The sequence below is a fragment of the Streptomyces scabichelini genome, assembly GCF_011045015.1.
GTDB classification, from domain to species: Bacteria; Actinomycetota; Actinomycetes; order Streptomycetales; family Streptomycetaceae; genus Streptomyces; species Streptomyces scabichelini.
This window is the reverse complement of the sequence record NZ_JAAKZY010000020.1, coordinates 1-55,806: the sequence shown is the minus strand read 5'-3', so window position 1 is coordinate 55,806 and position 55,806 is coordinate 1. Positions and strand designations below refer to the sequence as shown.

The 55,806-nt window shown below is 70.0% G+C and carries 56 protein-coding genes (1 of these 56 only partly in view); 17 read left to right on the top strand and 39 right to left on the bottom strand.

The genetic code is table 11. The features are described 5' to 3' along the window. The 3 genes in view from G5C60_RS09135 to G5C60_RS09125 are tightly spaced (at most 31 nt apart) and all read right to left on the bottom strand, a layout consistent with a single transcriptional unit that may run on beyond the window. Positions 1-836, bottom strand: the 5' portion of a protein-coding gene (locus G5C60_RS09135; protein WP_165256605.1) for an ABC transporter substrate-binding protein. The gene continues 436 nt to the left of window position 1, outside the view; only the first 836 of its 1,272 coding nucleotides appear in the window; the start codon lies at positions 834-836; its stop codon lies beyond the left edge, outside the window. Between the two features lie 31 nt (positions 837-867). Further along, entirely contained in the window at positions 868-1,689 is an 822-nt protein-coding gene (locus G5C60_RS09130; protein ID WP_165256603.1) for an ABC transporter permease subunit, read from the bottom strand. Further along, positions 1,686-2,678, bottom strand: coding sequence for a carbohydrate ABC transporter permease (locus tag G5C60_RS09125; RefSeq protein ID WP_338145748.1), 993 nt, complete (start codon positions 2,676-2,678; stop codon positions 1,686-1,688). Before G5C60_RS09125 ends, G5C60_RS09130 begins: the two co-directional genes overlap by 4 nt. Before the next feature lie 325 nt (positions 2,679-3,003). Here G5C60_RS09125 and G5C60_RS09120 point away from each other — a divergent pair, with 325 nt between their 5' ends. Continuing rightward, positions 3,004-4,086: a LacI family DNA-binding transcriptional regulator gene (locus G5C60_RS09120; protein ID WP_165256601.1), complete on the top strand. Its 1,083-nt coding sequence runs from the start codon at positions 3,004-3,006 to the stop codon at positions 4,084-4,086. A 190-nt stretch (positions 4,087-4,276) separates the two neighbouring features. On the opposite strand, the gene G5C60_RS09115 is transcribed toward G5C60_RS09120, so the two are convergent. Both G5C60_RS09115 and G5C60_RS09110 read right to left on the bottom strand, forming a co-directional pair. Further along, on the bottom strand, positions 4,277-4,849 hold the full coding sequence (locus tag G5C60_RS09115; RefSeq protein ID WP_165256599.1) for a GNAT family N-acetyltransferase: 573 nt from the start codon (positions 4,847-4,849) through the stop codon (positions 4,277-4,279). A 707-nt stretch (positions 4,850-5,556) separates the two neighbouring features. Continuing rightward, on the bottom strand, positions 5,557-6,258 hold the full coding sequence (locus G5C60_RS09110) for a CPBP family glutamic-type intramembrane protease (RefSeq protein WP_165256597.1): 702 nt from the start codon (positions 6,256-6,258) through the stop codon (positions 5,557-5,559). Positions 6,259-6,606: 348 nt separating this feature from the next. Here G5C60_RS09110 and G5C60_RS09105 point away from each other — a divergent pair, with 348 nt between their 5' ends. Further along, the gene (locus G5C60_RS09105; RefSeq protein ID WP_165256653.1) at positions 6,607-7,188 is read left to right on the top strand and encodes a TerB family tellurite resistance protein; all 582 of its coding nucleotides are present in this window, start codon (positions 6,607-6,609) and stop codon (positions 7,186-7,188) included. Positions 7,189-7,321: 133 nt separating this feature from the next. Here G5C60_RS09105 and G5C60_RS54005 read toward each other — a convergent pair whose 3' ends face one another. Continuing rightward, on the bottom strand, positions 7,322-7,657 hold the full coding sequence (locus G5C60_RS54005) for a thioredoxin domain-containing protein (protein WP_420907353.1): 336 nt from the start codon (positions 7,655-7,657) through the stop codon (positions 7,322-7,324). A 13-nt stretch (positions 7,658-7,670) separates the two neighbouring features. Between G5C60_RS54005 and G5C60_RS09100 the strand changes: the two genes are divergently transcribed. Beyond that, the gene (locus G5C60_RS09100) at positions 7,671-7,994 is read left to right on the top strand and encodes a hypothetical protein (protein WP_420907352.1); all 324 of its coding nucleotides are present in this window, start codon (positions 7,671-7,673) and stop codon (positions 7,992-7,994) included. Positions 7,995-8,175: 181 nt separating this feature from the next. Here the strand turns inward: G5C60_RS09100 and G5C60_RS09095 are convergent, their stop codons facing one another. The 12 genes from G5C60_RS09095 to G5C60_RS09040 all read right to left on the bottom strand — a co-directional run bounded on the left by G5C60_RS09095 (position 8,176) and on the right by G5C60_RS09040 (position 20,469). Continuing rightward, on the bottom strand, positions 8,176-9,615 hold the full coding sequence (locus tag G5C60_RS09095) for an MFS transporter (protein ID WP_206439269.1): 1,440 nt from the start codon (positions 9,613-9,615) through the stop codon (positions 8,176-8,178). Positions 9,616-9,742: 127 nt separating this feature from the next. Further along, positions 9,743-10,192, bottom strand: coding sequence for an Rrf2 family transcriptional regulator (locus G5C60_RS09090; RefSeq protein WP_165256595.1), 450 nt, complete (start codon positions 10,190-10,192; stop codon positions 9,743-9,745). A gap of 318 nt (positions 10,193-10,510) precedes the next feature. Next, positions 10,511-11,827: a sulfite oxidase gene (locus G5C60_RS09085; protein WP_206439268.1), complete on the bottom strand. Its 1,317-nt coding sequence runs from the start codon at positions 11,825-11,827 to the stop codon at positions 10,511-10,513. A gap of 302 nt (positions 11,828-12,129) precedes the next feature. Then, on the bottom strand, positions 12,130-12,633 hold the full coding sequence (locus tag G5C60_RS09080; protein WP_165256593.1) for a P-loop nucleotide/nucleoside kinase family protein: 504 nt from the start codon (positions 12,631-12,633) through the stop codon (positions 12,130-12,132). Between the two features lie 4 nt (positions 12,634-12,637). Next, complete coding sequence (locus G5C60_RS09075; protein ID WP_165256591.1) at positions 12,638-13,801, bottom strand: LLM class flavin-dependent oxidoreductase; 1,164 nt, start codon at positions 13,799-13,801, stop codon at positions 12,638-12,640. Further along, complete coding sequence (locus G5C60_RS09070) at positions 13,798-14,898, bottom strand: LLM class flavin-dependent oxidoreductase (RefSeq protein WP_165256589.1); 1,101 nt, start codon at positions 14,896-14,898, stop codon at positions 13,798-13,800. Before G5C60_RS09070 ends, G5C60_RS09075 begins: the two co-directional genes overlap by 4 nt. Before the next feature lie 77 nt (positions 14,899-14,975). Beyond that, complete coding sequence (locus tag G5C60_RS09065; RefSeq protein ID WP_165256587.1) at positions 14,976-15,962, bottom strand: transporter substrate-binding domain-containing protein; 987 nt, start codon at positions 15,960-15,962, stop codon at positions 14,976-14,978. Between the two features lie 53 nt (positions 15,963-16,015). Further along, positions 16,016-16,786 carry an amino acid ABC transporter ATP-binding protein gene (locus tag G5C60_RS09060; RefSeq protein WP_277611144.1) on the bottom strand — a complete coding sequence of 257 codons (771 nt, stop codon included), beginning with the start codon at positions 16,784-16,786 and terminating at the stop codon, positions 16,016-16,018. Then, a complete protein-coding gene (locus G5C60_RS09055; protein WP_241266616.1) occupies positions 16,783-17,844 on the bottom strand; it encodes an amino acid ABC transporter permease in 1,062 nt (353 codons plus the stop codon). Before G5C60_RS09055 ends, G5C60_RS09060 begins: the two co-directional genes overlap by 4 nt. A gap of 20 nt (positions 17,845-17,864) precedes the next feature. After that, positions 17,865-18,824, bottom strand: a complete 960-nt coding sequence (locus G5C60_RS09050; RefSeq protein ID WP_165256585.1) for a transporter substrate-binding domain-containing protein — start codon at positions 18,822-18,824, stop codon at positions 17,865-17,867. Then, a complete protein-coding gene (locus G5C60_RS09045; protein ID WP_165256583.1) occupies positions 18,821-19,345 on the bottom strand; it encodes a GNAT family N-acetyltransferase in 525 nt (174 codons plus the stop codon). The genes G5C60_RS09050 and G5C60_RS09045 overlap by 4 nt, the downstream gene beginning before the upstream one ends. Continuing rightward, positions 19,342-20,469, bottom strand: a complete 1,128-nt coding sequence (locus G5C60_RS09040) for an LLM class flavin-dependent oxidoreductase (RefSeq protein WP_165256581.1) — start codon at positions 20,467-20,469, stop codon at positions 19,342-19,344. The genes G5C60_RS09045 and G5C60_RS09040 overlap by 4 nt, the downstream gene beginning before the upstream one ends. 594 nt (positions 20,470-21,063) lie before the next feature. Between G5C60_RS09040 and G5C60_RS09035 the strand changes: the two genes are divergently transcribed. The 7 genes from G5C60_RS09035 (at position 21,064) to G5C60_RS09010 (ending at position 28,832) form a co-directional block, all read left to right on the top strand. Next, positions 21,064-22,071, top strand: a complete 1,008-nt coding sequence (locus tag G5C60_RS09035; protein ID WP_165256579.1) for an amino acid ABC transporter permease — start codon at positions 21,064-21,066, stop codon at positions 22,069-22,071. After that, a complete protein-coding gene (locus tag G5C60_RS09030; RefSeq protein ID WP_165256577.1) occupies positions 22,068-24,059 on the top strand; it encodes an FAD/NAD(P)-binding protein in 1,992 nt (663 codons plus the stop codon). Before G5C60_RS09035 ends, G5C60_RS09030 begins: the two co-directional genes overlap by 4 nt. Before the next feature lie 202 nt (positions 24,060-24,261). Continuing rightward, positions 24,262-25,491: an acyl-CoA dehydrogenase family protein gene (locus tag G5C60_RS09025; RefSeq protein WP_165256575.1), complete on the top strand. Its 1,230-nt coding sequence runs from the start codon at positions 24,262-24,264 to the stop codon at positions 25,489-25,491. 186 nt (positions 25,492-25,677) lie between these two features. Next, positions 25,678-25,779 (top strand): putative leader peptide, encoded by a 102-nt coding sequence (locus tag G5C60_RS54000; RefSeq protein ID WP_346656980.1) that lies wholly within the window; start codon positions 25,678-25,680, stop codon positions 25,777-25,779. A 153-nt stretch (positions 25,780-25,932) separates the two neighbouring features. Then, entirely contained in the window at positions 25,933-27,039 is a 1,107-nt protein-coding gene (locus tag G5C60_RS09020) for an aliphatic sulfonate ABC transporter substrate-binding protein (RefSeq protein WP_165256573.1), read from the top strand. 46 nt (positions 27,040-27,085) lie between these two features. Continuing rightward, positions 27,086-27,883, top strand: coding sequence for an ABC transporter ATP-binding protein (locus G5C60_RS09015; RefSeq protein ID WP_206439276.1), 798 nt, complete (start codon positions 27,086-27,088; stop codon positions 27,881-27,883). Beyond that, on the top strand, positions 27,870-28,832 hold the full coding sequence (locus G5C60_RS09010) for an ABC transporter permease (protein WP_241266615.1): 963 nt from the start codon (positions 27,870-27,872) through the stop codon (positions 28,830-28,832). Before G5C60_RS09015 ends, G5C60_RS09010 begins: the two co-directional genes overlap by 14 nt. Before the next feature lie 189 nt (positions 28,833-29,021). Here G5C60_RS09010 and G5C60_RS09005 read toward each other — a convergent pair whose 3' ends face one another. Continuing rightward, entirely contained in the window at positions 29,022-29,483 is a 462-nt protein-coding gene (locus tag G5C60_RS09005) for a DUF6223 family protein (protein ID WP_165256569.1), read from the bottom strand. Positions 29,484-29,707: 224 nt separating this feature from the next. Between G5C60_RS09005 and G5C60_RS09000 the strand changes: the two genes are divergently transcribed. The 3 genes from G5C60_RS09000 to G5C60_RS08990 are packed head-to-tail and all read left to right on the top strand — an operon-like array spanning position 29,708 to position 32,422. Continuing rightward, positions 29,708-30,835, top strand: coding sequence for a sensor histidine kinase (locus G5C60_RS09000; protein WP_165256567.1), 1,128 nt, complete (start codon positions 29,708-29,710; stop codon positions 30,833-30,835). Continuing rightward, positions 30,832-31,494 (top strand): response regulator, encoded by a 663-nt coding sequence (locus tag G5C60_RS08995; RefSeq protein WP_165256565.1) that lies wholly within the window; start codon positions 30,832-30,834, stop codon positions 31,492-31,494. The genes G5C60_RS09000 and G5C60_RS08995 overlap by 4 nt, the downstream gene beginning before the upstream one ends. Before the next feature lie 58 nt (positions 31,495-31,552). Further along, complete coding sequence (locus G5C60_RS08990) at positions 31,553-32,422, top strand: DUF72 domain-containing protein (RefSeq protein ID WP_165256563.1); 870 nt, start codon at positions 31,553-31,555, stop codon at positions 32,420-32,422. A 33-nt stretch (positions 32,423-32,455) separates the two neighbouring features. Here G5C60_RS08990 and G5C60_RS08985 read toward each other — a convergent pair whose 3' ends face one another. Next, complete coding sequence (locus G5C60_RS08985; protein WP_165256561.1) at positions 32,456-33,223, bottom strand: SDR family NAD(P)-dependent oxidoreductase; 768 nt, start codon at positions 33,221-33,223, stop codon at positions 32,456-32,458. After that, a complete protein-coding gene (locus tag G5C60_RS08980; RefSeq protein WP_165256559.1) occupies positions 33,220-33,951 on the bottom strand; it encodes a TetR/AcrR family transcriptional regulator in 732 nt (243 codons plus the stop codon). The genes G5C60_RS08985 and G5C60_RS08980 overlap by 4 nt, the downstream gene beginning before the upstream one ends. A gap of 204 nt (positions 33,952-34,155) precedes the next feature. Between G5C60_RS08980 and G5C60_RS08975 the strand changes: the two genes are divergently transcribed. The 3 genes from G5C60_RS08975 to G5C60_RS08965 are packed head-to-tail and all read left to right on the top strand — an operon-like array spanning position 34,156 to position 37,215. After that, entirely contained in the window at positions 34,156-35,358 is a 1,203-nt protein-coding gene (locus G5C60_RS08975) for an acyl-CoA dehydrogenase family protein (RefSeq protein ID WP_165256557.1), read from the top strand. Next, entirely contained in the window at positions 35,355-36,404 is a 1,050-nt protein-coding gene (locus G5C60_RS08970; RefSeq protein WP_241266614.1) for a phosphotransferase family protein, read from the top strand. The genes G5C60_RS08975 and G5C60_RS08970 overlap by 4 nt, the downstream gene beginning before the upstream one ends. Positions 36,405-36,456: 52 nt before the next feature. Next, entirely contained in the window at positions 36,457-37,215 is a 759-nt protein-coding gene (locus G5C60_RS08965) for a glucose 1-dehydrogenase (protein WP_165256555.1), read from the top strand. A 77-nt stretch (positions 37,216-37,292) separates the two neighbouring features. On the opposite strand, the gene G5C60_RS08960 is transcribed toward G5C60_RS08965, so the two are convergent. The 16 genes from G5C60_RS08960 to G5C60_RS08885 all read right to left on the bottom strand — a co-directional run bounded on the left by G5C60_RS08960 (position 37,293) and on the right by G5C60_RS08885 (position 51,407). After that, positions 37,293-38,333: an MBL fold metallo-hydrolase gene (locus tag G5C60_RS08960; protein WP_165256553.1), complete on the bottom strand. Its 1,041-nt coding sequence runs from the start codon at positions 38,331-38,333 to the stop codon at positions 37,293-37,295. Between the two features lie 80 nt (positions 38,334-38,413). Further along, a complete protein-coding gene (locus G5C60_RS08955) occupies positions 38,414-39,922 on the bottom strand; it encodes a class I adenylate-forming enzyme family protein (RefSeq protein ID WP_165256551.1) in 1,509 nt (502 codons plus the stop codon). Between the two features lie 32 nt (positions 39,923-39,954). Beyond that, the gene (locus G5C60_RS08950; RefSeq protein ID WP_165256549.1) at positions 39,955-40,281 is read right to left on the bottom strand and encodes an EthD family reductase; all 327 of its coding nucleotides are present in this window, start codon (positions 40,279-40,281) and stop codon (positions 39,955-39,957) included. Positions 40,282-40,331: 50 nt separating this feature from the next. Further along, complete coding sequence (locus G5C60_RS08945) at positions 40,332-40,709, bottom strand: hypothetical protein (RefSeq protein WP_165256547.1); 378 nt, start codon at positions 40,707-40,709, stop codon at positions 40,332-40,334. Next, complete coding sequence (locus G5C60_RS08940) at positions 40,706-41,086, bottom strand: nuclear transport factor 2 family protein (protein ID WP_165256545.1); 381 nt, start codon at positions 41,084-41,086, stop codon at positions 40,706-40,708. The genes G5C60_RS08945 and G5C60_RS08940 overlap by 4 nt, the downstream gene beginning before the upstream one ends. 192 nt (positions 41,087-41,278) lie before the next feature. Beyond that, positions 41,279-41,902, bottom strand: coding sequence for a TetR/AcrR family transcriptional regulator (locus G5C60_RS08935; RefSeq protein WP_165256543.1), 624 nt, complete (start codon positions 41,900-41,902; stop codon positions 41,279-41,281). An 85-nt stretch (positions 41,903-41,987) separates the two neighbouring features. After that, entirely contained in the window at positions 41,988-43,136 is a 1,149-nt protein-coding gene (locus G5C60_RS08930; protein ID WP_165256541.1) for an acetyl-CoA C-acetyltransferase, read from the bottom strand. Between the two features lie 47 nt (positions 43,137-43,183). Further along, positions 43,184-43,987: an enoyl-CoA hydratase/isomerase family protein gene (locus G5C60_RS08925; RefSeq protein ID WP_165256539.1), complete on the bottom strand. Its 804-nt coding sequence runs from the start codon at positions 43,985-43,987 to the stop codon at positions 43,184-43,186. After that, positions 43,984-44,757, bottom strand: coding sequence for an SDR family oxidoreductase (locus G5C60_RS08920; protein ID WP_165256537.1), 774 nt, complete (start codon positions 44,755-44,757; stop codon positions 43,984-43,986). The genes G5C60_RS08925 and G5C60_RS08920 overlap by 4 nt, the downstream gene beginning before the upstream one ends. Then, on the bottom strand, positions 44,754-45,530 hold the full coding sequence (locus tag G5C60_RS08915) for a glucose 1-dehydrogenase (protein ID WP_165256535.1): 777 nt from the start codon (positions 45,528-45,530) through the stop codon (positions 44,754-44,756). The genes G5C60_RS08920 and G5C60_RS08915 overlap by 4 nt, the downstream gene beginning before the upstream one ends. Next, positions 45,527-46,801 (bottom strand): acyl-CoA dehydrogenase family protein, encoded by a 1,275-nt coding sequence (locus tag G5C60_RS08910; protein ID WP_338145747.1) that lies wholly within the window; start codon positions 46,799-46,801, stop codon positions 45,527-45,529. The genes G5C60_RS08915 and G5C60_RS08910 overlap by 4 nt, the downstream gene beginning before the upstream one ends. A gap of 52 nt (positions 46,802-46,853) precedes the next feature. Further along, positions 46,854-47,828 carry a phosphotransferase family protein gene (locus tag G5C60_RS08905; RefSeq protein ID WP_165256534.1) on the bottom strand — a complete coding sequence of 325 codons (975 nt, stop codon included), beginning with the start codon at positions 47,826-47,828 and terminating at the stop codon, positions 46,854-46,856. Beyond that, positions 47,825-49,057 carry an acyl-CoA dehydrogenase family protein gene (locus G5C60_RS08900; protein ID WP_165256533.1) on the bottom strand — a complete coding sequence of 411 codons (1,233 nt, stop codon included), beginning with the start codon at positions 49,055-49,057 and terminating at the stop codon, positions 47,825-47,827. The genes G5C60_RS08905 and G5C60_RS08900 overlap by 4 nt, the downstream gene beginning before the upstream one ends. Positions 49,058-49,075: 18 nt before the next feature. Beyond that, complete coding sequence (locus G5C60_RS08895) at positions 49,076-50,221, bottom strand: thiolase family protein (RefSeq protein ID WP_165256531.1); 1,146 nt, start codon at positions 50,219-50,221, stop codon at positions 49,076-49,078. Further along, a complete protein-coding gene (locus G5C60_RS08890) occupies positions 50,218-50,613 on the bottom strand; it encodes a Zn-ribbon domain-containing OB-fold protein (protein WP_165256639.1) in 396 nt (131 codons plus the stop codon). The genes G5C60_RS08895 and G5C60_RS08890 overlap by 4 nt, the downstream gene beginning before the upstream one ends. A gap of 5 nt (positions 50,614-50,618) precedes the next feature. Continuing rightward, a complete protein-coding gene (locus G5C60_RS08885; protein ID WP_165256529.1) occupies positions 50,619-51,407 on the bottom strand; it encodes an enoyl-CoA hydratase/isomerase family protein in 789 nt (262 codons plus the stop codon). 268 nt (positions 51,408-51,675) lie between these two features. Here G5C60_RS08885 and G5C60_RS08880 point away from each other — a divergent pair, with 268 nt between their 5' ends. Continuing rightward, positions 51,676-52,539 carry a 3-hydroxybutyryl-CoA dehydrogenase gene (locus tag G5C60_RS08880; RefSeq protein ID WP_165256527.1) on the top strand — a complete coding sequence of 288 codons (864 nt, stop codon included), beginning with the start codon at positions 51,676-51,678 and terminating at the stop codon, positions 52,537-52,539. 136 nt (positions 52,540-52,675) lie between these two features. Here the strand turns inward: G5C60_RS08880 and G5C60_RS08875 are convergent, their stop codons facing one another. Then, positions 52,676-54,205 carry a GMC family oxidoreductase gene (locus G5C60_RS08875; protein WP_165256525.1) on the bottom strand — a complete coding sequence of 510 codons (1,530 nt, stop codon included), beginning with the start codon at positions 54,203-54,205 and terminating at the stop codon, positions 52,676-52,678. 86 nt (positions 54,206-54,291) lie between these two features. Next, a complete protein-coding gene (locus G5C60_RS08870) occupies positions 54,292-55,749 on the bottom strand; it encodes an aldehyde dehydrogenase (RefSeq protein WP_165256523.1) in 1,458 nt (485 codons plus the stop codon). Positions 55,750-55,806 lie beyond the last annotated feature (57 nt).

Sequence of the window (55,806 nt, the reverse complement as noted above, 5' to 3'; positions counted from 1 at the left end):
ACCCAGTTGCCCTGGACGATGCCGAGCGTCTTGCCCGTGGCCGCAAGTTGCTGGCTGGTCTCGTAGTTGGTGCCCAGAGGGTTCTTCTGGAAGCAGCCGGTCTTCTCCATCGTCAGGTACTTGTCCAGGGCCGCGGTCCAGGGCGACTGCGCGAACGTGGCCTGTCCCGCCTGCATCTTCTGGTCGAAGTCGCGGTCAGGGCCGTAGACGGTCGTGGCGACCAGCGCGTACAGGACGAGCTGGGTGACCCAGTTGTCCTGGTTGCCCAGCGCGAAGGCGGGAGTGCCCTTGGCCTTTGCGGCCCGGCAGAAGGCGAGCAGCTTCGTCCAGGTGTCCGGCGGGGTGAGGCCGGCCTTGTCCAGGGCCTGCTGGTTGTAGACCGCGCCGATGCCGTTCTGCCCGAAGACGGCGTTGTAGGTCTTCCCCTGATACTGGGCCACGCTCTTGATGGCCTCAGGCAACTTGGCGGCCCAGGGCTGGTCCGAGAGGTCCCGCAGGTACCCCGGTTCGGCCAGGACGTAGGTGGCACCAGGGTTGCCGTTGCCGGGCCAGACCGACATCACGTCAGGTGCGGTACCCGAGGACAGTTGGGTGCGGATCTGCTGCTGGTATTGGTCGGCGCCGCTGGTGGTGTAGCGGACCTTGATGCCCGGGTTGGCCTTCTCGAAGGCCTTGACGACGTCCTCGATCGAGCCCTGGTCGACCGAGGCGAGCGTCAGGGTCTTGGAGCCGCCGTCGCCGGAGCCCGCCTTGGTGCCGCCGCTGCAGGCGGCCAGGGAGGCCAGGAGGGTGGCGGCTGTCGTCGCGGCGATCAGAGCAGTGGTGCGCGTTTTCATGATGTCTCCCTTGAGGAGAAGTCGGCGGAGGTCATCCCTTCAGCCCTCCCGCGAAGCCGCTGATGATGCTGCGCTGCAGCAGGAAGTAGACGATCAGGACAGGCAGGATGCTGATCACCAGTGCGGCGAAGACGAGGTTCCAGTCCGTGACGTACTGGCCGACGAAACCGGCGATCGCGACCGGCATGGTCTGCTGGGCGCTGCCGCTCAGGTACAGCAGCGGGGTGAAGAAGTCGTTCCAGACGGCCACCGCGTTCAGCACCAGGGCTGTGACGGTGACCGGTTTGAGCATGGGCAGCACCACGTACCTGAAGCCCTGCAGTGGGGTGCATCCGTCGATCAGGGCGGCGTCCTCGAAGTCACGGGGCAGCGCGCGCAGGAAGCCGACGTACAGGAAGACGGTGAACGGCACCTGCAGGCCGGAGTAGAAGAGGATCAGCGCCCACGGGGTGCCGAGCAGGCCGAGATCGCGCATGGTCTGGTAGAGCGGCAGCGAGGCGAGCTGGAAGGGCAGCACAAGACCCAGGAGAACGATCAGGTACGTGGCCCGGGACCAGCGGGCCGTGATGCGGGCCAGCGGATACGCCGCGAGGGACGAGACGGCCAGCACGATGACGACGCTGCACACCGTCACCAGCACACTGTTCGTCAACGCCCCGCCGAGCGCGCCCTGTTGCCAGGCCTGGCTGAAGTTGTCGAAGGTCGGCGAAGCGGTCGGGCTGATGGGCGAGGAGGTGTCCGACGTCGGGCGTACGGCGAGGTTGACCAGGACGTACACCGGGAAGCCGATGAACAGGGCACCGGCGATCATCGCCAGTTCGAGGGCGAGGGTACGAGGGCGGTAGCGGTTCACGAGGCGGCCCTCTCGTTGCGGGCCAGCATGAGGTACTGCCCGGTGGAGGCGACCGCCACGATGATCGTCAGGATCACCGCGAGGGCGATGCTGTAGCCGAACTCGCCCAGCGTGAAGGCGTCTTTGTAGATCAGGGTCGAGATGGTGTCGGTTGCGTGACCCGGCCCGCCGCCCGTCAACGCGTAGACCTGATCGAAGAGTTTGAGCCCGCCGATGACCGACAGCATCAGGTTGATGGTGAACGCCGGGGCCAGCAGCGGCCGGGTCACCGACCAGAAGCGCCGTACGGGACCGGCTCCGTCGATCGCCGCGGCCTCGTGGATCTCCCTGGGCACGGACTGGAGTCCGGCCAGGAAGATGACCATGGAATAGCCCGCGAACTGCCACACGATCACCCCCACCACCGCCCAGAGCGCGAGATCGGGATTTCCCAGCCAGTCCTGCTCCCAGCCGTCCAGTCCGACCGTGCCCAGCAGACTGTTGACCGCTCCGTCCGAACCGAGCAGGTTCCGCCACAGGTAGGCCGTCACGATCGGGGTGATCACGGCCGGCGCGAAGAGGAACACCCGGAGCACGTTGCGGGACTTGATGGCCGTGTTGACGCCGAGGGCCAGGAGCAGACCGACCGCGTTCTGTACGACCGTGATGGCCACGGCGATCAACAGGGTGTGCCAGACGGCCTGCACCGCGTCGGCGTCGCGGAACATGTCGGCGAAGTTGTCCAGTCCCACGAAGGAGTAGCGGGGATCCAGGCCGTCCCAGTCGGTGAACGCGTAGTACACACCGCGCCCGCTCGGCACCAGGACGACGAACGCGAACAGCAGCAGGGCCGGCGCCATGAACCACCACGGCGGGGTGGTGCGCGCCCGGCGGGCACGGGCGTGTCGGATCGGACCGGAAGGACGGTCGTGGTCCGGACGGTCGTGGTCCGGACGGTCGTGGTCCGGACGGTCGTGGTCCGGAAGTTGGTCGTTCGAGGTGAGGGTCACAGGCGGACCTGCTTCCTTGAAACGATTCAATCGATCGCCGGTCAGCGGCCGAGCCGACGAGATGCGGTGAGGCATCTGCCGACTTCCGCGTCTTGGGGATGTGTCCCGGTGTCTGGGGAGAGCAATCGGAGCGGGGCCGTGGGTAACGTTTCCCAAAGCGTGCTGCCAGACCTTATGGAGCCTCCCGCGTGACGTCAAGATGCCGCGCACGCTGCGCGAACGTTACGGCGACCGAGCCGGTCGGAGCCGGTGTCGGCACTCCCTGACCTGCCGGTTTACGCGTACACTCGTCGACAACGTTTCCCACGGCGTTGAAGGAGGACGGATGGAGCCGCCGGCCTCGCCTCGCCGCGTCACCATCGTCGATGTCGCCCAGCACGCCCGCGTGTCCACCACGGCCGTGTCCAAGGTCCTGCGCAACGCCTACGGAGCCAGCCCGGAGATGCGGGCGAAGGTGCGCCGTGCCATCGACGAACTGGGCTATCGACCGTATGCGGCCGCCAGAGGACTGCGCGGTCAGACGTACACCATCGGCGTGATGCTGCCCGACATCCGCAACCCCTTCTTCCCCGAGATCCTCGACGGCATCACGGATCGCCTCCAGGACACCGACTACCAGGTGCTGCTGGGGCCGGGCTGCAACGGGGAGAAGGAGGAAGCCCGCGTCACCGAGGCGATGATCGACCGCGGCATGGACGGCCTCGTCCTCGTCGCGCCCGTCTCACCTCGCTCCCACCTCGAGCACATCGCCTCCGTCGTGCCGACCGTCGTCGTCGGCCGCCATGGGCATTCGCCGGTCTACGACACCGTGACGGACGACGACGTGGCCGGTGCGGCCTTGCTCGTCGGTCACCTCGCCGGGCTCGGGCACCGTCGGATCGCCCACATCGAACACCACGAGACCGACCCGACGCGCATCGCTGAGATGCCGAACGCGTTGCGTGCGGAGGGGTATCGGCAGGCGATGCGGGGCCTCGGGCTGGCGCAGGAGATCGACGTCGTTTCGACCAGCTACACCCAGCAGGGCGGATATGAGGGCGCCAAGGAGTTGCTCGGGCGTCCCAGCCGGCCCACGGCCGTATTCGCCGGCGCCGACATCGTCGCCATGGGCGTGCTGGAGGCGGTCGCCGAGGCCGGGCTGTCCGTGCCCGGGGACATGTCGGTGGCCGGATACGACAACACGGCGTTCGCCGCGCTGGGACCTATCTCCCTGACGAGTGTCGACCAGGCGGGCCACGAGATCGGCGACAACGCCGTCCGCCTCCTCCTGGAACGCATCACCGAGCGCCGCAAGCCGTCGGTCCAGGTCAAGCTGTCCCCCACACTGGTGCCGCGCCGGACGACCGCTCCCCCGCCGGGGCAGAGCGACAACGCCGAGTCCGGGCGGGGCGTTCAGCCACTCGATTGAACGCGGCTTCCGCCACCGGCAGGCCTGAGACCATGGCCCCGTTCGGACGACGTGAACACCCGATCAGCCGCACCGGAATGACCATGATCAATAACACGGCGGGCCAGTCGCCGACAAACACGTCTCACGTCGCCTGACGCTGCGTTCGCTGCGTTCGCTGCGGGACTCTGAACTGACCGGTACGGTCCCCTCAACGCAGGTCGAGCCGCATCAGCACCCGGGGATGACCGGCCAGTACCGAGGCGGTGTCGGCAGCGTGGACGAACCCGGCGCGCTCGAAGTTCTTCCGGATCCCGGCGTACGCCATCGTCAGATCGACCTTGGCGTCACCGTTGTCGAGGGGGTACGCCTCGACCGCCGGGGCACCGTGGGCACGCGCGAACTCGACCGCGCCGGCGATGAGGGCGTGCGAGATCCCCCGCTTCCGGTGACCGGGGCGTACGCGGATGCACCACAGCGACCAGACCGGCAGGTCGTCGACGTGCGGGATCTTCCGGTTGCGCGCGAAGGAGGTGTCCGAGCGGGGTGCCACGGCCGCCCAGCCGACCGGCTCGTCGCCGTCATAGGCGAGCACCCCCGGAGGCGGGCCGGTACGGCACAGCTCGGCGACGTATTCACCGCGGGCCGGCCCACGAAGCTCGTTGTTGAGCCTGGACGGGATCCGGTAACTCAGACACCAGCACACGTTCGCCCCGGGCGTCTTCGGGCCGAGCAGCGCACGGACATCCTCGAAGACCGAAGCAGGGCGAACCTCGATGGCCATGACACCACGATGTCACGGCGCACGCGGCGACGCCGCACAATCCTCGGTGGCACAACACTCGCATCCGCCAGGGTTCGCCGACACGCGCCCAGGCTGTGGTGACATGGGCCGTCGTCGTGGCGTCCCGCTCCGGTCGTGGCGTCCCCTTCCAGTCGTTCCGGTCGTGGCGTCCCGTCAGGGCGATGGCGTTCCGATCGCCTCGAACGGGAGCAGGACGGTGGTTCCCGCGTCCGTGATCCGACGATGTCGACCTGGACCGGACCACGGGCATGGAAAGCACCGCCTTCGGCACCTGCTGCAGCCGGGCCAGGTCCGCATTGCCCCACTCATCGGCTGGGCCGCGTCTGGGTCCACGTTGGCCCTCTCCACCATCAAGGCCCCGGTCGTGACCGGTGAACTCTCAGCCGGCCGGTGTCCTCGCTGCACAGGCCGGCCAACGGCGACCGCTGTCGGCCTCTTCCTCGCCTGAGGCGGCCAGGGCCCGTTCGTATGCGGGCCCTCCGTCGTTGACAGGTGCGAACAGCGGAGGCAGCGGCCTGGCCTGCGTACTCCGTCGTGCAGGTCTCATTCGATACGGCGGGCCTTGCCGTCGCTCCGACCACGGGCGAGCGGTCCTACGGCCGGCGTCGGTCACGCCGGCCAACGGCGTCGGCACTGCGACGGCCGTCTGGAGCAGGCGGTTGCCTGGAGGGACCCGACCCGGCGATTCAGTGTGCAAGCCACCACCGATGCGCTGCCCAGGAAAGTGCGTAACCGAAGCCGTTGACAGCCCAGTGCAGTGCCGCGGGAGCCAGCAGACTGTCCGAGCGCCGCCGCAGTTCGCACAGCACCACCCCGGCCACGACCATGGCCGCCACCGCCCCCACAACCGTCAGCGTCACACCTGCCGCCCCGCCTCCGAAGACGTCCGCGACGGCGTTATTCGCGCGGTTCAGCCCCCGGGAGGGCAGCACATGCCACAGCCCGAACAGCAGCGACGACACCGCGGTGGCCCACGCGGTGCCGTACCTGCGCCGGATCATCGCCCACACCACCCCGCGAAAGGCGGTCTCCTCCAGCAGTACGGTGCCCAACGGCACCCGCACCAGCACCCGCCACAGCAGCTCTTCCACCGACAGACCAGCCGCCCGTGCGTCCCGGAACGCGTCCCTGCCGGCCGGAACCGCCAGGACGAGCAGCAAGACAACGAGGACGACACCCACCAGCACCGGAGCCCACCGCATACCCCGGCGCACTCCTGCAGCATCCAGCCCCAGATCCGCCCGGGTGAGGCCATCCCAGCGTGCGATCAGCAACAGCACGGCCGTCGTCGCCACACAGACGAGCACATACGCATATGGGCCCCGCACGAGCCAGTTGTTGAGCAGGTTCGCGGCGACCAGAACCACACCGACAGAGGCAATCCGCACCGTTCCAGGATCGCCGAGCAAGCGCCGTCGTCGAACCCGACCCGCCACTCACTGCCCACCGGGGCCCGCCGACCTGACGGTCTGCGGGCCTCAAGCATGTTCAAGGATTCTTTGCGAGTTCCAGTCGGTGCTGGTCCCGGTGCACGATGGGCAGGCCCGTCCGGGCTTCAGCGCGACCGGGGCTGGAGCCCGTCCGAACAGCCATTCCGCCTCTGAACAGCCTTCTTTGCGCTACCTTTGCTGTTCGGGAACCCAGAAGTCTCGGGGGCCGTTCACATGGCGGGCCGCGAAGAAGCGTGACCGATGACCAAGACCGAACAGGCAACAGCAGAAGCCGAGGTGGCAGTAGTGGCGATGTGGGACCGGCTCAAGGATCAGGCCAAGAACCTCCAGCAGTCCCAGAGTTCCAGGGGAGGGGGCGGGCAAGGGCACAGCCCCTTTGGGCAGGGACAGCGCGGTGGCCACGGGTCAGGTTCGTCCTCCGGCGGTTCCAAGGCCCAGTTGGTCGGGCTGCTCAAGTCCCAGCTTGCGTCGGTCAAGACCGAGCTCAAGAGCGGCGCCTACCGGGACGCCAGCATGGCGATGTGCGCGCTGGTGGCCGCGGCCGACGGATATGTGGAGCCGGCGGAGCGGCAGCGCGTGGAGGAGCTGATCGTCTCCAACGAGGTTCTGCAGAACTTCCCGGCAGACCAGCTTCGCCAGCGCTTCAACCAGCGCGTGGACCGGCTCGTCGCCAACTTTGAACTGGGCAAGGCCGAAGCACTGCAGGAGATCGCCAAGGCGGCCAAGAAACCGGCGGAAGCTCGCGCAGTCGTCCAGACCGGCATCGTTATCGCCGGTGCCGACGGACACTTCGAGCCGGCCGAGCAGGCCGTTATCCGCGAGGCCTGTGCCGCTCTTGGCGTTTCGCCCGCGGAGTTCGGCATCTGAGAGATGCCTCCGCCGCCAACTCCGCTAATGGCTCCGCCACCCGCGGAGTTGGCGGCCACGGTGATCGCGTCGGGTCGGCATGGCGTGACTCCTGCGCCAACTCACCAACCTCGTCGTCTCAGGCGTCGATCGATCACGCGGAAGGGTAGAGCTGTTCGCGCACCCATCCAGGATCGGGGTTGGTGTGCGGCCGGCCCGCCACGACGACGGTCGGCACCGTCTCATTACCATCGTTGGCGGCCCTCACCGCTGCCGCTCCAGCCGGGTCATGCCAGATGTTGACCCAATGCAACTGGCGGGCGCTACGGCCCAACCGGATGCGCAGTCGCAGGCAGTACTTGCTCCGCCGCCAACTCCGGCCTTCGCCGACGACGGCGACACGCCCACCGGCAGCGTTGCACATCGTCGACCTGCCAGATCCGGTCGCCGCCCGCGACTTCGCCTTCGCCTTCGCCTTCGACGAGCCCAACTACCAGGCCGGCGTGTACCGGGACGTGCTGCTGCTGCGGTGGCGCAACACGTTGGGGCGCACGATGTGGGACTTCCCCGGTGGCCGAACTGGCGGCAATCGGTACCTGCTTCTCGGCCTCAGTACGGGACAGGCCGCCGCCGACCTCGCTGTGCCGCACGACCCGGACGAGCTGATCGCGTACGGGCCACTGCTGTCCGACAACGGCACCGCCTGGCTGGGTACGGCGGCTCTGGTCCGAGCGCCGGACCCGGACACGGCACGGGCCGTCCTGACCCCGGACCGGTACGCGGACATCGAGATCCACAATTGGCAGTTCGGCGGACGGCCGTCTTGACCGACCACGAACCAAGGAGGCACCGAGCCGAGCCGAGGGCCACTTGACGGTCGACGCGGCGGCCTGCGGCCCGCCGAACGCATGTCCTCAGTGACAGCATCCGTGTCATGTGACTTGCTGGGAGGCGATCTCCGTGTTCGACCTGCGCCGCCTTCCAGACTCGATGGGGCGTTGGCGTGGGTCACCGCGCCTGTTCTGCCGTCTCCGGGGTCGGCGTCGCGGCTCGCGTCGACCACACCCTTCGCAGCTTGTGGGCAGCGATCGCAGACAGAACGACGATCAAGGTCAGTGACAGGAAGACGTCGGAATAGGCAGGCGCATCGTTGGCGTAGAGGGGGTTGACCGCGTCGCTTCCGTTGGCCTCCCGCGCGGTGAGCAGGGCTCCGAGCAGAGCGGGTCCCGTGCCGGCGCCCAGGAACTGGGCTCCCTGGAAGAGCCCTACTCCGACGCCGACATGCTGGGGCGGCAGGATGCTGCTCACCGCGCCGGTGGTCAGTGTGATGACGAAGGCGAATCCCGCATCGAGGCCGAGGACCGCCAGACCCACCAGCACGGGTGATGCCCCTGCTGCGACGGTGGACAGGAAGAGGGTCGACAGCCCCATCACCGCAAGGCCGGCGACCAGCACGCCGTACGCATGACTGCCTTGCGCTCCGATGCGTCCGGCCCACGGCGCCAAGAGGGCCAGTGCCACGCCCCCGGGGATCATGACCAGGCTCCCCTGGCCGGGGGTGAGGCCGTTCACGTCGATGATGAGGACTGGCACCAGGACCAGCGTGGCGAGGTTGGCCACCATCGCCAGGAAGACCGTCAGGACCGCGGCGACGTAGGCGCGGTTGGCGAAAAGCGACGGCGGCACGAAGGGATGAGCTGCGACACGGTTGCGCCACGCGAAGAGAACCGCGGAGACGAGGCCCGCGAGAATGGTTCCCCACGACGACGGATCGCTGAATCCGGCGCCCTCGGACCGGGTGACGCCGAAGAGCAGCAGCCCGGCGGCGAGTCCCAACAGGACGCCACCCGCGAGGTCGAAGGCAGTGTGATTGCCCGGCGGTTGGTCGGTGATCGCACGGCGTGTCGCCGGGATGAGGACGATCGCTCCGACGGTCATGATCCAGAACAGGGCCGGCCAGCCCAGGAACTGCCCGACGATCCCGCCCACGGCAGGTCCGGCAGCCGTGCCGACGCCTGCGGCAGCGGTGATGAATCCGACGCCGACAGCCGCCTTGTCGCCGGGCAGCAGACGCATCACGGCCACGATCGCGAGCACCGGAACAGCGGCTCCGCCGATGCCCATGACGATCCGCCCGAACACGAGGACAGGCAGACTCGGCGACAGCGCACTGATCAGGCTGCCGGCCGCGAAGACTGTCAGTACGAGGCTGAAGAGCCGGCGGAGGCTGAACCGGTCGGCGATGCGGCCGTAGAAGGGCACCCCGACAGCGAACATCAGCAGGAAAGCGGTCACCACCCATGCCACCTGTGCCGTGGAGGCCGTGAACTGTTCGGAGATTCGAGGAAGGACGAGTGACACCATGTCGGCGGCGGTGATGTTCAACAACATCGCCGGCACGAGCACGACAAGGAGCCGACGCATCGACACGGTTTGCCTCGTTGACACGGTGTGACTCGTTGGCAGCGGGGCTGATGACATGGGGACTCCACTCTGGCGAACTGATACTGACGTAGTTGCAGTTCTGGTCAAAGGAGACGGGCGGAGAGGCACCTCTCCGCCCGTGCGGCTCCGCTCAGCGGCGTGGGTTGGTGACGCGTTCGCGGCCGACGACGCGGTCGAGCATCTCGGCGATGCTCGTCCGACTCAATCGCTCTTCCAATGCGCGCTGTGCCGCCGCGAATTCTTCCTCGAGCAGCGACTGCATGTGCCGGCCGACCATGCAGGTCCGACTCGGCGGATGGGCGTGCACCGGCAGCAGCGCCTCGCCACTCTCGACGGCGACATAGGCGTCGTAGAGGCTGATCGCCTCGGCGGGCCGCGCCAGCCGCCAGCCGCCACCACTGCCCTCGACCGCTGAGACAAGCCCCTTGCCCCGAAGCAGCCCGAGGATGCGACGCACCAGCACGGGATTGCTCTCCAGGCTCTCGGCGACCTTGTTCGAAGACTGCAGTCCGTCACCCTCCCATCGCGCGAGAAAGGTCAATGCGTGGACGGCCACTGCCGTCCTGCTACTGACTCCCATGCCGACTCTCTCCTCCGCGACCCAAAACTGCAACTAGCGTAGTTGCAGTTCGCGGCCGTGGTCAACGCACTCCCGTTGTGGGATGCCGTTGTTGGGCAACCCTGCGCGACGTTCCCTGTCCGGGTTCACGGGTTGTAACGTGCTCCCACGCGAGCTTTGCCCTGCCTACGGAAGTCTGCCCATGTCCGAGCACGTGCACGTCCGCATCAACCGTGGCCTGGCTGTCACCGAAAACGGTGAGCTCGTGGAACACTCCTCCTGCCGATGCGGGGCCACCTGGACCAAGACCTTGGTGCGTGAGGGCGGCCGGGAACGCCGTCAGACCACTGTCACCGGATGCCGCACCACCGCGTCGAACAGATAGCCCTGCGTGTTGGGCACGGCGACGTCGGGCTGAGTGCGGCCAGCCGTGTCGGTGGCGCGAGCCAGCAGGTGGGTGGCGCCGGGTGTGTCGGGCTTCCAGGTGACGGACCAGCGGGTCCAGCTGCCCGCGCGTGGGCCGTCGTGAAGTCGGGCCGGCCGCCAGCTCGTCCCGCCGTCGGTGCTGACGTCGACCCGCGCGACGGCTCCCGCGCCCGACCAGGACCGGCCGTGCAGCACCTGGCCCTCCCCCACCGGGAACGTGGCGCCGCTCGCCAGCTCGAAGGCGCTCTTGATCGTCTGCCGGGTCAGCGGCGCGCTGCCCTCGTCCGGGTAGGCGGGGCCGAACAGCCGGTAGAAGGTGGTGTTCCACGGGGAGAACAGCGGCTGCGCGGACACCTCGATGTCGCCGACCCACTTGATCGACGCGATCCCCACCCATGAGGGCACCAGCACCCGCACCGGATACCCGTGGTCGTACGGCAGCGGCTCACCGTTCATCTCGTACGCGAGCAGGGTGTCGTCCAGCGCCTTGGCCAGCGGCAGCGGGCGGCGCACCCGGCCGAGGCTCTCACCACCGCTGACATAGTCGGCGTCCAGGCCACGCGGCTGGACGTCCACCGCGTACGGAGACAGCCCCGCCCTGCGCAGTACGTCGGCCAGAGGCACTCCGCGCCAGCGGGCGACGCCGACCGCGCCCAGCGTCCACGGGGTGCCGGTGACTGTTTCGCCCTGCTGGGTCGTGTAGTAGCCGCGGCCGTTTCCGGCGCACTCGACGAACGCGGTCCGGGTGACGGCGGGCAGGGCGCGCAGATCGTCGTACCCGAACTCCACCGCCTTGTTCTCGCCGGGCGCGCCCCGCAGCCCGCTGCCCCACAGCCGCAGCCGCCAGTCGCGTGCCTCCAGGACGGGGGTGGCGGTGTGGTTGCGCACGAAGAACAGCTCGTTGGGGGTGTGGTGGCCGGTTCCGCGCAGGGCTTCCCAGCGAGTCTCGGCGTTGGTGCCGCGCTGGATGAACCACTCGTGCGGCAACGGCTTGACGATCGGGGTGTCGGCGGCGCGGGCCGGGCGCGGCGCGGGGAGCGCGGTCGCGGCGGCCGTGGCGGCGAGCAGGGTGAGCAGTCGGCGGCGGCTGACCCCATCCGCTCTGGCCTCCCCGGCAAGCCACTGGCGCAGCCTGCGACGGTCGTAGGCGGTTTCGTCGAGGCGGGTTGCGGAACGGGGTGCGGGACGCGGCGAAGGCACGGCGTTTGCAGGCAAGACGGTCCTCGTCATCTATGGGAAGGGGGAGGCCACGACGTGGGGAGCCCAGACGTGCGGGGAAGAACCGGCGCGAGGCGAAGGACGGGACCGCACCGGCCGGGCTGTCGCAGCCAACAGGGCCAGTGGTTACGGCTGTTGGAGGTCGGACAGAGTAAGCGCGGTATCAGCCGGGGAACCGACACAGTGCGGCGGCCACGCGGACGAGGTCCACGGTGCGGCGGCGTGTCAGAGGCTCCAGCGGCGGCATGGCGCGATGCAAGCACGCGGCGCGGGAGGGTGTCAACGGAGCGGCTGCGCGGGGTGGTTCGGGCCACTCAGCGTATGCCGAGATGCCGGGCAAGCCGGGCGAGGGACTCCTGAGGGCTCTGCCCCGCGGTGTCGATCACCACGTGCTCGCGCGCCCACGGCTCATACGCGCGGGCGAGGACCTGTCGCCAGTCGGGCAAGGGCAGTCCGGGGATGTCGGACGACCGCGATGTCACGCGGTGCCGGTGCTCGGCGGGATCGGAGCAGATCACCTCCACCTCGACGGTCGCGGCTCCGGCCCTCACGCCCACATCACGCCACCCGTCGCGTGTGACGGCCAGCGGATTGACCGACTCCGCGATCACGGTCAGACCCTGCCGGAGATGCTCCTCGGCCAGGGCGTATCCGACGACGTAGCCGACTGGTCCTACGGGGTGCCGTGCCAGACCGGAGCGGACGATCGCCTGCTCGATGGTGTCGATCCGCAGGTGGACCGCGCCGAGTTGTGCGGCCAGGAGCCGCACCAGTGTGGTCTTGCCGGTGCCGGGCAGTCCGCCGATGACGATGAGCATGCGCTCATCCTGTCGGAGTCGCGTGCCCGTCGAGCGGAGGGCTTCGCCTGGGCGGTGTCCGATGACCGGTGCTGCCGGCACCAGTCCGGGCAGGGCCTTCCCGTGCGGGCTCGGCGAGTACCGGACCCCATTCGAACGGTGGATCCGGGATGTCGCGCCGCAGCACCGGAGCGGCCTCGGACTGGAAGAGCGCGAGCGAGTCGCGGTGCTGAGTCTCCGTCAGCCCGCCTGCGTCCGCGTGCAGATGCAGCACCGTGTGTCCGAACTGCTCGTGGTAGCGGTGCACCTTCTCGATGATCTGCTGCGGACTGCCGATCAGCGCCGAGCTGCGCTCGACGAAGTCCTCGACGGTCGTGAAGACCGGTTCCAGGCCCAACCGCTTCTGGAACGCCAGGTTCCCCTCGAACACCGGCCGGTACGCGGCCAGCGCCGCCTGGGACGTACGGGCCGCGTAGATGCCCGCTGTGCCCGCGCCGACGGCGATGTCGGCCGGGTCGTGGCCGTGGTGCTCCCAGCGCTCGCGGTAGTGGCGGATCAACTCGGCGTACGGCTCCATGGGGTTGGTGACGTTCGCCGAGAACAGCGGGTCGCCGTAGCGGGCGGCCAGGTCCACGGACTCTTTGCTGGTCGCGCTGCCGTGCCACACCCGGACCGGCTGTTGCAGCGGCCTCGGCCACACCTCCGCGTCCTTCAGCTCGGGGCGGAAGCGCGTCGCGGCGGTCACCTTGTCCTGGCGCCAGAGCTGCCGGAACACCTCGTAGCTCTCGGCGTTGCGTTCCCACTGGTCCTCGGGCGTGACGCGGAACAGCTCGCGCTGGGCGGCGCCGTTGCCCTTGCCGATGATCAACTCCAGCCGGCCGCCGGAGAGATGGTCCAGCGTCGCGTAGTCCTCGTACGCGCGCACCGGGTCGAGGAGGCTGAGCGTGGTGACGGCTGTGAACAGCCGGATTCGGGAGGTGAGCGCGGCGATGTGACTGAGGACGACGGGCGGCGAGGAGGAGATGAAGGGCCGCTCGTGCCGCTCCCCCACTCCGAAGCCGTCGAAGCCCAGTTCCTCGGCGAGCACGGCGTTGTCGAGCACTTCGCGGAAGCGCTCCCTGGTCGGCTTCTGTACGCCCGTCACCGGGTGCGGGCCGTGCACGATCAGGGTGATGGTCAGGAACCTCACGACACCGCCCGCTCACTCGGTCCATCGCTCCGTACGTCGTCCGGGTGGGCCAGGCCGAGGTGATCGCGCAGGGTGTGGCCGGTGTAGTCCGCGCGGAACAGGCCGCGTGCGCGCAGCGTCGGTACTAGGTCGTGGACCACGGCTGGAAGATCGGCGGGGACCGAGGCCGGGAGGAGATGGAAGCCGTCGGCGCCGCCGGCTCCGTGCCAGTCGGCGAGCAGATCGCCGAGGTCCGCGGCGGCACCGCTGAAGCGCACGGTGTCGGCGGGCGGCAGAGACCCGGCCCCGCCGCCGAGATCGACCGCGACACGTACCAGCACCCGCAGCGCGTCCGGGTCCCGTCCGGCCTCCGCCGTCCGGCTGAGCAGCGCCGCGCGGGCGAGCCGGGCAACGGTCGGCTGCTCGGCGTCGAGCAGGACGACGTCGGCATGGCGCGCGGCCAGCTCCCACTGCCCGTCCGAGTCGTGCACGTCGAGGGCGACGACGATGGGCGGCCGCCCCTGCGGCGGACGGGGCACGATGGACGGGCCGCGGACGGAGAAGTGCGGGCCCTCGAAGCCGATGTCGGGCAGCCGTTCGCAGTCGATGAAACGGCCGGTGGCGGCGTCCCGTATCTCCGCGTCGCCCTCCCCGCTGTCCCACAGCCGGACGGCTACCTCGGCGGCGCTGGCCGCCTCGGCCCATAGCTCGGCCGCGGGCGCGACCCCACGGTGGCCCACGGCGAGGGCCTCGGCCTCGGAGCTGGAGACGTCGATCAGCCAGCCGGCCCGGCCCTCGCTGACGAAGTCGAGGGTGGCCAGGGCGGTGGAGGCGTGAAAGGGCTCGGTGTGAGTGGTGGTCACCGTCGGGATCAGTCCGATCCTGCTGGTCAGGGGCGCGACGCCGGCGAGTACGGCCACCGAGTCGAGCCGGTCGGCGCTGTCGTGGGGCGGTGGCGCGAGGGAGTCGCCGACGGTGACGAAGTCCAGGGCGGCCTGCTCGGCGAGACCGATCAAGTCCGCCCCGTGGGCGGCGGTGAGGGATGTGGCGGGACCGGTGTCGACGGAGTGGTGGCCGGTCCCGTCGAGCGCGACGGAAAGGTGGAGTTCGCGGGGCATGACCTCGAGTCCTGTACGAAGGAGTCGTGCACGAAGGAGGAGGCGCGCCAGGCGTGTTGCCTCCGCGCCCTGGAGGGCTAGCTGTTGGTCTTGGGGAGGCCGGGCGGGTTGATCTCCGACTTGGTCACGGCCTCGTTGGACAGGCCCCAGCGCTTGAGCACCTTGGCGTACGTACCGTTGTCGATGATCTCGTTGATCGCGTCGGCCAGTGGCTCGACCAGACCGTTGTTCTTCTTGGTGGTGGCCGCGATCAGGCCCTGAAGCGTGGCACCGGCGCCGGAGTACGTGCCGACGATCTCGGTCTTCCCGGCGGACGCGACGTGGTAGGCGGCGGTGGGGTTGGGGCCGAGGAAGAGGTCGATGCGGCCCGAGTCGAGGGCGAGATAGGTGTCGGTGGAGGCCTTGTAGTACTTGATGTCCACCGGCTTCAGGCCCGCCTTCTCGGCCTGCTTGCTCCACTCGACCAGGATCTTCTCCTGGTTGGTTCCGGTGTCCACGGCGACGGTCTTTCCCGCCACGTCCTTGTAGTCGCTGACCTCGAGCCCGCTGCCCTTCTTGGCCTCGAAGGCGAGGTCGTCGTTGCGGTAGCTGGCGAAGTCGTACTTCTCCTTGCGTTCCTCGGTGTCGGTGATGTTGCTGAAGCCGACGTCGTACTTGCCGCTGTCCAGGCCGACGAAGATGTTCTCCCAGGAGACCGGGGTGTACTGCGGTTTCAGTCCGAGCACATTGGAGACCAGGTACGCGAGGTCGATCTCCACGCCGATGCGGGTCTTGTTGTCGGTGGCGTAGAAGCCCAGTGGGGCCGAGCTCTCGGCCGAACCGACGATCTTCAGGGTGCCTCTCTCGCGGATCGCCTCGGGTACCTCGGCGGCTATGGAGTCGACCTTGTCCGTGGTGACGCGGTTCTGGTCCGGACTGTTGTTGATCTTCGTGGTGGTGTTGCCGGAGGCCGCGACGTCGGTCGTACCGCCGTCGTCGGGGTTGGCGCAAGCGGCGAGGACGAGTGCTGCGGCGACTCCGAACGAGACGGTGGCGGTGCGGCGGGCGAGGCGGGCGGTGGACACGGTCGTTCTCCTTGCGTTGGACAGGGGGGCGTTGAGCACGGGGTGAGGGGTGGTCAGAGAACCTTGGAGAGGAAGGCGCGGGTGCGTTCGTGTTGCGGGGCGTCCAGGACGGCCGCGGGCGGGCCCTGTTCGACGACGACACCGCCGTCCATGAACACCACGGTGTCGGCGACCTCGCGGGCGAAGCCGATCTCATGGGTGACGACGATCATGGTGGTTCCGGTGCGGGCCAGGTCCTTGATGACGTCGAGGACTTCGCCGACGAGTTCCGGGTCGAGCGCGGAGGTGGGCTCGTCGAAGAGCAGCACCTTGGGTTCGAGGGCGAGTGCGCGGGCGATGGCGACGCGCTGCTGCTGGCCGCCGGAGAGCTGCCTCGGATAGGCATCTGCCTTGTCGACGAGACCGACCCGTTCAAGGAGCCGTTCGGCTGTGGCGACGGCTTCCTTGCGCGGACGGCGCAGCGCGGAGAGCGGGGCCTCGATGAGGTTGTCCAGCACGGTGAGATGCGGGAAGAGGTTGAAGTTCTGGAACACGAACCCGATGTGGGTGCGCTGGCGCAGAACCTCCTTCTCCTTCAGTTCGTGCAGCCTGCGGCCCGAGCGGCGGTAGCCGATCAGCTCGCCGTCGATGCTGATCCAGCCGCGGTTGACCTTCTCGAGGTGGTTGATGGTGCGCAGCAGCGTCGACTTCCCGGAGCCGGACGGTCCGAGGACGACGGTGACCTCGCCGGCCCGGACCTCCAGATCCACGCCGCGCAGCACCTCCAGCGGCCCGAAACTCTTGTGGACGCCGCGGACGTCGACCATTACGTGTACGTCGCTCATGAGTTGTCTCCGTGATCTCCGACGTGTTCGCGATGTTCGCGATTTCCGAGGGCGGTGCGGCCGGCCGGCACGGGCTGATCGCGCTGTGCGGCAGAGGAGCGCACATTCCGTACGAGGCGCCGGGCACGCTGGAGCGGAGTGGGCGGCGGGGTGCGGTCGGCGCCGCGGGCGAAGCGGCGTTCCACGTAGTACTGGGCGATGGACAGCACCGAGGTCAGGAACACGTACCAGGCGGTGGCGACCATCAGCAGCGGGATGACCCGCCCGTTGCGGCCGTAGACCACCTGAACCTGGTAGAAGAGCTCACCGATGGCCATGACGTACACCACTGAGGTGCCCTTGAGCAGGCCGATGATCTCGTTGCCGGCCGTGGGCAGGATGGCGCGCATCGCCTGCGGGAGGACGATCCGCCGGATCTGCCGCAGCCGGGGAATGCCGAGTGCCGCCGCCGCCTCCAGCTGACCGCCGTCGACCGCGATGACTCCGCCGCGCACGATCTCGGCGGCGTACGCGGCCTGATGGAGCGACAGCCCGATCAGCGCCGCCCCGATCGTTCCGATGAGGCTGTTACTGTCCACGGACCAGAAGACCGGGCCGAAGGGGATGCCGACTCCCAGTTCCTTGTACAGGGCGCCGAGGTTGAACCAGAACACCAGCTGGACGATCATCGGGATGGACCGGAAGATCCAGATGTAGGTCCAGGCGACGGTCTGCAGTACGGGGCTCCGCGAGAGCCGCATGAACGCCAGCACCGTACCGAGCAGGAACCCCAACATCGTGGCGTACGCGGTGAGTTGGAGGGTCACCCCGACCGCCTGGACGATGGTCTCGGACAGCACGTACGCCCGGAAGACGTCCCACTCCCATACGGGGTTGGTGGCCAGTCCGTGCGCGAACTGGGCGGTCAGCACCAGCACGGCGACGGCGGCGGCCCAGCGGAGGCGGTGGCGGGCGGGTACGACCCTGAGCGAGGCCAGGTCGTCCGGGGCGGGCGGGGCTTCGGAGCCGCCGCCCGGGACGGCCGCGCCGGGCGGTGCGGAAGCGGTCGTGAGTCGCATCGTGGAGTTCCTGCTCACTCTTACTTGTGCTCGGGCGGGTTGATCCGCGACGTCTCGATCGCGGAGGCGGAGGTGCCCCACTTCTTGAGGATCCGGGCGTATGTGCCGTCCTGGATCAGCTCGTTGACGGCGGCCTGGAACGCCTTGGTGAGCGGGGAGCCCTTCTTGAAGGCGAAGCCGACGTCGAGGCGGTGGAACTCGCCGAGGAAGGTGGTCCGGGAGGCGGGCTGGGCCGCCTGGTGGCGCAGGCCGTTGATGGTCGACATGATCACGTCGATCCGGCCCTGCTGGAGCGCGGTGAGCGTCGCCGCGTTCTCCGAGTAGACCTTCACGTCGTACGGCTTCTTGCCCGCCTCGGCGCACACCCCCTTCTGTGCGGTGAGGGTCGTCTCGAAGGTGGTGCCGGCGCCGGTGCCGATGGTCAGCCCGCACAGCTGGGTGAGGTCGGTGACCTTCTTGCCGAGCGCGGTGTTGCCCTTCTTCACCGCGAAGCCCTGGCCGTCGTTGATGTAGGTGACGAAGTCGATGGTCTTCAGACGTTCGGTGGTGACGCCGAAGTTGCCCGTACCGAAGTCGTACTTTCCGCTGCCGAGGGCAGGCAGGATCGTCTCGAAGGAGGCGTCCTGCCGCTCCAGTTCGACGCCGAGCACCTTGGCCACCGCGTCGGCGATGTCGATGTCCTGGCCGGCGGGCGCCTTGTCCGAGCCGTTCGGGTAGTACGCCCCTGGCGGAAACCCGACCGAACTGCCCACCCGCAGCGTGCCGGACCTGCGTACGTCGGCGGGCAGCAGCGCGGCGACGGAGTCCACCTTGCGTACGGCGGCGACCGGGTCGTCGGTCGGCACGGGAGAGCCCTGCGCCCCCACCGCGGCCGTGCCGTCGGTGTCACCGGAGCCGCAGGCGGTCAGCGCCAGCAGCGGCAGCAGCAGCGCGAGGGCGGCGGCGCTGCGCAGGCGGCTTCTGATCCCGGGGAGATTCACGGGGCAATGACCTTTCCTGTGCTGAGGTGCTTCTCGAACGGCAGCGGGCCGATGGTTTCCGGATCGGCCTCCGTGTCGAACAGCGGTGTGTACCCGGTGGCCAGGTACAGACCGCGGGCTTCGGGCTGGCGCGGGCCGGTGGTCAGGTAGATCCGCCGGTAGCGGCGCGTGCTCGCCTCTCGCTCCAGCTCGGCGACCACGCGTCGGGCGAGACCACGCCGCCGGTGCGCGGAATGCGTCCAGATCCGTTTCAGTTCGGCGGTCGTCGCGTCGTACCGGCGGAAGGCTCCGCCCGCGACCGGCTCGCCGCGCTCCAGCAGCAGGAGGAGCAGTCCGCCGTACGACGGGGTGAACTCCTCGTCGGGGTAGCGGGCGATCTCGGCATGGGCGTCCTTGCCGTAGCGCATTGAGTACTCGTGGCCGAGTTCGCGCAGCATGGGGCTCACACGCGGGTCGGAGACCGGGACGTGAACGACCGTCAAGTCCGATGCCGCTGAAGGCGGTTCGGCTACGGAGGTCATTCGCCCACCGCCGCGAGGGTCTGCGGGCCGCGCGCCGCCCGCTCGGCGTCGCGCTTGGCGACCTCTTCGCGGACGATCGGGATCACGTACCGGCCGAAGTCGACGGCGTCGCCCAGCAGGTCGTAGCCGCGGGCCGAGAGGATGTCGACGCCGAGGTCGTAGTAGTCGAGCAGTGCCTGGGCGACCGTCTCCGGGGTGCCCACCAGTGCGTTGGAGTTGCCCGCGCCTCCGGTCGCGGCGGCGGTCGGGGTCCACAGGGCGCGGTCGTAGCGCTCCCCCGCCTCGGCGATGGCGATGAGGCGCTGCGAGCCGCTGTTTTCCGGAGCGCCGCTGCGGTGATGCCGTACGAGACCGGCCTCGCGGCGTTCCCGGATGGCGCCGACCGTGCGGTGGGCCTTCTCCCAGGCCAGGTCCTCGGTCGGGGCGATGATCGGGCGGAACGCCACCTGGATACGGGGCACGTCGGTGCGGCCCGCGGCCTTCGCGGCGGCCTTCACGTTCTCGATCTGCTCGGCGGTCTTCGCCAGGGGCTCGCCCCACAGGCAGTAGATGTCGGCCTCGGCGCCCCCGGCGGCGTACGCGGCAGGTGACGAGCCGCCGAACGAGACGTTCGGGCGGGGCTGTTGGACCGGGAAGACGTCGCTGACGAAGTCGTGGAAGCGGTAGTACTCGCCCTCGTGGTCGAAGGCCTCGTGGGTGGTCCAGATCTTCTTGACGATCCGGATGTACTCGCGGGTGCGGGCGTAGCGCTCGTCCTTGGTGAGGGTGTCCCCTTCGCGGCCCTGCTCGTGGTCGTTGCCGCCGGTGATGAAGTGCACCGTCAGCCGGCCCTCGCTGATCTGGTCGAGGGTGGCGAACGTCTTGGCGGCGTAGGTGGGGTAGGAGACGTTGGGCCGGTGGGCGAGCAGAATCTGGAGGCGGTCGAGGCGGCTCGCGATGTACGCGGCGGCCGGCGCCGGATCCGGCGATCCGGAGCCGTAGGCGAACAGCACCCGGTCCCAGCCGTGGTCCTCGTGCGCCCGGGCGAGCCGGAGCGTGTACTGCTTGTCGAAGGCGGCGCCGGAGCGCGGTGTGGTTTCGGAGCCGTCGTTGGTGGCGGCGATGCCGAGGAATTCCACGGGCATGGGAGTGGCCTTTCGGAAGCGACCGCACGCAGGCATGACGGAACGGCCGTGCGTGCAGGCATGAGTGACTGTCCGTCAGAAAGACGAGTCGGTACGGGCGTGACGACGCCGGGCGTCGGGAGAAGCAGTGGTGCGGCAGCGCGCGTAAAGAGACAACTCGGCCCGCGACGGGGTCACCGAGGGAGGGAAGGGCCGGTCAGACGGCCCGCTGCCGAGTCAGGCGCAACACGCCGCGGACCACACCCGACCGAAGTCGATGTGGTCGCGCGAGACCAAGCGCTGCTGGGCGTTCATGCGATCAATTGAGCAGTACATCGTGCTCCTCGTCAAGCGGCACCCGGATGCCGGACCGCCTCGACCAGCCCTCATCCACGCGTTGTTGACATATCCGTGCTGTGGGCACATACGATCGACGACGGACCGGCTCCGCCCTGCGCGGCAGCCTCTCCGGCCGCGTTGAGGGACGTGGCGAATGTGACGACGCCGAGCCCCGGCCGCACCGTACCCGCGTAGCGCCTGTGCCGCTGCGCACCTCCACGAGTGCCACCGGGTGGTCACCCACGCCAGCGACTCCCTCCCCCGGAGAGCCTCCCGATGGTCACGCCTTCAGATGTCACATCAGCCCCTGCCACAAAGCCCCCGGAGCGGGCCGGCGCCCCCGGACCCGATCTGCCACGGATCGTGCCGCGCCGGCACATCGGCCGCTGGGCGACGGCTGCCGCCGCGCTGCTGGTCTTCGCGATGGTGCTCAACTCCGTGGTCCGCAACGAGGCCTTCCAATGGGACGTGGTGGGCCGGTACTTCACCACCGCCGCCGTGCTCGACGGACTGCTGCTGACCCTGTGGCTGACCGGTGCGGTGATGGTGCTCGGTTTCCTGCTGGGCACCGTGCTGGCGGTGATGCGGCTGTCCGCCAATCCGGTGCTGCGCACGCTGAGTTGGGGCTATGTGTGGATCTTCCGGTCCACTCCGCTGCTGGTGCAGCTGCTGTTCTGGTTCAACATCGGCGCCCTGTATCCGACGCTCGGTCTCGGCATCCCGTTCGGCCCGGAGTTCGTCACCGTCAAGACGGTGAACCTGCTCGGCCCCACCCTCACCGCCGTCATCGGCCTGACCCTGCACGAAACCGCCTATGCCGCGGAGGTGGTGCGCGGCGGCATCCTCTCCGTCGACTCCGGCCAGACCGAGGCCGCGCAGGCACTCGGCCTGAGCAGGCGCCGTACCCTGCGCCGGATCGTCGTTCCCCAGGCGATGCGCTCCATCGTGCCGACCGCCGGGAACATGCTGATCGGCACCCTCAAGGGCACCAGCATCGTCAGCGTGCTGGCCGTGCACGACCTGCTGTATTCGGCGCAGCTGATCTACAACCAGACGTACCAGGTCATCCCGTTGCTGATGGTCGCCACGCTCTGGTACATCGCGGTCACGAGCGTGCTGAGCACGGGTCAGTACTACGTCGAGCGGCACTACGCGCGCGGCAACTCCCGCGCGCTGCCGCCCACTCCACTGCAGCGGCTGCGCGGTCGCCTGGCCACCGTACGCACGCGGCTGGGCGCGGCAACGGCCCCCGACGCCGGCTCCACGATCGGCGGTGACCGGTGAGCAGCACTCCCTCCACGGCCGTCCTGGTCGTCGTCGGTGCGGGTCCACGCGCCACCGGTCTGCTGGAGCGGATCGCCGCCAATGCCCCCGAACTGTGGGACGGCAGACGGGAGTTGCATATCCACCTGGTGGATCCGCACCCGCCAGGGCCGGGCCGGATCTGGCGGCGCGAGCAGTCGCCGCTGCTGCGGATGAACTCCATGGCCGAGGACGTCACCATGTTCACCGACGAGTCGTCCACGATCGAGGGCCCGGTGCGGCCGGGCCCCTCGCTGGCCGAGTGGGCCGCCCGGTTCGGGAACCCGCATGAGCGGGGCGGCCCTCATGACCAGGGGGTGTCCCCACCGCCGGCCGACCCGGACGTACTGGCCGAACTCCGCACGCTCGCAGGGACCGACTTCCCCACCCGCCGCGCCCAGAGCGCCTACCTGAACTGGGTCTTCCGCAATGCACTGGCCGAGCTGCCGCCCTCGGTCACCGTCGAATGGCACCGCACCACCGCGACCGCCGTCACCGGTCCCCCCGACGGACCTCAGCACGTGCACCTGGCCGGCCACGCCACCCCGCTCACCGCCGACCTGGTGGTGCTCGCCCAGGGCCACCTGGGGTCCGCCCCCACCGCCGAGCACCACGCCCACGCCGCCTTCGCCCGCCGCCACAGCCGCTTCCACCTTCCACCGGACTTCTCCGCCGACGCCGACCTGTCAGGACTGCGGCCCGGCGAACACGTCATCCTGCGCGGCTTCGGGCTGGCCTTCATCGACCTGATGGCGATGCTCACCGAGGGCCGCGGCGGCACCTACCGCACCGAACCCGACGGCACCCTCACCTACCTCCCTTCCGGCCGCGAACCCGTCATCCACGTCGGATCACGGCGCGGGGTGCCGTACCACTCCAAGACCCGCTACCGGCTCCAGGGCCCCCGTCCCCCGCTGCCGCGCCACTTCGGCCCCGAGGCGGTCGACGCGCTGCTCGCCGAGAACCGCCTCCTGGACCTGCGCCGCGACGTGTGGCCGCTGATGGCCAAGGAGATCGGCTTCGGCCACTACCACGAACTGTTCCATGCCCACCCCGGGCGAACGGCCGTCCCCTGGCCGGACTTCGCCGCCGCCTACGGCCAACTCGACTGGTACGCCGACGACATGGCCGACCTCGTCGCCACGGCCGTGCCTGACCCGGCGGACCGACTGGACTTCGAGGCCCTCGACCACCCGCTGGACGGCCTCACCTTCCCGACGCCGGACGCCTTCCAGGACCACCTGCGCGGCCACATCGCCCAGGACGTCGCCCGCCGCGAGGACCCGGAGTTCAGCGCCGACCTCGGAGCGTTCCTCGCCCTGCTCTCCGTCTACGGCCAGCTGCCCCGCCTCGTCGCCTCCGGTCGGCTCACCGCCCGTTCGGTCGCCGACGATCTCGACGGTTGGTGGCACGGTTTCTTCAGCTTCCTCGCCTCCGGCCCGCCCGGCTTCCGCCTGCGCCAACTCCTCGCGCTGTCCCGGGCCGGCGTCGTCCACTTCGTCGGCGCGGGCATCCGGATCGGCACCGACGAAGCCACGGGTACGTTCACCGCGACCAGCCCCACCGTGCCCGGCCGTTCGGTCCGCGCCACGGCGCTGATCGAGGCGTACCTGCCCGGCCCTTCCCTGGCCCGTAGCGAGGACCCGCTCCTGCGTGGCCTGTACCGGGAAGGCGCGCTCGCCGAGGAGGTCGTCGCCGACCCCGTCCACACCCATCGCTCCGGCCTCCTGACCGTCTCTCCCGCCGACAGCCACGTCATCGACCCCGCCTTCGGCGGTCCTCACCCTCGCCGTATCGCTCTCGGCGCCCCCACCAACAGCCGGGCCGTCGCCGCCTTCGCCCGCCCCCGCACCGACGCCCCCGCCTTCCGGCAGAACGACGCGGTGGCCCGAGCGCTCCTGCGCGCCCTGAGCACCACCGAGGCCGAGACGGCGCCGCCTCCGGGGGACGGACGACCCATCAGGGTGTGAGCTCCTTCAGGGGCGTGAACCCTTTCACACTTTTCCTATTGGATTACTAGGGAAGTCTTGACGGTGCCCGGCGAGGATGCGCAGGATGAGATCCACTGCGCCTGACGGCCCGACACACTCCTGATGGGCGACGCCGCGTAGAGCGGTGCCGACGTCATCCGCAACGCCGCGCTCTGCGGCCGACCTCGAGGAGACCACTGCCATGGGCGTTGCCTCTGCGCCGTCCCGCCCCGTCTCGCCATCCGACCGGACAGGGCCCGACCGTGCGCACTGGCTGCGCGTGGCCCGCGAGGCGGCGGACGACCTGGCCACGGATGCGGTGACCAGGGAGCAGGCAGGCAAGGCCCCGCTCGACGAGGTGTCCCGGCTGCGCGAGGCGGGACTGCTGACGCTCCTGATACCGGCCGAGTCCGGGGGAGGCGGCGCGGACTGGCCCACGGCCTACGCCGTTGTCCGGGAGATCGCCGCGGCCGACGGTGCGATCGGTCAACTGCTCGGCTGTCATTACTTCATGTCGTGGAGCGCCCGGTTCCTGTCCGGCCCGGCTCTCGCCGCGCAGCTCGGGAAGCGGTCCGCGGCGGAGCAGTGGTGCTGGGGTGGTGGTTTCGCCCGTCAGGAACTGCCTCTGACGCTGGCCGGGACAGCCGACGGCCAGGTGCTCGACGGTCGGCAGAGCTATGCCACCGGGGTCCTGGTCGCCGACCGCCTCGCCGTGCGGGCCGTGCGGGCCGACACCGGCGAACCACTCGCGGTCGTTGTCGATCCCGCCCATCACGGTGTGCGGATCGACGCCGACGCCGATGTCTTCGGTCAGCGGCTCGCGGCCGGCGGGAGTGTGGAGTTCGACGCCGTACCGGTCGCCGCCGACGACGTACTCGGCTCCTTGTCCGCGGACGAGGACATCCTGTCGCCCCTGGCCGCCCTGGCATCTCCGGTCGGACGTCTCGTCTCCGTCCAGCTTCTTCTCGGCATGGCCGAGGGAGTGCTCGCCGAAGCCCGCGAGTACAGCAGGACGGGCCACGCACCCTGGCACCCCGCCTGGCCGGTCGGCACTCCCCACGACCCGCAGATGCTGACTGCCTACGGAGAACTCACCGTCCTCACCCGCTCCGCGTCCGCGCTCACCGATCAAGCACTGGACGCCGTGCACGGCGGGCTGGCACGCGGCGAAGACCTCACCTACGACGAGTACGCGGACATCTCCGTCCTCGTGGCCATGGCCGAAGCCGCCGCGTCCAGGGCCGTACAGGAGTCGACCACCCGCGCCCTCGACATCATCGGCGCCCGCTCCGCCTCCTCGCGGCTGGGCTTCGACCGCTTCTGGCGCAATGCCCGGACCCACACCCTGTACGAGCCCGTCGGTCACCGGCTCCGCGACGTCGGCGACTATTTCCTCAACGGTGCCCACCCTCCGTTCGTCCTGCCCGCCTGACCGGAGGCGGTGACGTCAGGGAGACGACGAGCCTGGGTAAACCCCTGACACACTGGACCGTTTACCCGTGATCTCAATAATCGAGATCGCATAGTCCGCCATGTGAACACCCCCTTGGGGTGGAGGCCTTCTTCTGCCACGATCCCCATCAACCAGGTAGGAAAACTAGGGATCTGTGGGGTGGCCATGAGAACGCTCAATCGCGCAGACCGGTCGCTACCCCTGCTGACCTCGCGTCGCCACATCGACCTCGGCCGTACGTCCAGCGCCATCTGTCGGCCCGCCTGAGCCCGTCCGGCCTCCCTTTCTCGGCTTCTCAGCCCGCTGCGGCATTCCTGCCGCCCAGGGCTGGCGAGTGGAGTGCCGGTGCGTGCCAACTGCCGCTTCACGCCTGGCGTTTCCGTACCTCCCTGATCGCCCATTCCCTGAGAGGACACCTCCGTGTCTGCCGCAAGACCAGTCACCACCCTGCGCACCATCGCCGTCATAGCCGCGCTCCCCCTCCTCCTGACCGCCTGCGGCTACGGTTCCGACGCCACTGACGACGGCAAGCAGACCGAGGTGGCGGCGGATGCCAAGAAGCTCTCCGCCGACGAAGTGAAGATCGGCTACTTCCCCAACCTCACGCACGCCACCGCTCTCGTAGGCAATGAGAAGGGCTTCTTCCAGAAGGAGTTGGGCGGTACGAAAGCCCAGTACTCGACCTTCAACGCGGGCCCCTCCGAGATCGAGGCGCTCAACTCCGGCTCCATCGACATCGGCTGGATCGGCCCCTCCCCGGCGATCAACGGCTACACCAAGTCGAACGGCAAGAACCTGCACATCATCGGCGGTTCGGCCTCCGGCGGTGTGAAGCTCGTCGTCAACCCGGACAAGATCAAGACCTTGGACGACGTCAAGGGCAAGAAGATCGCCACGCCGCAGCTCGGCAACACCCAGGACGTCGCGTTCCTCAACTGGATCGCGGAGAAGGGCTGGACGGTCGACGCGGAGAGCGGCCAGGGCGACGTCTCAGTGGTCCGCACGGACAACAAGGTCACCCCGGACGCCTACAAGTCGGGCTCGATCGACGGCGCCTGGGTACCGGAGCCGACCGCGTCCAAGCTGGTCGCCGAGGGCGGCAAGGTACTGCTCGACGAGGCCGACCTGTGGCCGGACAAGAAGTTCGTGATCACCAACATCATCGTGTCGCAGAAGTTCCTGAAGGAGCACCCTGACGTCGTCGAGGCCGTGCTGCGCGGCTCGGTGAAGACGAATGAGTGGATCAACGCCAACCCGGAGAAGGCCAAGGCGTCCGCCAACGAGGCGCTCAAGGCGGAGTCCGGCAAGGCGCTGCCCGCCGAGGTCATCGACCCGGCCTGGAAGTCCATCACCTTCCTCGACGACCCGCTGGCCTCGACCCTCGGCACCGAGGCGGACCACGCGGTGAAGGCCGGCCTGCTGGAGAAGCCCGACCTGAAGGGCATCTACGACCTCACGCCGCTCAACAAGGTCCTCAAGGCCGAGGGCAAGGACGAGGTCGACGACGCCGGTCTCGGCGCCGAGTAACGACAACCGGACACCGGACCCGATGAGTTCCCAGGAGGTGACGACCATGGCCACCGCGATCACCAAGGCCGCCGAGGACGCCACGGCGGTGACACACGCCGCCCGGATCGAGCACGTCTCGAAGTCCTTCCCCGCACCGGGCACCCCCGGCGGACAGCAACTCGTGCTGGACGACATCACACTCGATGTCGCACCGGGCGAGTTCGTCACCCTCCTGGGGGCCTCCGGCTGCGGCAAGTCCACGCTGCTCAACCTGGTCGCGGGCCTTGACCTGCCGTCCGCCGGCTCGATCGGCACGGACGGCAGGCCCGCCCTGATGTTCCAGGAGCACGCACTGTTCCCGTGGCTGACCGCGGGCAAGAACATCGAGCTCGCGCTGAAGCTGCGCGGGGTCGCGGGGCCGGAGCGCCGGCAGGAGGCGGAACGGCTGCTGGAACTCGTACGGCTGCAGGGCGCGCACCGCAAGCGGGTGCACGAACTGTCGGGCGGTATGCGGCAACGCGTCGCCCTGGCCCGTGCGCTGGCCCAGGACAGCCGACTGCTGCTGATGGACGAGCCGTTCGCGGCGCTGGACGCCATCACCCGGGACGTGCTGCACGACGAGCTGACCCGTATCTGGCGTGAGACCGGAGTGTCGGTGCTGTTCGTGACGCACAACGTGCGGGAGGCGGTGCGGCTGGCGCAGCGGGTGGTGCTGTTGTCCTCCCGCCCGGGTCGTATCGCGCGGGAGTGGACGGTCGGCATTCCGCAGCCACGCCGTATCGAGGACAGCGCGGTCGCCGAGCTGTCCGTCGAGATCACCGAAGAACTGCGTGGGGAGATCCGCCGCCATGGCCAGCACTGACAACGGCGTCGAAACCAAGGTCGAAATCAGGACCGACGACGCCGTCGAGTTCAAGAAGGACGGCTCCCCGGCAGCCGAGGAGCCCCAGGACCCGAACGATCTGGCGGGACTTGAGGCCGGGCTCGACGCACTGGACTCGGTGCAGGCCGGGCGTACTCCGCTCCGCGAAACCCTCAGGCGCAAAGTCCTGCCGCCTGTCACCGCCGTCGCACTGGTGCTGGTGGTCTGGCAGCTGCTGGTGTGGGCCGACGCCGCCCCCGACTACAAGCTGCCCTCGCCGTCCGCGGTGTGGGACGAGGTGACCGAAGCCTGGCTGCAGGGCACCCTCCTCGACTACATCTGGACCAGCGTCTCGCGCGGTCTGCTCGGCTTCCTGATGGCACTGGCCATCGGGACGCCGCTCGGCCTGCTGGTCGCCCGGGTGAGATTCGTCCGGGCGGCCATCGGCCCCATCCTGTCCGGTCTGCAGTCGCTGCCGTCGGTGGCCTGGGTGCCCCCCGCCGTGCTCTGGCTGGGCCTCAACAACTCGATGATGTACGCCGTGATCCTGCTCGGCGCGGTCCCGTCCATCGCCAACGGCCTCGTCGCGGGCATCGACCAGATCCCGCCGCTGTTCCTGCGCGCCGGGCGGACACTGGGCGCGACCGGGCTGCGCGAGGCCTGGCACATCGTGATGCCGGGGGCACTGCCCGGCTATCTGGCCGGCCTCAAGCAGGGCTGGGCGTTCTCCTGGCGGTCACTGATGGCCGCCGAGATCATCGCCTCCTCGCCCGAACTCGGCGTCGGTCTCGGCCAGTTGCTGGAGAACGGGCGCAACAACAGCAGCATGTCGCAGGTGTTCCTGGCCATCTTCCTGATCCTGCTCGTCGGTATCGCCATCGACCTGCTGCTCTTCAGCCCGCTGGAGCGGCGGGTGCTGCGCAGCCGTGGCCTGCTGGTCCCCCGCTGAACGAACGGACATCGAGCAGCACCGGCCTCCTGCCAGGGGCATCGCCCCACGGCCGAGCCGGTGCTGCTGTGTACGCCGTCCCACCTGAACGGCCGATCATCGACGCGGGATACGGCCCGGCGGCCCGGCACGCTGACTCAGGGAAGAGAGGGAAGAGTCAGACTCTGGCCGTCGAGCCCTCTCGCCGTCTTATCCGGACGCACGCTCGTATTCGGGGCGGCCAGCCGGTCGGCCGGTGCGGCGGGAGCGGGCCAGCGCCAGCCCGCCGATGACCATGGCGATCAGCCCCAGCACCAGGGCCGCGGCGCCGCCGACCACTCCGTTGCCGGTGCCGGGACCGCCGTCGGCGACGGCCAGATTCAGCGCGCCGATGACCATGCCGGTCAGGCCCGCCACCAGGGCCACGATGACCCGCCTCTTCCCATTGCCGTTCCCGGTACGACCGGCGGGGCGGGCCAGAGCCAGCCCGCCGACGACCACACCGGCCAGCGCCACCAGTGCGGCCACGGTGCCCACGAGCCGCCCGCCGGTCATGGTGTAGGCGTCGGCGGCGACCGGCTGGACCGCGGCGTTCGCGGCCGCCGGTGCGGCAAGCCCGACAACTCCGGTCAGGGCGGTTCCGGCCACGGCAAGCACACGTCGAACCGACATGAGGTGCTCCTTTTCCTGTTCCTGCTACGACTTGATGTCGTCCGAGCATGTCCGCCGGACCCACCGCAAGTCGTCCAGCAGACGCAGGCACTTTGCGCTGCCGCCGATGGCGCACACGGCTACCGCGGACGCTGCAGAAGCCGCGCAGGTACCGCAGGCGCGGTAGTCGACTGCTCGTCCGCGAGCGGGACTCGCCCGCGACGGCATCGGGCTAGGGTGCGCGCATGGACCCAAGACGGCTCGGTGTCCCAGCCGGCGTCAGTGACTGGGTGATCGCCGTCGGCGTGGCGGCGGCGCTGCTGGTCACCGGGCTGTCCGGGCAGGACTCCGCCACGAGCCTCGACGTGCTCGGCCATGCGCTGCTGGCGGCCGGCGGCCTGGCGCTGGCCGCGCGCCGCCGCGCTCCGATTCCCGTCCTGGCCGTCACCGGGCTGTGCGCGGTGGGCTACCAGGCGGCCGGTTTCGACGTGCCTGCCGTCGCGTACCTGTTCGCGGTGTACGCGGCCGTGCGAGCCGGACACCGCACGATCACGATGGTGGCGAGTGTGGCCATGCTGGCCGCTCTCCCTCTCGCGGCCCTGGCCTCGGGCCTGCACGACACGGGCGAGGCGTTCACACAGGCCCGGGGCGCCCTCGAGCTGGCCTGGCTGATCGCCGCCGGCGCCGCGGGGGAAGCGCTGCGGCAGGCCGAGCGGCGGGCGGACGAAGCCGAGCGCACCCGGGAGGAGACCGCACGGCGCCGCGCCGATGAGGAGCGGCTGCACATCGCGCGCGAGCTGCACGATTCGCTCACCCACCAGATCTCGATCATCAAGTTGCAGGCCGAAGTCGCCGTCCATGTGGCCCGCAGGCGCGGCGAATCGGTGCCGGAGACGCTGCTGGCGATCCAGGAGGCCGGACGTGAGGCGAGCCGGGAGCTGCGCGCGACCCTGGAGGCGCTGCGCGACGACGACACAGCCCCGCCACGCGGGCTCGATCACATCCCGGAACTGGTGGAGCGGGCCGGCAGGGCCGGCCTGGAGGCGACGCTGACGATCGAAGGACAGCGGCACGAGGTGCCGGCCGCGGTGGGCCGGACCGCCTACCGGATCGTTCAGGAATCGCTGACCAACATCGCCCGGCACGCCTCCGCCGCCACGGCGTCGGTCCGGATCGACTACCGGCCGGACGCCCTCGCCATACAGGTCGATGACGACGGCAAGGCCACGCCGGACACCGCCCTGACGCCCGGTATCGGGCTGCTCGGCATGCGTGAACGCGTCACCGCGCTCGGCGGCCGGCTGCGCGCCGAACCGCGCGGCGAGCACGGCTTCACCGTCCAGGCCGAACTCCCCGTGGACCAGACGTCATGATCCGCGTCCTGCTGGTCGACGACCAGCCGCTCATTCGCAGCGGATTCCGCGCGCTCCTCGACCTCGAAGACGACATCGAGGTGGTGGCCGAGGCCGCCGACGGGAAGGCGGGCCTGGAGCTCGCCAGGGAACACCTGCCCGACATCGTGCTCATCGACATCCAGATGCCGGTCGTCGACGGCATCGAGGCGACCCGGCGCATCGCCGCCGACCCGGCCCTGGCCCAGGTGCACGTCGTCATCCTGACCAACTACGGCCTGGACGAATACGTCTTCCACGCGCTGCGCGCCGGCGCCGCCGGATTCCTGGTCAAGGACATCGTGCCGGAAGACCTCCTGCACGCGGTACGCGTCGCCGCGCGGGGGGACGCCCTGCTCGCACCGTCGATCACCCGCAAGCTGATCAACCGGTACGTCACCCAGCCCCTCCCCACCGACACCGGTACGGCGCTGGAAGGGCTGACCAGCCGCGAACGTGAGGCCGTCGCCCTGGTCGCGCAGGGACTGTCCAACGACCAGATCGCCGACCGCATGGTGATCAGCCCGATGACCGCGAAAACCCATGTCAACCGGGCCATGGCCAAGCTCCACGCCCGTGACCGCGCTCAACTCGTGGTCCTCGCCTACGAATCCGGCCTGGTGACTCCGCGCAACTCCTGACATCCACGGGCGGGCTTCGCAGACGTGTCGAGCGGCGATCCCGGGCTACCGGTCGGACATGGGCAGGATTCTGGTCGGCACATGTTCCTGGACGGATCCGGCACTGATGTCCAGTGGCTGGTACCCGCCCGGGCGGCGGGACGCGGCGGGGCGGCTGCAGTACTACGCGGAACAGTTCCCCCTGGTGGAGGTGGACGCCACTTACTACGGCCTGCCCAGAGAGCGCAACAGCGGTCTGTGGGCGGAGCGGACACCGAACGGCTTCCGGTTCGACGTAAAGGCCTTTTCGCTGCTCACGGGGCATCGGACACGCGCCGCAGCCCTGCCCGTCGATCTGCAGGAGGCCCACGCCCGAGACGCCACGGAGCCCGGGCTGCTGGACGAGGTGTGGCAGCGGTTCGCCACGGCGCTCGAACCGCTGCGGCGGGCCGGACGGCTGGGCACCGTACTGTTCCAGTTTCCGCCCTGGTTCAGGCCCGGTGCCCGCGCCGAAGCCGTCCTGCACCAGTGCGCGCAGCGCACGGAAGGGTGGCCGGTCGCCGTGGAGTTCCGGCATCCCGAGTGGTGGCGGGCGGAACGGCGGGACGCGTCCTCACAGTTGCTCGCACGGCTGGGCATGAGCGCTGTGGCTGTGGACATGGCGCAGTCGGTGCCCGACGCGGTCCCTCCGGTCACCACCGTCACCACGCCCCGGCTGGCGGTCGCACGCTTTCACGGGCGGAGCCAGTCGTGGGGAATCGGCAGCAAGGAGGACCGGTTCCGGCACACGTACACGACCGACGAACTGGCGGAGTGGTTACCACGGCTGCACTCGATGGCCGGCCGTTGCGACGAACTCCACGTCCTGTTCAACAACTGCTGCGCAGACGCCGCCGTACGCGCCGCCCAGTCGATGCGCCAGTTGCTCACACCTCGGATCGGGCCCTGACCTCCCACGACCGGTGGTCGGGACAGCGCTCGTTCAGCGGGCGGTGTAGCCGCCGTCGACGAGGTGGTAGCTGCCGTGGATGAAGGACGCGCGGTCGGAGAGGAGGAAGGCGACCAGGTCGGCGACCTCCTCGGGGCGGCCCAGGCGGCCGGTGGCGTGCAGGGCGGTGAGGCCGTTGTAGGCGTCCTGGTCCATGGCCTGCAGGGCGGGGGTCTCGATGAAGCCGGGGCCGACGGCGTTGATACGGATGCCCTTGTCGGCGTACTCGAGCGCGGCAGCCTTGGTCAGGCCGAGGACGCCGTGCTTGGCGGCGACGTAGGCCGAGGAGCCCGCCCAGCCGACGGAGCCGAGGATGGACGCGACGTTGACGATGGCGCCCGCACCGGCGGCCTGCATGGCGGGGATCTCGTAGCGCATCGAGTAGAAGACGCCGTCGAGATCGGTGCGCACGACACGGTTCCAGACGTCGATGTCGTACTCGCCGACGGGGGTGCCGTCGGCGCCGATGCCCGCGTTGTTCACGGCCAGGTGCAGGGCGCCGAAGGTGTCGACGGTGAAGCGTACGGCGGCCTCGACCGAGGCGGCGTCGGAGACGTCCACGCGTACGGCGGCCGCCTTGATGCCCTCCGACTTCAGCTGCTCCGCGGCCTCTTCGGCGCCTTCGAGGTTGTAGTCGGCGATGACGACCGCCGCGCCGCTCTGGCCCAGTCGGCGGGCGACGGCGAGGCCGATGCCGGAGGCGGAGCCGGTGACGAAGGCTGTCCTGCCGTCGAACTCGGTGGCGTATTCGGTGGTGCTCATGGTCCCTCTTTCCTTTCGGGGGTGGGGTGGGGGGGGTGGGAGGAAGCTGCGGCCACATCGCGGCCGACGGCTCCGGCCGCCTGTTCGGTGAGGGTGTCGAAGGCGCGGTTCACCCAGGCCGGAAGTCCTGCCGCGCCCTGGTCGTCCTGGTGCTCCTGCCGCGCCCACGTGCGCAGGGCGGCGCTCAGCACCCCGGCGGCGGCCCCAACGACGACGGCGGGGCGCATGTCCTGGCCGGGGTCGGTGCCGAGCCGGTCGGCGATGACCGCGATCGACTCGTCCTGGGCGTCGACCCGGATCCGCTCGTACGCGGCGAACAGCGTCGGTTCGGCGTCTACAAGCCGTAGCAGTTCACGCCACCGCACGTAGGCGCGCTTGCCCAGCGATTCCCGGGCGGCGAGCCACTCCCCCACGGCGTTGCGGTAGGCGATCAGCGGTGGCTCGTCGACGGGGCGTCCCCGCAGAGCGGCGTTGATGCGAGTCCCGTCGGCCCGGGTGAAGTCCAGCGCCGCGTCCTCCTTGCCCTGGAAGTGGCGGCTGAAGGTGCGGCGCGTGACATCGGCGCGCTCGGCGATCGCCTCGACGGTGACGGCCGCGACGCCGTGTTCGAGGATCAGGTCGACGGCCGCGGTGGCCATCGCCTCCCGTGTCTGCCGGGCCTTGCGCTGCCTGCGGTCCTCGGCCGGTGCGCCGGCTGGTATGCCGGTGCCCGGCTCCTTCGCCTTCATGAGTTTCACCGTACACCCATCATGTCCCGTCGGGACACCTGTCCCATTGAGACACGAACATCTCTCGACAGGGAATCTATGCGAGCTACCTTCAATTAGCCACAGCTAGCCCCTCAATTGCCAAGTTTTCAGCAGCACTATTGACACACTCACCCATCTACACTTGTGATGGCTAATGCTTAGTAGCCGAAGTCAGGGGTCAAGGTGTCCATCGGGTTCTCGATCGACGAGAGGGTCGCCGACATCGCACGGCGCACCACCGAATTCGTACGGGAGGTCGTGCTGCCCGAGGAGCAGGCGTGCGACGGGAACGTCCATGACGGACCGGAGCCGCTGCGGCGCAGGCTGCAGGAGGCGGCCAGGGCGGCGGAGGTGTTCGCTCCGCACGTGGGCGCGGAGTGGGGCGGGCTCGGCCTTGATCTCTGCGGGCAGGCCGTGGTGTTCGAGGCGGCCGGGTACTCGCTGCTTGGCCCGCTCGCGCTCAACTGCGCGGCGCCCGACGAGGGCAATATGCACCTGCTCGAAGTGGTCGCCACCGAGGGGCAGAAGGAGCGGTACCTGCGCCCGCTGGCGGCCGGTGAGGCGCGTTCCTGCTTCGCGATGACCGAGCCGGCGCCGGGCGCCGGATCCGATCCCCGTGCGCTGGCCACCACCGCGACGAGGACCGGGGGCGGCTGGCGGATCGACGGCCGCAAGTGGTTCATCAGCGGCGCCGACGGGGCCGCCTTCGCCATCTGCATGGCCCGCACCAGCGGCGTCCCCGGGGACGCGGGCGGCGCGACGATGTTCCTCGTCGACGCCGACAACCCCGGCATGAAGATCGTCCGGAACATCGACACCCTGGACCAGGGCCTGTTCGGCGGGCACAGCGAGGTCGTCCTCGACGGCTGCGAGGTCGGCGACGACGCCGTGCTGGGCCGGGTGGACCAGGGCTTCACGCAGGCGCAGGTGCGTCTCGGCCCCGCCCGTATGACGCACTGCATGCGCTGGCTGGGGGTGGCGCGCCGGGCACAGGACATCGCCCTGGAGCGCGCGGCGGACCGCTCGGCCTTCGGCCGCCCGCTCGCCGAACTGGGCATGGTGCAGCAGCTGCTGGCCGACTCCGAGATCGACATCGAGACCAGCCGAGCGGTGCTGTGGCGGGCCTGCTGGGAACTGGACCAGGGCCGCTCGGCCGCCCAGCACACCTCGATCGCCAAGACGTACGTCTCCGAGGCGGTGAACCGGGTCGTCGACCGGGCCGTGCAGGTGTGCGGCGCGCTCGGCATCTCGGGGGACGCGCCGCTGTCGCGGCTGTACCGCGAGGTGCGCCCGTTCCGTATCTACGACGGCCCGTCCGAGACCCACCGCTGGGCCATCGCCAAGCGCGCGGTGCGGGCGGCGCGCGAGCGGAGGGCCGGACGATGACCGCACCCGAGACAGCGACAACCGCCCCCGACATGACTGTCATCGGCATCGACGGTCCTGGCCTGCAGCGCTACTTCGAGCGCCACGTACCGGAGTGCGCGGGCCCGTTGAGGGTGAAGCCGCTGCACGGCGGGCGCTCCAATCTCACCTACGACGTGACCGACGGGACGCACCGGTGGGTGCTGCGCCGACCACCGCTGGGCGTACTCACGCCGACCGCACACGACATGGACCGCGAGTACCGCGTCGTCGCGGCGCTCGACGGCACCGGGGTGCCCGTGGCGCGGGCCGTGCTGTCGTGCACCGACCCGGCGGTGATCGGGGCGCCGTTCTGCGTCGTCGACTTCGTCGAGGGCGCCGTGCTGCGCGACGGCGACGAGGCCGCCGAGCTGCCGCCGGCCAACGCACGACACAGCGCCGAGGCACTCGTGGACGCCCTGGTGGCACTGCACTCCGTCGACCCGGCCGATGTCGGACTCGGCGGCTTCGGCCGTCCCGACGGCTATCTCGAGCGCCAGGTGCGGCGGTGGCGCAGCCAGTGGGACAAGGTCGCCACCCGTACGCTGCCCGACCTCGACGCGCTGCACCGCCGGCTCGCCCGCGCCCTGCCCGTCAGCGGTACTCCGGCGATCGTGCACGGCGACTACCGCCTGGACAACACCATCCTGGCGCCCGGCGACTTCGGGCGGATCGCGGCGATCGTCGACTGGGAGATGGCCACGCTCGGCGATCCTCTCGCCGACCTCGGGATGCTGCTCATGTACTGGGACCCGACCTGTGAGCCGGTGCTCGGGGCGCGCCATGTCCCGACGGCCAACCCTGGTTTCCCCTCGGGCCGGGAGCTGGCCGAGCGGTATGCCGCGCGATCCGGCCGGGACATCGCGGACCTGGCCTTCTACCAGGCCCTTGGCTGCTTCAAGCTCGCCGTCATCGCCGAGGGCATCCACGCCCGCTTCTCGGCGGGGCAGACCGTCGGCACCGGCTTCGACCGGGTCGGCTCCGCTGTACCTGCACTGCTGCGCTCGGGCCTTGAACTGCTGCCGTGACCACCGGCACGGACGCACTGAACGCACGTACGCACTGAACGAAGGAGGGCCCGTGCGAGACCGACTGTCCGGAATGATCGCCCTGGTCACCGGCGCGACCGGCGGCATAGGTGACGCCGTCGTGCGCCGGCTGGCCGACGAGGGTGCCGCGGTGGCGGTGACCGACGTGGACGCCGGCCGCTGCGAGGCGCTGGCGAAGGAGCTGACGGACGGCGGGGCGCGGGCGCTCGGCCTGGCGCTCGACGTCAGCGACGAGCAGGCGTGGCGCGCCGCGGTCGACCGTGTCGTCGCCGAGCTGGGCGGCCTGTCGGTGCTCGTCAACAACGCGGGCATCGCCGAGCTGCGGACCGTCGAGACGGAGACCCAGGAGTCCTGGGACAAGGTCATCGCGGTCACCCAGACCGGTGTCTGGCTGGGCATGAAGTACGCGGGGCCCGCGATCGAGCGCTCCGGCGGCGGTTCGATCGTCAACATCGCCTCGATCTTCGGTACGGTCGGCGGCTTCGGCAGTCAGTTCTCGTACCACGCGGCCAAGGGCGCGGTCCGGCTGATGACGAAGAACGCCGCACTGCACTGGGCCACGCGCGGCGTGCGCGTCAACTCCATCCACCCCGGCTTCATCGAGACACCCCGCTCCCGCGAACTGTGGCGGGGCACGCCCCGGCACGCCGCGATGCTGGAGGGCACCCCGATGGGACGCCTTGGCCGGCCCGACGAGGTCGCGGGGACGGTGGCGTTCCTCGCTTCGAGCGACGCGAGCTTCGTCACCGGCTCCGAGCTGTACGTGGACGGGGGCTGGACGGCGCGCTGACCGACAGACCGACAGCGGACGGGGCGGCGAGGCACCCGCCGTACCCCCTCCTCGGCCGCGCCCTCATTCGTGCGATGTCAGCGCACGCGCGTGTACTGGTTCACGCCGCCGACGAACGCCACCGTCGCCCGCCCGTGCAGTACGAGGACATCCAGGTGCGCCGCCGTCTCGTTGACCGCGAGCATCTGGTTGAAGGCGCTGAGGTCGCCGAACGGCACCTCCCTGCGCGTCCATGCAAGCTTGCGAGCCACCGCGTGGGCGTCGAGCGTGTCCTCACCCAGCGCCGCCAGGCTCTTGGCCAGCCGGTCGTCGTGGTGGGCGAGCAGTTCGGCGACCCGGGTGTGCGCGCTGTCGGCGACCGGCCCGTGCGCGGGCAGCAGGCGGGCGTCGGCGTACCGGCTCATCAGCCGCAGCGAGTCCAAGTAGTCGGCGAGCGGACGGCCGCCCGGCTCGGCCAGTTCGAAGCCGATGGACGGCGTGATGTGCGGCAGCACATGGTCCCCGGAGAACAGCAGCCCCCGCTGCTCGTCCAGGAAGACCACATGTCCCTTGGTGTGTCCGGGAGTCGGCACGACATGCAGTTCTCGGTCACCGAAGCGGAGCGTCTCCGCGGCGAGCCAGCGGTCGGGAGCCTCCCACACGCTCGGGTCGTAGCCGCCGTGGTCCATCGCCTGGATACGGTCGGCCAGTTCGCCCGCTCCGGCCCTGCGCAGGGTCTCCAGTGAGCCGGCGGGTTCATCGCTGCGCAGCCGGTCGAGCATCTCCAGGCCCGGGCGTTCCCCCGCGCCGAGATAGACGCGCGAGCCCAGCAGCCGGCGCAGTTCCACCGCATTCGTGTAGTGGTCGCGGTGGATGTGGGTGACCAGGATGTGGCTGATGTCGCCGAGGTCGCGGCCGATGGCTGCCATGGCCTCCTCGAGCGCCTTGCGCGCCTCGGGGATCGCCCAGCCGCCGTCGATCATGACGATGCCGTCGTCGTCGGCCAGGCCCTCCAGCAGGTAGACGTTGACGGCGTGAAGGCCGTCGTTGGGCAGTGGCAGGGGAACGCGGTGCACTCCGGGCTGTACGGTCTGGACTCCGGCGGCGGCCCACGGGCCCTGGTCGAACCGCGCTGTCATGACTCTCCTTGACTGATGCACCGCCGCGGATCATGCCGGAGGGCATGCGCGGCGGTGCGGTCCGTGAATGTGTGGCCTCGTCAGGCCTGGTCGACGGTACGGGTACGCAGTCGGACGGCCAGGTCCCGGGCCCCGCTCCGGTCGAGCTTGCCCACCTTGGTCTGGGGCAATTCCTCGATGCCGTACACGAATTCGGGCCACTTGGTCTTGGACAGACCGACACTCTCCAGGTGCCCGGTCACCTCGGCCAGTTCGATGCCGTCGCCGTCCTCGGTGACGACGAGCAGCGCCACGCGTTCGCCCAGCACGTCATCGGGAACCGCCGCGACACAGGCCCTGGCCACGCGCGGGTAGCTCGCCACCGCACGCTCGATCTCGGTGATGTCGATATTGCGGCCGCCACGGATGATGATGTCCTTCTCGCGGCCCATGATGCTGACGGAGCCGTCCTCGTGAGTCATCACCAGGTCGCCGGTGGGCAGATAGCCGTCCTCCGTCAGCGCCGCCGGCTCGACCCTGCCGTCGCGGGCGTAGCCGAGGAAGAGGGAGGGACCGCGCACCTGCGCGCGGCCGGTCACGCCGGGTCCGGCCACCTGCCCGTCGGGAGTGAGCGCGCGCACGTGCGTACCCGGGAAGGGGCGGCCGTCCCTGCCGAGCCGGATCTCCTCGGGGTCGTCGGGGCTCGGCGAGGTGTGGCCGAGGCACTCGGACATACCGAAGACGCGGAGGATCTTCGTGCCCAGGGACTGTTCGGCGCGGGCCAGGGCGCTGCGATCCATCGGCCCGCCGCCGACGGTGATCGACCGGACGCCGCCGAGGATGCCGGAGCCGGCCGCCTCGGTGCCCATCTGCAGCGCCATCGTCGGTACGCACATGGTCCAGCGGACGTCGGCGTCGGCCATCCGCCGCAGCACGACGGCCCTGTCCCACTTCCCCGTCATCACGAGCGGCCCGCCCAGCAGGAGGGAGAGGTAGACACCGAAGCAGTACGCCGCCGTCGACGACAGCGGCACGATCGCGGCGACGGCATCGCCGGGCGACAGGCCGTTGACGGCGATGGTGCTCTCGGCGGCATAGCGCAGGGCCGGCTCGGACTGTACGACGCCCTTGGGCCGTCCGGTCGACCCGGAGGTGAGGCCGATCAGGGCACCGCCCGACCAGCGCGACACCTCACGCCCGCCGGGTGCGGACAGGCACCTCCATCCGTCGAGCACGGTCTGCTCCGGGCCCGGCAGCCGTTCCGGCACCGCCCACTCGTCGATCGCCGAGGGCTCGGCGACGACGGCGTCCGGGCGGATGTCCTCCCAGGCCGCGGCGAACTCGGCCTGTGTGGTGTGCCGATTGACCACCGCGATCACCCCTCCGCTCATGCCCACGGCAAGAGTGGCGGCGACGGTACGCCATGAGTTGTCGGCCTGGACCAGGACGGTGCCGCCCGCTCCGCCGGCCGTGCCGATGGCCTGCGCTCCGGCCAGCCGCGTGGCCTCGCCGAGCAGCTCCCGTGCCGTATGGACGCCCGTGTCGTCGATGACCGCAACGAAGTCGGCCAGATCCGCCTTCTGTTGGAACTCCCGCACTACCTGTCGCATCTTGTCCCTCGCTGCGCTGTGCCGAACTCCGTCTACTGAACGCCGCCGAACATCTCCGCCTCGTGCCCCATCACCGCGATGCGGCGGCCCTTCATGTCGCCGACCTGTGCCACGGCATCGGCCCATTCGCGGCTCGCGAGGGCCTTCTTGACGTCTTCCGGGGAGTCGAAGCCGAGCACGGAGATTCCGTCCCAGCCTTCGGAGCGCGGCTCCAGGGCGGCGTCGATCTCGGTGTGCCGCCAGGAACGCAGTCCGGGCAGGCGGTAGGTCAGCTCCGCGTGGTCGCCGCGCCACCACTCGATGAACTGCTCGTGCGTCCATTCCGGAGGCCGGGCTGCCAGCAGGACGAGGTTGTACATGACGGTCCTCCGTACGCGATCGGGTCACAGTGTTCGAGTCACAGGGGTGGTCAGTCGAAGCGGATCTCGGACGAGCGGCCGATCAGCAGACGCTGCAGCCGGCCTTCGCCGTTCACCCGCCCCGCGGCGACGAAGCTCGCCTCGGGGACACCGGCACGTCGTACCTCTCCCAGGAACAGCTCGTCCTGGCCGAGCGTGGTCGCCGACAGCCGATGGTGGGTGCGGGTGCCCTTCTCGCGCTGTTCGAGGTAGCCGACGAGGGCCGCGCGGTCGCCGGCGAAGTCGGTGGCGTTGCCGTCACCGGTGGAGAACAGGATGGAGAGCGAGAAGTCGTCGCTGATCAGGTCGAGGATCTTGGACGGCTCGTCCCCGTCGAGGATCTCGAACCATGCGGTGAGGAAGGGGGCGGCGGTCGAGGTGTCCGTCATGTCCGGCTCCTGTCGTTCGTGGCCTGCCCGGACCAGTCGACGAGCTCGAAGGAAGTGGTGAAGAAGGACTGGTAGCGCGCCAGGAGTCCGCCGGGCGATACGACCGCTGCCGACAGGAAGGAACCGGTGTACCGCCCGCCCTCCGTCACCACTCCGTAGACGGTTTCGACGTCGCCGTCCCGGCTGTAGCGCAGGATCTCGTGCGCCCGGTCCACGGGATTGCGGCCGGCGATGTATGCGGCGAAGTCCTCCTTCGACTTGCCGATGACCTCCTTGCCCGGCAGGGCGATCAGGAAGCGGAAGTCGGGTTCGAGCAGGTCCAGTGTCCGCTCGGGACGCCCGCTGTCCATGCTGGCCATGTACGCACGCAACGCCATAGGAGCCCCTTCAGATCAACCTGAGTCAAATTCAATTCAGTTTGGATGGTAATCCCGTGGAAACAGACCTGGCAATAGTGCGTCACGAAGCTTCCGCGGCGGTAGCGCGGCGCCGGAAGCGGGAACGACGAAGCCCCCTGACGGATGTCCGGCAGGGGGCAAGGAGGAGAGCGGGGCGGGCCGCTCAGGACGTCACGTGGCGACCATCCGTACGCAGGCACCCTCGATCAGTTCGCTGACCTCCGACAGCGGTGTCGGCCCCGACGGCCGGTACCACCGCCAGACGCTGACGATCAGACCGAGCACGCTCGAGCCCAGCAGTTGCGCGTCCCGCAGCGGGAACGCGCCCTGTGACATGCCCCGTACGAGAAGGTTCGTCCAGTCCCGTTCGACGAGTTGGACCAGCTGACGGGCCGCGACGCGCTCGGCCTCCTCACGCTTGGACTTCCGGGCGCCGGAGAGCAGGTCCATGTGGTTCTGCAGGATGCGCATCTGCAGGACCTCCTGGTCGGAGACGTCGTACGCCGCGCGTACGGCCGCCCGCAGCGCCTCGACCGGGTCGGCGACGTCCGCGGTCGCCTCCGTGAACTTGTCGTGGGAGCGCTGAAGCTCCAGCCGCATGATGGTGAGCAGGCAGTGGGTCTTCGACTCGAAGTAGTGGTACAGCGCCGTCTGCCCGATGCCGACCCGCTCCGCCACCGTGGACCACTTGGTGGCCTCGAACCCTGTCTCGCCGAAACAGTCGACGGCAGCCGCCAGAATGGCGGCACGCTTGGACCTCGGTCCCGCTTCCGGTTCAACGATCCTTGTCGCCATGACCTACCTGTCTCCTGGCTGCCGCCCACCTCGTAGGTACCCGAGAGTAGCCCCAAGCTGAACTCAGTTGCCAATCGACTTCAGGTCAAAGGCGCTCGAGCACAGTCGCATTGGCCATGCCACCGCCCTCGCACATCGTCTGCAGCCCATAGCGTGAGCCGGTCCTGCGCAGCTGGTGGACGAGCGTGGTCATCAGCCGGGCGCCGGTGGCGCCGAGCGGATGCCCGAGCGCGATGGCACCGCCGAAGGCGTTGACCCGTTCCTCGGCGGCGCCGATCTCCTTCTGCCAGGCCAGCACCACGGAGGCGAAGGCCTCGTTGATCTCGACCAGGTCGATCTCATCGATCGACAGTCCGGCCCTGTCCAGGACCTTCTCGGTGGCCGGGATCGGGCCGGTCAGCATGTGGATCGGGTCGGAGCCGACCACGGCCATGGTGTGCACGCGTGCGAGCGGGGTCAGACCGTGGCGGCGTACCGCCTCCCCGGAGGCGATCAGCAGGGCGGCGGCACCGTCGGAGATCTGGCTGGCGACGGCGGCGGTCAGCCGGCCGTCCTCGGTGAGGGTCTTCAGTCCCGCCATCTTCTCGAGCGTGGTGTCGGCGCGCGGGCCCTCGTCGGCGGCGAGCCCGAACGCCGGGGTGATCTCGTCGTCGAAGACGCCGTCGGCCTGGGCGGCGAGGGCCCGCTGGTGGCTGGTGAGCGCGAACCGCTCCATGTCCGTACGGGAGATGCCCCACTTCTCGCCGATCAGCTCGGCCCCGCGGAACTGCGAGACCTCCTGGTCCCCGAAGTGCTCACGCCAGCCGTCCCCCGCGAACGGGCTGCCCATGCCGGCCTGCTCGCCGACGAACATCGGGCTGGCGATGGGCACCAGGCTCATCACCTCCACCCCACCGGCGACCACCAGATCGGCGGCGCCGGAGCCGACCGCCTGGGCGGCGAAGTGCACGGCCTGCTGGGAGGAGCCGCACTGGCGGTCGATGGTGGTGCCGGGGACATGCTGCGGCAGTCCCGCCGACAGCCAGGCGGTGCGTGCGATGTTCCCGGTCTGTGCGCCGATCTGGCTGACACACCCGAAGTACACGTCGTCGACCGCGCCCGGGTCGGCGCCGGTGCGCTCCAGCAGGGCGCGCAGCACATGGGCTCCGAGGTCGGCGGGGTGCACGCCGCTGAGTGCCCCCTTGCGGCGGCCGACGGGGGTGCGGACGGCTCCGACGATGAATGCTTCCGACACGGTGGGCAGGCTGGGCACGGTGGGCTCCAAGGGTTTCGGGGACGGGATCAGGTTCCGGAGATCCTGGGAGGGACGCGCGTGAAGTCCGGCGTCCGCTTGTCGAGGAAGGCGGCGACGCCCTCGCGGCCCGCGTCGGAGGCGGCCGCGGCGGCGAGCGCACGTGCCTCGCGGTCCAGGTGCGGGCCCAGGTCCTCGGTCAGCCCGGCGGCGACGAGTCGGCGGGTGGTGCCGAGGGCGGCGGTGGGTCCGCGGCGCAGGGCCTCGGCCGTGCGCGCGGCCTCGGCGGCCAACTCGTCGGTGGCGACGACCCGGCTCACCAGTCCGATCTCCGCGGCTTCCGCCGCCGGTATACGGCGGTTGGTCAGCAGCAGGTCCAGGGCCCTCTTGGGTCCGACGAGACGGGGCAGGAACCAGCTGACTCCGGCGTCCGGTGAGTAGCCGATGCCGGTGTACGCGGCGGTGAACGAGGCGTTGTCGGCGGCGAGGGTGATGTCGGCGGCCGCGGCCAGGCCGATGCCCGCGCCGGCGACCGCGCCCCGCACGGCGGCCACCATCGGCGCGTCGATCGCGGCGAACGTACGCAGAGCCTCGTGCAGCGCGTCGGTCACCGCGATGAGGTGCTTCTCCAGTGCCTCGCCGGAAAGCCGGGAGAACTCCCTGAGATCGCCGCCGACACAGAAGGACTTCCCCTCGCCGGTGAGCAGCACGGCCCGTACGGTCCCGCGCTCGCAGGCTCGTGCCGCGTCGAGGAGTCCGCGCGCCATGTCGAGGCCGATGGCGTTCCCCGCCTCGCCCCGGCGCAGGGTGACGTGGGCCAGACCGTCGCCGCGGATGTCGATGCCGACGCTCATCGCGCCGTCCAGCCGCCGTCGACGGTCAGGACCTGCCCGGTGCAGTACGAGGAGGCGTCCGAGGCGAGATACAGCAGCGCGCCGTCGAGTTCATGACCGTCGCCGCCGCGCCGCAGCAGGGTGTTGCGCTCGACCCAGCGGCTGGAGCGCTCGTCGCTGAACAGGTCCGCGGTCATCTCGGTGCGGAACCAGCCCGGGGCGAGGGCGTTGACGCGGATGCCGCTTCCGCCCCACTGTCCGGCCAGTTCCCGGGTCAGCCCGATCAGTCCCGCCTTGGACGCCGAGTAGCTCGCGCCGCCGAGGGGGGCGGCGGTCACCAGGCCGAGGATGGAGGAGACGTTGATGATGCTCCTGCCGCCCGCTTGACCGGGCCCTTCGGCGATGAGCCGGGCGAGGTGAAAGGGAGCGGTGAGGTTGACGCCCAGGACGTCGGCGAAGGCGTCCGGGGACTCGTCCTCGGCGCGCGTCTCGCCGGACGTCGCCGCGTTGTTGACCAGGACGTCGATGCGGCCGGTGGCGGCCACTGCCGCCTCCGTCAGCCGCGTACGGTCGGCTTCGAGGGACACGTCGCAGGCGACGGGGTGGATGCGCGCGTCGGAGTCGGCGAGTTCCTTCAGCCGGTCGATGCGGCGGGCGGCGGCGAACACGGTGGCGCCGGCCTGCGCGAGGACGGCGGCGAAGCGTGCGCCGAGCCCGGCGGAGGCGCCGGTGACGATCGCTGTCCTCCCCTCCAGTGAGAAGAGTTCGGCGGCGGATCGCGGCGCGCTCACTCGTCCACCCCGATCGGCAGGGCGGTCGCGCCGCCGTCGAGCACCAGGGTCTGGCCGGTCATCCATGAGGAGGCGTCGGAGGCCAGGAACAACGCCGCGTTCGCCACGTCCTCCACCGTGCCGAGGCGCCGCAGCGGCAGCTTGGCGGTGAGGATGGGCTCGCGGACCTCCCACACCGCCCGCGCCAGCTCCGTCTTGATCAGCCCGGGGGCGATGGCGTTCACCCGTGCCCGCGGCCCGAGTTCATAGGCGAGCTGCCGGGTCATGTGCAGCATGGCGGCCTTGGTGGCGTTGTAGTAGCCGATGTGCGGGTCGACGATCAGCCCGCCGACGGAGGCGATGTTGACCACCGCTCCCCCGTGCTCGGCCATCCAGGCCCGCCAGGCGTACCGGGTCCAGGCGATCATGCCGTACTGGTTGACGCGTACGGTCTTCTCGGCGCGCGACAGGTCCAGGTCGAGCAGATCGCCGTGGTACGGGTTGGTCGCCGCGTTGTTGACGAGGATGTCGACCCTGCCGAAGCGGATCATGGTCTCGTCGACGCAGGCCTCGGCCTGGTCGGGCTCACCGGCGTTGGCCACCACCGTGTGGACGTCGCCGTCGCCCTTCACGCGCAGCAACTCCTCGCGCGCCTCGGCGAGTCCGGCCGCCTTGCGTGCCGCGATCACCACGTGCGCTCCGGCTGCCCGGTAGGCGCTGGCGATGCCCAGGCCGATGCCGCGGGATCCGCCGGTGATGACGGCGACCTTGCCCTCCAGGGTGTCGGTGCTCACGCTGCCCCTGCCTTCGTGTCGGTCTTGTGCTGCTCGGGCTTGCGGTGCTCGGGTTTGTCGTGCTCGGGCTGCTTGTACTTGGCGAGTTCCTGACGGGCCACCGTCCGCAGATGCACCTCGTCGGGGCCGTCGGCGATGCGCAGTGCCCGCGTGATGGCGTACAGCCGGGCCAGTACGGTGTCGTCGCTGACCCCCGCCGCGCCGTGCGCCTGCACCGCGCGGTCGACCACCTTGTGGGCGACCTCCAGCGCCGCGACTTTGATCGCGGCGACCTCCATGCGGGCGGCGGCGTTGCCGACGGTGTCCATCAACCAGGCGGACTTGAGGACGAGGAGGCGCAGTTGCTCGATCTCGATGCGGCTGCGGGCGATCCACTCGCGCACCACGCCCTGGTCGGCGAGCGGCCCGCCGAAGGCGATGCGTGCGGTGACGCGTTCGCACATCAGCTGCAGGGCGCGTTCGGCGAAGCCGACGGCGCGCATCGCGTAGTGCATGCGCCCCGGACCGAGCCGCCCCTGGGCGAGCGCAAAGCCCTCCCCCTCGCCCCTGAGGATGTTCTCCACCGGCACGCGGACGTCCTCGAAGAGCACGTCACCGTGTCCGAGCCGGTCGGTGTAACCGAACATCGGCAGGTCGCGCAGGACCGTGACGCCCGGTGTGTCCCTGGGGATGAGCAGCATGCTCTGCTGCCGGTAGGTGGGCGCGTCCGGATCGGTCTTGCCCATCAGGATGATCAGCTTGCAGTCGGGGTCGAGGATCCCGGACGTGTACCACTTGCGGCCGTTGACGACGTAGCTGTCTCCGTCGCGGGTGATGCGCGTACGGATGTTGCGGGCGTCGGAGCTGGCGACCTCCGGCTCGGTCATGGCGAAGCAGGAGCGGATCTCCGCGTCCAGCAGGGGCTTGAGCCAGCGTTCCTGCTGCTCGGGTGTGCCGTACAGCGCGAGCAGTTCCATGTTGCCGGTGTCGGGCGCCGAGCAGTTGAACACCTCGGGGCCGATGACGGAGCGGCCGGCCACCTCCATGAGCGGCGCGTACTCGAGGTTGGTGAGTCCCGCGCCCCAGTCGCCGTGCGCCATGAAGAGGTTCCACAGGCCCTCGGCGCGCGCCTTCTCCTTCAGCTCGGTCATCACCGGCGGCAGCGCGTGCGGGTCGTCCGCCTCGGCGAGCTGCCGGTCGTAGACCGCTTCCGCGGGGAAGACGTGCTGGTCCATGAACGACCGCATGCGGTCCTGGAGTTCACTCGCCCGTGGCGAGAATCCGAAATCCACGATTGCTCCTGTCCGGGATTCGTGTGGTCGGGACGTCGCGGGGCGCTCCGGGTCAGCCGAGGATGTCGCGTGCCGTGCGGATCATCGCGGCGATGGTGGGCGGCAGTCGCTCCTGGTCCGGGTCGTGGTGCTTGCCCTCGCGGTGCCGGCGCAGGTTGTGGCCCATGATCGCGGCCATCTTCAGGCGGCCGAGGGCCCGGAACCAGTCCATCGCGGGCAGTGCGGGCCGGCCGTCGAGGTAGGCGTCCAGCAGTTCGGCCTCGGTGGGGAGGCCGGGTACGGCGTGTCCCAGCTGGGGGAAGTTGCGGTGGTCGGTGAAGAGCAGGAACCAGCCGAGGTCGATGCGCGGGTCGCCGACGCTCCAGATCTCCCAGTCGACGACGGCAGTCGCGCGCTCGCCGACGCACAGCACGTTGCCGAGCCGGAAGTCGCCGTGCAGCAGTACCGGTGGCAGGCCCCCGGGCACGTCGGCGGCGAGACGAGCCAGCAACTCCTCTCCGCCCGGGCGGAGTTCTGCCGGTACGGCGTGCAGGGTGCGGGTCCACCGCTCCAACTCCCCGGCCGCATCGAGCGGTTCGGGCGCGTCAAGGCCGGGCGTATGAGTGTCGGTGTCATGCAGCCGCCGCAGTACGGAGGCGATCTCCAGCATCCGGGCGCGGGCCGTGGCGGCGGGCACCTCGGGCTCGTCGAGTACGGGCTCGACGGCCTCCCCGGCCGCGAAGTCCATGGCGAACCAGGCTGGTTGTGTCTCGTCGACGGCGGCGATGCCCGGCACGGGCACCGCGGATCCGGCCAGCGCGCCCAGTACCCGCGCCTGACGCAGCACGTCGTTGCGTCCGACGGGCCGCTGCCCCGGAGGCACCGCCTTGATGACGTACCTGGCCTCCCCCGCGGTGACCGAGTACGTCAGCCCCGAATGGCCACCGGGCAGCACCCTCAACTCGCCGATCGGGGCGCCCGGATGGCGGCGGGCGAGCCGGTCGCGGACCCGGACGGCCAGCTCCGACGTTTGCGTGGCCGTGCTCATCGGACGGGCTCCTTGGGCAGGCGGTCTTTGGGCGGGCCCTCTTTGGGCAGGCCGAGCACGCGTTCGGCGAGGATGTTGTGCTGGATCTCGTCGGTGCCGCCCGCGATGCTGTAGCCGGGCGCGCCGAGCAGGTGCTCCGTCCAGGCGTACGTGCCCCATGCCCCCGTGTCCGCGACGAGGCTCGGCCCCAGCAGCTCGGACACCAGATCGCTGGTGCGCCGCATGGTCTCAGTGGCGTAGAGCTTGCCGACCGAGGCTTCCGCACCGGGCTCGCGTCCGGCCACGAGGGCGGCGGTCACGCGCAGTCCGATGAGCCGCTGGACGAGGGTGCGGATGTGCAGATCGGCGGCCCGCTGCTGTTCGCTGCCGGTGAGCGGGCGGGGCAGGTTGCCGGCCAGTTCCAGCGCCCGGTCGGCGTTGTCCAGGCCGAGGTTGCCGGAGTCGAGCCGCTCGGCGGCCAGCACGCTGAGCGTGACCCGCCAGCCTTCGCCGACCGGTCCGAGCCGGTCGGTGTCGGGCACCACCACGCCGTCGAGGTAGACCTCGTTGAAGCTGGTGCCGCCGGTCATCTGCTGGATGGGCCGTACGGTCACGCCGGGCGCGTCCATGCGCACCAGGAAGACGGTGATACCGGCGTGCTTGCGTACGTCCGGATCGGTACGGCACACGGCGACGCCCCAGGTCGCGACACGGGCCCCGGAGGTCCACACCTTGTGCCCGTTCAGCACCCAGTGGTCGCCGTCCCGCACCGCCTTCGTCCGCACCGCGGCGAGGTCGGATCCGGCCTCGGTCTCCGAGAACAGCTGGCAGGCCAGCTCGTCGGTGCGCAGCATGGGCCGCAGCCAGCGCTGCTTCTGCTCCTCGGTGCCCCAGATGCCGATCGCGGGGGCGACGAGCTGCTGCGTCACCGGGAAGACCTCGGTGCGGTGCGGTACGTCGAAGGCCGCCTCTTCGGTGCGGTAGAGCTGCTCGTAGTACGCGGGCAGGCCCCGGCCTCCGTACGCCTGCTGCCAGTTGAGCGCGCCCCAGCCGTGGTCGTAGCGGGTGCGTTCCCATTCCTGGATGCGGGCGGTGTGCTCGTGTTCCTGTTCCTCGGTCCAGTTCTCGAAGACGGCGACGGAGTCGGAGCCGCTGCCCCACTCTCCGTCGGCGGCGCGCGGCCGGGCGACCGTGGCGAGCCACTGCCTGGCCTGGGCACGGAACTCCTCGGGTTCCGGGATGGCGCTCATCTCGTCCTCCACCTCCATTCAGCGGGACAGCACCGTGCAGGCGCTCACGCCGGGCGCGCCGTACACATGGGTGAAGCCGACCCTGGGTTCACCGGGGACCTGGCGTTCACCGGCCCGTCCGCGCAACTGCTGGACGACCTCGTAGACCTGGCGCAGCCCCGAGGCGCCGATGGGTTCGCCGTTGGCGATGCAGCCGCCGTCGGTGTTGACCGGCAGCGCACCGCCGATCTCCGTGGCGCCGGAGGCGACCAGCCGCTCCTGCTCGCCGTCCTCGCAGAACCCGCACTCGGCCATGTGCATGACCTCGGCGCCGCTCTCGGTGTCCTGCAGCTGGCAGACGTCGATCTCGCCGGGCCCGATCCCCGCCTCCTCGAAGGCGGCAGCCGAGGCATCACGGCTGACGCTGGTCAGCTCGCCCCCGGGAATCCAGGGGCTGAACACCTCGAACGAGCCGAACCGCCGGGTGCGTACGGCCGCCGAGCGCAGGGTGACCGCCGGGCCGTCCAGGGCGCGGGCGGCCTCGGGCGAACAGAGCACCAGTGCGGCCGCGCCCGCGCCCGGGGAGCAGAACATGTAGCGGGTCAGCGGATCGCTCACCATGCCGGAGTCGAGGATCTCCTCGGCGGACAGCGGTTTGCGGCGCCATGCCTCGGGGGTCAGGCCGCCGTTGCGGTATGCCTTCTCGGCCACCAGGGCGAGGGTCCGCGGCGTGATGCCGTGGTCGTGCATATAGCGCTGGATCTTCATGCCGAAGAACTGGGTGGTCACCATCAGCCCGTCGCTGCCGTACTCCGCTCCCAGCCCCCAGTCCTCGGGCCGCGGGTCGAAGGCGCCGCGCGGGTGCTTGTCGAAGCCGACGGCGAGGACGACGTCCGCCATGCCGGAGCGGATCGCGTTCACCGCGGAGACCAGCGCGCTGCCGCCGGTGGCGCAGCCGTTCTTGACGTTGACGAACGGCAGCCCGGTCAGGCCGAGTTGGGCCACCAGAGTGTCGGCGAGGCCCGCGCTGTCGCTGCCGCCGAACGCGGCCCGTACCCGCGACCACTCGATCCCGGCGTCCGCCAGCGCGGCGTTCACCGCGCCGACAGCCAGCTGCCGGCCGCTCGCCTCCGACCGGCCGAACGGGGTGCGTCCGGCGCCGCAGATCAGTACGTCGGTACTCATGAGCCCTCCTCGCCGGGGGTCGTGGGCGTGGCCCGCGGGACGCCAGGGCCGGCGGTCACGGTGAGGGGCATGCCGATGCGGACGTCGTCGAAGTCGTCGACCTCCAGCACGGCGGCCACCCGCACCCCTTCCGCCAGCTCGACGTAGCCGAGCGCGAACGGCTCGAAGCCGCCAGGCGGGGCCTGATAGGGCGGGGACTTGGGGGCGTACCGCTGCACCGTCCAGGTCCACAGCGTGCCGGTGCCGTGGAGGACGACCGGATCGGCCGGTCCCCCGCAGCGCGGGCACGCGTCGTCCGCGGGGTAGACCGTCACCGCGCAGCCGTCGCCGGAGCAGCGTGAGCCCTGGAGCCCGACGGCGGTGGCGGTCGGACTCCGCGGATCCGTGGCCATCCGGATCAGCGCCCCGTCCACTTGGGTTCGCGCTTCTCCAGGAACGCCGACACGCCTTCGTTCGCGTCCTCGGAGTTGAGCGCCACGCCCACGGCGAGGTGCTCCATCACCATCAGCGACTGGGTGTCGGCGTCCAGGCTGCGGTCGATCGTCATCTTCGTGAGCCACATGGTGAAGGGGCTCTTGTCGACGAGGTCGCCGATGAAGTCCTCGACCGTCGCGTCCAGCTTGTCGGCCGGGGCGGACTTGTTGATCAGCCCGAACTCCGCGGCCTCGACGCCGGAGAGCAGCTTGCCGGTGAGCATCAGCTCCTTGGTCTTGCGGATGCCGATCATGCGCGGCACCCGGTAGATCGGGCCGGCTCCGCCGAACAGCGCACGGCGGATGTGGAAGTCGCCGATCTTGGCGTCGTCCGCGGAGATGGCGAAGTCGCAGGAGATCATGATCTCGAAGCCGCCGGCGGTGACGTGGCCCTCCAGGACGGCGACCGAGGGGGTCTTCATCGAGTAGAGGCGGTCGCAGACCTTCGCGGACTTCACCGCGACGTCGATCGCGTTCGACTTGCCGACGTACTCCGCCTTCAGGCTGTCGAGGTCGAAGCCCGAGCAGAAGGTGCCGCCGCGGCCGCGGACCACCAGAACGCGCAGCTCGGGGTCCTCGTCGACCTCGGTGATGATCTCGTCGAGCCGGTTCAGGATCGGCACGGTGACGCAGTTCTTCTTCCACGGGCGGTTGAGCCAGACACGGGCGACGTGGCCGTCACGCTCGAACTGGATCTCGTCTTCCACTGCCATCTCTCGCCTCCAGATTGAACTGAATTCACTACGAGTCTGGGAGGCGGAAGATGTCCTGTCAACCCTTTGATCGAGACGGATTCATCAGGTGAAGGCATCCTGCAATCCAAGCAAGAGAGATCCCGCCAGTGATCGAACCGAATCTGATTCAAACTCGCCCTTGAGGAGCATACCTACTTCGGTTCAATATGACTGAGGGGTGCGTACGGTCTCCCGTCCCACACCCGCTCCCCCGTCCTCCCAACGACCGCACTCCGGAAGGACCTTCATGTCCGGCATCTCCCGTCTCGGCGTCGTCGGCTGCGGCCTCATGGGCTCCGGCATCGCCGAGGTCGCCGCACTGCGCGGTCTCGATGTGACCGTCGCCGAATCGAGCCCCGAACTGGCCGCCGCCGGCCGCGACCGCGTCACCGCCTCGCTCGATCGCGGGCTGCGGCACGGGAAGCTCGCCGAGGCCGATCGCGACCAGGCCCTGGCCCGGCTCTCCTTCACCCACGACCTGGGCGACCTTGCCGACCGGCAGTTCGTCGTCGAGGCCGTCGCCGAGAACCGGGAGGTGAAGCTGGACGTCTTCCGTCAGCTGGACAAGGCGGTCACCGACCCTGAGGCCGTCCTCGCCACCAACACGTCCTCGATCCCCGTCGTCGATCTCGCCGTGGCCACCGGCCGGGCCTCCCATGTCGTGGGGCTGCACTTCTTCAATCCGGTACCGGTGCAGAAGCTGGTCGAGGTGATCCCCGCCCTCACCACCGGTGCCGACACCCTGGCCCGCGCCCGCGGCTTCGCCGCCGAGCAGCTGGGCAGGACGGTCGTCCAGGCGCCGGACCGCTCGGGCTTCGTGGTCAACGCGCTGCTGGTGCCGTACCTGCTCTCCGCGATCCGCATGGTCGAGTCCGGAATGGCGCGCGTGGAGGACATCGACAGCGGCATGGAGCTCGGCTGCGCCCACCCGATGGGTCCGCTGCGGCTGCTCGACCTGATCGGCCTGGACACGGCGCAGGCCGTCGCCGAGTCGATGTACGAGGAGTACAAGGAACCGCTGTACGCCGCTCCCCCGCTCCTGCGCCGCATGGTCGCCGCGGGCCACCTGGGCCGTAAGAGCGGCCGGGGCTTCTACGTGTATGACGCGTAAACCCTCCGCACCCCGGTGAGGGCCGGGGACCGGCGTGCGTCGAAGTCGTCGTGACGGTCAGGCGCCCGCCGTCCCCCTTGCCCGCAGCCGCGCGCTCTGGTTCTGGAAGACCGGCAGGCACCTGTGCCGCGGTCGGTCAGGGGTTCCGGCGCAGTTCGTCCGCGCAGCGCTCGGCCATCATCATCACGGTGGTGTTGGTCGGCGTGGCCGGGATGTCCGGCATGATCGAGGCGTCGACGACGTACAGCCCGTCGAGGCCGTGCACCTTGCCGCTCTGGTCGACCACGGCGTTCGGGGTGCCCTCGCCGCCCATCGCGCAGGTGCCCACGGCGTGGCAGTAGGTGTTCTTGCCTTGCAGGACGGCGCGGGTCAGGTCGGCGTCCGTGGTCGCCTCGGGTCCGGGCCACTGCTCCGCGCGTACGTACTTCTCCAGTGGGCCGGAGCCCATGATCTCCCGGACCTGGCGGATGCCGGCCACCATGCGCCGCAGGTCGTCGGGGTGGTCCAGCAGGCCGAGCCGGATCGACGGGTCGGCATCAGGGTCGCGTGAGGTGATCTCCACCCTGCCCAACGAATACGGGCGGACCACAGCGAGGGGCACCAGCATCACCCCTGGCTCCATGGTGAACGGCAGTGCGTGCAGGTCGACTTCGCCCTGGTTGCCTGCCCCTGCCGAGGAGAACGCCAGGGCGGTCTGCAAGGGCGGCATGAGTTCGCCGACCGTCGCCTCGTCCACGGCGTAGGTGAGGTACACCATGGGGTGGTCGCGGAGGTTCCTGCCGACGCCTTCGAGGCCCTGGGTCGTGGGGATGGACAGCCTGTCGAGAATCCGCCGCGGGCCGATGCCCGAGCGCATCAGGATCGCCGGGCTGCCGATGGCTCCGGCCGACAGGACGACCAGGTCGGCTTCGAGGGCGGTGCCGTCGGCGAGGATCACGGCGCGGGCCGTCCCGTCCTCGGTGAACTCCACGCGGTCGACGGTCTGTCCGCCGAGTACGGTCAGGTTGTCGCGTTCGCGGGCCGGGCCGAGGTAGGCGATGGCCGAGCTCTGGCGGATGCCGTCCTTGCGGTTGAAGGGGACCGGGCCCGCGCCGCGTCGGCCGGCGCCGTTCATGTCCTGCCGAACGGTGTGGCCCGCCTGGGCGCAGGCCTCCAGGAACGCGGACATGACCGGGCGCAGCCCGTTGCCCTCGGTGAAGCGCTCGATGTGTACGGGGCCTTCGGTGCCGTGCAGTTCCCCGCCGACCGGGTCGTCCTCCAGCTTCTTCAGATACGGAAGGACCTCGTCCCACGACCAGCGGTCGTTGCCGAGTCCGGTCCAGCGGGCGAAGTCCTCGGGTGTGGGCCGCAGGGCGTTGGCGCCGTTGACGGACGAGGAGCCGCCGATGACCTTGCCGCGCAGGACGGGCACGACGCCCTGCTGGACGATCCCGAACATCGGGATGCTGTCGCCCTCGACGACGTGATCGGCCGACTCGTAGCCCCAGTCATGGGTGGTGAACCCGAACTGGTCGGCGTCGAGCACCTCGGGTGCGGTCTCCTGCGCGGTGCGGTAGTCGGGCCCCGCCTCGACCAGCGTGACGGTGTTCGCGGGATCTTCGCTCAGCCGGGCGGCCAGGACTCCACCGGCGGAACCTCCGCCACACACCACTATGCGACGCGCCATGGTTGCCTCTCTTCTCTTCTTTGAGACGAAGGGTTCGGAAGGAACGGGTTCGTGCACGAACGGGTTCGTGAAGGAGCGGGCGGTGTTCAGCCGTTCAGGGGCGCGCCCGACAGAGCGATCGACTTGGGTTCGAGGTAGTCGTCGAGGCCTTCGGGGCCGTTCTCGCGGCCGATGCCCGACTTCTTGCTGCCGCCGAAGGGGGCGTTGATGTCCAGGGTGTAGCTGTTGATGCTGAACGTTCCGGTGCGCACGCGGCGGGCGATCCGGAGGGCGGCGTCCTCGTCCTGGGTCCAGACGGTTCCGGAGAGCCCGTACGGGGAGTCGTTGGCCAGCTCGACGGCATGGTCGGGGCCGTCGTGCGGGATGGCGACGACGACCGGGCCGAAGATCTCTTCCTGTGCGATCCGCATGTCGTTGGTGACGTCGGTGAAGAGGGTGGGCTCGAGGTACCAGCCGGTGGTCAGGCCCTTGGGCCGGCCGCCGCCGCAGGCGACGGTGGCGCCTTCCTTCCTGCCGAGGGCGATGTACTCCTCGACGCGCGCCCGGTGTGCCTCGCTGATCAGCGGTCCGATCACGGTCGCGGGGTCGGCCGGGTCGCCGATGGGCAGGGTGCTCATGTGGCGGGCCAGGGCCTCGGTGAACTCCTCGTAGCGGGCGCGCGGCAGCAGGATGCGGGTCTGTGCGGTGCAGATCTCGCCCTGCATGAAGGCGGCGCCGCAGCCGACGAGAGCCGGGACGGCGGTGTCGATATCGGCGTCGTCCAGCACGATCGCCGCCGACTTGCCGCCGAGCTCCAGCGTCGTACGGCGGATGTCGCGGCCGCATACTTCGGCGATGCGGGCACCGACCGCCGTACTGCCCGTGAAGCTGACCTTGTCCACACCGGGGTGGGCGACCAGGTACTCGCTCTCCGCGACATCGGCGGCGAACACGCTGATGACGCCCTCGGGCACCTGCGATTCGGCCACGACCTCGGCGAACACATGGCAGGCGAGCGGGTCCTGCACGGGCGCCTTGACGACGACCGTGCAGCCGGCCATGAGGGCGGCGGCGATCTTCTGGGCGGTCAGCGTGAGTGGGCCGTTCCAGGCGGGGATGGCCACGACGACGCCGACGGGCTCGCGCACGATCAGGGTGCGGGTCGGCCCGTTGACCCGCTCCTCCTCGAAGACGAACTCCTCGGCCAACGAGGCGTAGAAACGAAGGTAGTGGGAGGGAGCGACGGCGAAGTAGCCCTCGGCGAAGCCGCGCGGGCTGCCGGTCTCGGCCATGGCCAGCTCGGCCAGTTCCGCCGCCCGCGTGTCCAGGCGGTCGGCGAGGTCGCGCAGGGCCGCGGCACGCCGGCTCACGGTCCAGCTCGGCCAGGGGCCGGCGTCGAAGGCCTGCCGGGCCGAGCCGACTGCGGCGTCGATGTCCTCCGTGGAGGCCAGCGGGACGTGGCCTATGACCTCCTCGGTGCTGGGTGAGACGACCTGCGCGACGCGGTCGGTGGAGGGGGCGGTGAGCCGTCCTCCGATGAGGATGCGGTCGTAGTGGTGTGCCATGGGGTGACTGCCTCTCTGCGGAACACTGCGCGGATGGTGTGGGGCGGAGGGGTACGG

Excerpts from the sequence above, each read along its gene's own strand:
- G5C60_RS09120 (WP_165256601.1), top strand. The coding sequence starts at position 3,004 with ATGGAGCCGCCGGCCTCGCCTCGCCGCGTCACCATCGTCGATGTCGCC.
- G5C60_RS09115 (WP_165256599.1), bottom strand. The coding sequence starts at position 4,849 with ATGGCCATCGAGGTTCGCCCTGCTTCGGTCTTCGAGGATGTCCGTGCG.
- G5C60_RS09090 (WP_165256595.1), bottom strand. The coding sequence starts at position 10,192 with ATGGGAGTCAGTAGCAGGACGGCAGTGGCCGTCCACGCATTGACCTTT.
- G5C60_RS09085 (WP_206439268.1), bottom strand. The coding sequence starts at position 11,827 with ATGACGAGGACCGTCTTGCCTGCAAACGCCGTGCCTTCGCCGCGTCCC.
- G5C60_RS09080 (WP_165256593.1), bottom strand. The coding sequence starts at position 12,633 with ATGCTCATCGTCATCGGCGGACTGCCCGGCACCGGCAAGACCACACTG.
- G5C60_RS09070 (WP_165256589.1), bottom strand. The coding sequence starts at position 14,898 with ATGCCCCGCGAACTCCACCTTTCCGTCGCGCTCGACGGGACCGGCCAC.
- G5C60_RS09060 (WP_277611144.1), bottom strand. The coding sequence starts at position 16,786 with ATGAGCGACGTACACGTAATGGTCGACGTCCGCGGCGTCCACAAGAGT.
- G5C60_RS09055 (WP_241266616.1), bottom strand. The coding sequence starts at position 17,844 with ATGCGACTCACGACCGCTTCCGCACCGCCCGGCGCGGCCGTCCCGGGC.
- G5C60_RS09045 (WP_165256583.1), bottom strand. The coding sequence starts at position 19,345 with ATGACCTCCGTAGCCGAACCGCCTTCAGCGGCATCGGACTTGACGGTC.
- G5C60_RS09040 (WP_165256581.1), bottom strand. The coding sequence starts at position 20,469 with ATGCCCGTGGAATTCCTCGGCATCGCCGCCACCAACGACGGCTCCGAA.
- G5C60_RS09035 (WP_165256579.1), top strand. The coding sequence starts at position 21,064 with ATGGTCACGCCTTCAGATGTCACATCAGCCCCTGCCACAAAGCCCCCG.
- G5C60_RS09025 (WP_165256575.1), top strand. The coding sequence starts at position 24,262 with ATGGGCGTTGCCTCTGCGCCGTCCCGCCCCGTCTCGCCATCCGACCGG.
- G5C60_RS54000 (WP_346656980.1), top strand. The coding sequence starts at position 25,678 with ATGAGAACGCTCAATCGCGCAGACCGGTCGCTACCCCTGCTGACCTCG.
- G5C60_RS09015 (WP_206439276.1), top strand. The coding sequence starts at position 27,086 with ATGGCCACCGCGATCACCAAGGCCGCCGAGGACGCCACGGCGGTGACA.
- G5C60_RS09010 (WP_241266615.1), top strand. The coding sequence starts at position 27,870 with ATGGCCAGCACTGACAACGGCGTCGAAACCAAGGTCGAAATCAGGACC.
- G5C60_RS09005 (WP_165256569.1), bottom strand. The coding sequence starts at position 29,483 with ATGTCGGTTCGACGTGTGCTTGCCGTGGCCGGAACCGCCCTGACCGGA.
- G5C60_RS09000 (WP_165256567.1), top strand. The coding sequence starts at position 29,708 with ATGGACCCAAGACGGCTCGGTGTCCCAGCCGGCGTCAGTGACTGGGTG.
- G5C60_RS08995 (WP_165256565.1), top strand. The coding sequence starts at position 30,832 with ATGATCCGCGTCCTGCTGGTCGACGACCAGCCGCTCATTCGCAGCGGA.
- G5C60_RS08990 (WP_165256563.1), top strand. The coding sequence starts at position 31,553 with ATGGGCAGGATTCTGGTCGGCACATGTTCCTGGACGGATCCGGCACTG.
- G5C60_RS08985 (WP_165256561.1), bottom strand. The coding sequence starts at position 33,223 with ATGAGCACCACCGAATACGCCACCGAGTTCGACGGCAGGACAGCCTTC.
- G5C60_RS08980 (WP_165256559.1), bottom strand. The coding sequence starts at position 33,951 with ATGAAGGCGAAGGAGCCGGGCACCGGCATACCAGCCGGCGCACCGGCC.
- G5C60_RS08970 (WP_241266614.1), top strand. The coding sequence starts at position 35,355 with ATGACCGCACCCGAGACAGCGACAACCGCCCCCGACATGACTGTCATC.
- G5C60_RS08960 (WP_165256553.1), bottom strand. The coding sequence starts at position 38,333 with ATGACAGCGCGGTTCGACCAGGGCCCGTGGGCCGCCGCCGGAGTCCAG.
- G5C60_RS08955 (WP_165256551.1), bottom strand. The coding sequence starts at position 39,922 with ATGCGACAGGTAGTGCGGGAGTTCCAACAGAAGGCGGATCTGGCCGAC.
- G5C60_RS08950 (WP_165256549.1), bottom strand. The coding sequence starts at position 40,281 with ATGTACAACCTCGTCCTGCTGGCAGCCCGGCCTCCGGAATGGACGCAC.
- G5C60_RS08945 (WP_165256547.1), bottom strand. The coding sequence starts at position 40,709 with ATGACGGACACCTCGACCGCCGCCCCCTTCCTCACCGCATGGTTCGAG.
- G5C60_RS08940 (WP_165256545.1), bottom strand. The coding sequence starts at position 41,086 with ATGGCGTTGCGTGCGTACATGGCCAGCATGGACAGCGGGCGTCCCGAG.
- G5C60_RS08935 (WP_165256543.1), bottom strand. The coding sequence starts at position 41,902 with ATGGCGACAAGGATCGTTGAACCGGAAGCGGGACCGAGGTCCAAGCGT.
- G5C60_RS08925 (WP_165256539.1), bottom strand. The coding sequence starts at position 43,987 with ATGAGCGTCGGCATCGACATCCGCGGCGACGGTCTGGCCCACGTCACC.
- G5C60_RS08905 (WP_165256534.1), bottom strand. The coding sequence starts at position 47,828 with ATGAGCACGGCCACGCAAACGTCGGAGCTGGCCGTCCGGGTCCGCGAC.
- G5C60_RS08900 (WP_165256533.1), bottom strand. The coding sequence starts at position 49,057 with ATGAGCGCCATCCCGGAACCCGAGGAGTTCCGTGCCCAGGCCAGGCAG.
- G5C60_RS08895 (WP_165256531.1), bottom strand. The coding sequence starts at position 50,221 with ATGAGTACCGACGTACTGATCTGCGGCGCCGGACGCACCCCGTTCGGC.
- G5C60_RS08890 (WP_165256639.1), bottom strand. The coding sequence starts at position 50,613 with ATGGCCACGGATCCGCGGAGTCCGACCGCCACCGCCGTCGGGCTCCAG.
- G5C60_RS08885 (WP_165256529.1), bottom strand. The coding sequence starts at position 51,407 with ATGGCAGTGGAAGACGAGATCCAGTTCGAGCGTGACGGCCACGTCGCC.
- G5C60_RS08880 (WP_165256527.1), top strand. The coding sequence starts at position 51,676 with ATGTCCGGCATCTCCCGTCTCGGCGTCGTCGGCTGCGGCCTCATGGGC.
- G5C60_RS08875 (WP_165256525.1), bottom strand. The coding sequence starts at position 54,205 with ATGGCGCGTCGCATAGTGGTGTGTGGCGGAGGTTCCGCCGGTGGAGTC.
- G5C60_RS08870 (WP_165256523.1), bottom strand. The coding sequence starts at position 55,749 with ATGGCACACCACTACGACCGCATCCTCATCGGAGGACGGCTCACCGCC.